The organism is Streptococcus sp. 23.2 (genome assembly GCF_016648665.1).
In the GTDB taxonomy this organism is placed as follows: domain Bacteria; phylum Bacillota; class Bacilli; order Lactobacillales; family Streptococcaceae; genus Streptococcus; species Streptococcus salivarius_E.
Map to the genome: position 1 here is coordinate 56,981 of NZ_JACLQJ010000001.1, position 57,671 is coordinate 114,651.

At 40.5% G+C, this 57,671-nt stretch carries 52 protein-coding genes and 3 pseudogenes (2 of these 55 running past the window's edge); 50 read left to right on the forward strand and 5 right to left on the reverse strand.

The window, feature by feature from the left end:
- On the reverse strand, nucleotides 1–707 hold the start of the coding sequence (locus H7T98_RS00310) for a sucrose-6-phosphate hydrolase (RefSeq protein WP_201060981.1). It extends 736 nt beyond the left edge of the window; 707 of the gene's 1,443 nt are visible here — the first part of the coding sequence; the start codon lies at nucleotides 705–707; its stop codon lies off the left edge, out of view.
- 188 nt (nucleotides 708–895) lie between these two features.
- Between H7T98_RS00310 and H7T98_RS00315 the strand changes: the two genes are divergently transcribed.
- From H7T98_RS00315 to H7T98_RS00390, 17 genes are all read left to right on the forward strand, one after another.
- Nucleotides 896–2,797: a sucrose-specific PTS transporter subunit IIBC gene (locus H7T98_RS00315; RefSeq protein ID WP_002884626.1), complete on the forward strand. Its 1,902-nt coding sequence runs from the start codon at nucleotides 896–898 to the stop codon at nucleotides 2,795–2,797.
- Nucleotides 2,798–2,977: 180 nt separating this feature from the next.
- Nucleotides 2,978–3,871 carry a fructokinase ScrK gene (scrK, locus tag H7T98_RS00320; RefSeq protein WP_021143623.1) on the forward strand — a complete coding sequence of 298 codons (894 nt, stop codon included), beginning with the start codon at nucleotides 2,978–2,980 and terminating at the stop codon, nucleotides 3,869–3,871.
- 65 nt (nucleotides 3,872–3,936) lie between these two features.
- Nucleotides 3,937–4,884, forward strand: coding sequence for a mannose-6-phosphate isomerase, class I (gene manA, locus H7T98_RS00325; protein ID WP_201060983.1), 948 nt, complete (start codon nucleotides 3,937–3,939; stop codon nucleotides 4,882–4,884).
- Nucleotides 4,885–4,886: 2 nt separating this feature from the next.
- Nucleotides 4,887–5,231 (forward strand): hypothetical protein, encoded by a 345-nt coding sequence (locus H7T98_RS00330; protein ID WP_021143625.1) that lies wholly within the window; start codon nucleotides 4,887–4,889, stop codon nucleotides 5,229–5,231.
- 183 nt (nucleotides 5,232–5,414) lie between these two features.
- Nucleotides 5,415–7,964, forward strand: coding sequence for a preprotein translocase subunit SecA (gene secA / locus H7T98_RS00335; protein WP_004183450.1), 2,550 nt, complete (start codon nucleotides 5,415–5,417; stop codon nucleotides 7,962–7,964).
- Between the two features lie 20 nt (nucleotides 7,965–7,984).
- Nucleotides 7,985–9,016, forward strand: coding sequence for a 3-deoxy-7-phosphoheptulonate synthase (locus H7T98_RS00340; RefSeq protein WP_002891816.1), 1,032 nt, complete (start codon nucleotides 7,985–7,987; stop codon nucleotides 9,014–9,016).
- A gap of 84 nt (nucleotides 9,017–9,100) precedes the next feature.
- Complete coding sequence (locus tag H7T98_RS00345) at nucleotides 9,101–10,129, forward strand: 3-deoxy-7-phosphoheptulonate synthase (RefSeq protein ID WP_021143627.1); 1,029 nt, start codon at nucleotides 9,101–9,103, stop codon at nucleotides 10,127–10,129.
- A 5-nt stretch (nucleotides 10,130–10,134) separates the two neighbouring features.
- A complete protein-coding gene (acpS, locus tag H7T98_RS00350; protein WP_014632616.1) occupies nucleotides 10,135–10,488 on the forward strand; it encodes a holo-ACP synthase in 354 nt (117 codons plus the stop codon).
- Nucleotides 10,489–10,515: 27 nt separating this feature from the next.
- Complete coding sequence (gene alr / locus H7T98_RS00355; protein WP_021143629.1) at nucleotides 10,516–11,619, forward strand: alanine racemase; 1,104 nt, start codon at nucleotides 10,516–10,518, stop codon at nucleotides 11,617–11,619.
- Between the two features lie 118 nt (nucleotides 11,620–11,737).
- Nucleotides 11,738–13,768 (forward strand): ATP-dependent DNA helicase RecG, encoded by a 2,031-nt coding sequence (recG, locus tag H7T98_RS00360; protein ID WP_260319146.1) that lies wholly within the window; start codon nucleotides 11,738–11,740, stop codon nucleotides 13,766–13,768.
- Between the two features lie 894 nt (nucleotides 13,769–14,662).
- Nucleotides 14,663–14,866, forward strand: a complete 204-nt coding sequence (locus H7T98_RS10270; protein ID WP_353953987.1) for an Msa family membrane protein — start codon at nucleotides 14,663–14,665, stop codon at nucleotides 14,864–14,866.
- Nucleotides 14,853–15,740 carry an ABC transporter ATP-binding protein gene (locus H7T98_RS00365; protein ID WP_014632621.1) on the forward strand — a complete coding sequence of 296 codons (888 nt, stop codon included), beginning with the start codon at nucleotides 14,853–14,855 and terminating at the stop codon, nucleotides 15,738–15,740. Before H7T98_RS10270 ends, H7T98_RS00365 begins: the two co-directional genes overlap by 14 nt.
- A 2-nt stretch (nucleotides 15,741–15,742) precedes the next feature.
- On the forward strand, nucleotides 15,743–16,501 hold the full coding sequence (locus tag H7T98_RS00370) for an ABC transporter permease (RefSeq protein WP_014632622.1): 759 nt from the start codon (nucleotides 15,743–15,745) through the stop codon (nucleotides 16,499–16,501).
- 17 nt (nucleotides 16,502–16,518) lie between these two features.
- Nucleotides 16,519–16,716 carry a hypothetical protein gene (locus H7T98_RS00375; protein WP_138261783.1) on the forward strand — a complete coding sequence of 66 codons (198 nt, stop codon included), beginning with the start codon at nucleotides 16,519–16,521 and terminating at the stop codon, nucleotides 16,714–16,716.
- Between the two features lie 28 nt (nucleotides 16,717–16,744).
- Complete coding sequence (locus H7T98_RS00380; protein WP_004183441.1) at nucleotides 16,745–17,182, forward strand: hypothetical protein; 438 nt, start codon at nucleotides 16,745–16,747, stop codon at nucleotides 17,180–17,182.
- A 193-nt stretch (nucleotides 17,183–17,375) separates the two neighbouring features.
- On the forward strand, nucleotides 17,376–17,984 hold the full coding sequence (locus H7T98_RS00385; RefSeq protein ID WP_138261782.1) for a DUF2975 domain-containing protein: 609 nt from the start codon (nucleotides 17,376–17,378) through the stop codon (nucleotides 17,982–17,984).
- A gap of 9 nt (nucleotides 17,985–17,993) precedes the next feature.
- Nucleotides 17,994–18,206 carry a helix-turn-helix domain-containing protein gene (locus H7T98_RS00390; RefSeq protein WP_002884695.1) on the forward strand — a complete coding sequence of 71 codons (213 nt, stop codon included), beginning with the start codon at nucleotides 17,994–17,996 and terminating at the stop codon, nucleotides 18,204–18,206.
- 51 nt (nucleotides 18,207–18,257) lie between these two features.
- Here the strand turns inward: H7T98_RS00390 and H7T98_RS00395 are convergent, their stop codons facing one another.
- Together H7T98_RS00395 and H7T98_RS00400 are read right to left on the reverse strand one after the other, a co-directional pair.
- Nucleotides 18,258–18,401, reverse strand: a complete 144-nt coding sequence (locus H7T98_RS00395) for a hypothetical protein (RefSeq protein WP_004183437.1) — start codon at nucleotides 18,399–18,401, stop codon at nucleotides 18,258–18,260.
- A gap of 3 nt (nucleotides 18,402–18,404) precedes the next feature.
- Entirely contained in the window at nucleotides 18,405–19,370 is a 966-nt protein-coding gene (locus tag H7T98_RS00400) for an asparaginase (protein ID WP_201061055.1), read from the reverse strand.
- 73 nt (nucleotides 19,371–19,443) lie between these two features.
- Between H7T98_RS00400 and H7T98_RS00405 the strand changes: the two genes are divergently transcribed.
- The 18 genes and pseudogenes from H7T98_RS00405 (at nucleotide 19,444) to addA (ending at nucleotide 43,685) form a co-directional block, all read left to right on the forward strand.
- A complete protein-coding gene (locus tag H7T98_RS00405; protein WP_175057787.1) occupies nucleotides 19,444–20,829 on the forward strand; it encodes a Cof-type HAD-IIB family hydrolase in 1,386 nt (461 codons plus the stop codon).
- Between the two features lie 117 nt (nucleotides 20,830–20,946).
- Nucleotides 20,947–22,164 carry a DUF6574 domain-containing protein gene (locus H7T98_RS00410; protein WP_201060985.1) on the forward strand — a complete coding sequence of 406 codons (1,218 nt, stop codon included), beginning with the start codon at nucleotides 20,947–20,949 and terminating at the stop codon, nucleotides 22,162–22,164.
- Nucleotides 22,165–22,210: 46 nt separating this feature from the next.
- Nucleotides 22,211–23,938 (forward strand): zinc ribbon domain-containing protein, encoded by a 1,728-nt coding sequence (locus tag H7T98_RS00415; RefSeq protein ID WP_175057785.1) that lies wholly within the window; start codon nucleotides 22,211–22,213, stop codon nucleotides 23,936–23,938.
- Between the two features lie 212 nt (nucleotides 23,939–24,150).
- Complete coding sequence (locus tag H7T98_RS00420) at nucleotides 24,151–24,597, forward strand: LytTR family DNA-binding domain-containing protein (protein WP_037598460.1); 447 nt, start codon at nucleotides 24,151–24,153, stop codon at nucleotides 24,595–24,597.
- Between the two features lie 4 nt (nucleotides 24,598–24,601).
- On the forward strand, nucleotides 24,602–25,297 hold the full coding sequence (locus H7T98_RS00425) for a LiaF transmembrane domain-containing protein (RefSeq protein ID WP_175057784.1): 696 nt from the start codon (nucleotides 24,602–24,604) through the stop codon (nucleotides 25,295–25,297).
- 96 nt (nucleotides 25,298–25,393) lie between these two features.
- Nucleotides 25,394–25,837 (forward strand): annotated as a pseudogene (locus H7T98_RS00430) (LD-carboxypeptidase); the annotation flags it as partial.
- Between the two features lie 99 nt (nucleotides 25,838–25,936).
- Nucleotides 25,937–26,200 carry a SemiSWEET family transporter gene (locus tag H7T98_RS00435; RefSeq protein ID WP_008535551.1) on the forward strand — a complete coding sequence of 88 codons (264 nt, stop codon included), beginning with the start codon at nucleotides 25,937–25,939 and terminating at the stop codon, nucleotides 26,198–26,200.
- Between the two features lie 151 nt (nucleotides 26,201–26,351).
- Nucleotides 26,352–27,389, forward strand: a complete 1,038-nt coding sequence (locus H7T98_RS00440) for a S66 peptidase family protein (RefSeq protein ID WP_013991153.1) — start codon at nucleotides 26,352–26,354, stop codon at nucleotides 27,387–27,389.
- 362 nt (nucleotides 27,390–27,751) lie between these two features.
- Nucleotides 27,752–29,350: an Hsp70 family protein gene (locus H7T98_RS00445; RefSeq protein WP_022495864.1), complete on the forward strand. Its 1,599-nt coding sequence runs from the start codon at nucleotides 27,752–27,754 to the stop codon at nucleotides 29,348–29,350.
- The gene (locus H7T98_RS00450) at nucleotides 29,347–29,859 is read left to right on the forward strand and encodes a hypothetical protein (RefSeq protein ID WP_037602571.1); all 513 of its coding nucleotides are present in this window, start codon (nucleotides 29,347–29,349) and stop codon (nucleotides 29,857–29,859) included. Before H7T98_RS00445 ends, H7T98_RS00450 begins: the two co-directional genes overlap by 4 nt.
- A gap of 9 nt (nucleotides 29,860–29,868) precedes the next feature.
- The gene (locus H7T98_RS00455) at nucleotides 29,869–30,654 is read left to right on the forward strand and encodes an ATP-binding cassette domain-containing protein (protein WP_037602569.1); all 786 of its coding nucleotides are present in this window, start codon (nucleotides 29,869–29,871) and stop codon (nucleotides 30,652–30,654) included.
- An 8-nt stretch (nucleotides 30,655–30,662) separates the two neighbouring features.
- A complete protein-coding gene (locus tag H7T98_RS00460) occupies nucleotides 30,663–31,478 on the forward strand; it encodes an ABC transporter permease (protein WP_014635018.1) in 816 nt (271 codons plus the stop codon).
- Nucleotides 31,479–31,739, forward strand: a complete 261-nt coding sequence (locus H7T98_RS00465) for a hypothetical protein (protein WP_002884593.1) — start codon at nucleotides 31,479–31,481, stop codon at nucleotides 31,737–31,739.
- Between the two features lie 9 nt (nucleotides 31,740–31,748).
- Nucleotides 31,749–33,476, forward strand: a complete 1,728-nt coding sequence (locus tag H7T98_RS00470; RefSeq protein ID WP_201060987.1) for a DUF6287 domain-containing protein — start codon at nucleotides 31,749–31,751, stop codon at nucleotides 33,474–33,476.
- A gap of 279 nt (nucleotides 33,477–33,755) precedes the next feature.
- A complete protein-coding gene (locus H7T98_RS00475) occupies nucleotides 33,756–35,066 on the forward strand; it encodes a hypothetical protein (RefSeq protein WP_201060989.1) in 1,311 nt (436 codons plus the stop codon).
- A gap of 33 nt (nucleotides 35,067–35,099) precedes the next feature.
- The gene (locus H7T98_RS00480) at nucleotides 35,100–36,473 is read left to right on the forward strand and encodes a GHKL domain-containing protein (protein ID WP_037602561.1); all 1,374 of its coding nucleotides are present in this window, start codon (nucleotides 35,100–35,102) and stop codon (nucleotides 36,471–36,473) included.
- A 248-nt stretch (nucleotides 36,474–36,721) separates the two neighbouring features.
- On the forward strand, nucleotides 36,722–40,042 hold the full coding sequence (gene rexB / locus H7T98_RS00485; RefSeq protein WP_201042926.1) for an ATP-dependent nuclease subunit B: 3,321 nt from the start codon (nucleotides 36,722–36,724) through the stop codon (nucleotides 40,040–40,042).
- Nucleotides 40,032–43,685 (forward strand): helicase-exonuclease AddAB subunit AddA, encoded by a 3,654-nt coding sequence (gene addA / locus H7T98_RS00490; protein ID WP_201060991.1) that lies wholly within the window; start codon nucleotides 40,032–40,034, stop codon nucleotides 43,683–43,685. Before rexB ends, addA begins: the two co-directional genes overlap by 11 nt.
- A gap of 351 nt (nucleotides 43,686–44,036) precedes the next feature.
- On the opposite strand, the gene H7T98_RS00495 is transcribed toward addA, so the two are convergent.
- Nucleotides 44,037–44,768, reverse strand: coding sequence for a DUF554 domain-containing protein (locus H7T98_RS00495; RefSeq protein ID WP_014632635.1), 732 nt, complete (start codon nucleotides 44,766–44,768; stop codon nucleotides 44,037–44,039).
- Nucleotides 44,769–45,042: 274 nt separating this feature from the next.
- On the opposite strand from H7T98_RS00495, the gene H7T98_RS00500 reads away from it, so the two are divergent.
- From H7T98_RS00500 to H7T98_RS10275, 8 genes and pseudogenes are all read left to right on the forward strand, one after another.
- Nucleotides 45,043–45,774, forward strand: coding sequence for an ABC transporter ATP-binding protein (locus H7T98_RS00500; protein WP_201060993.1), 732 nt, complete (start codon nucleotides 45,043–45,045; stop codon nucleotides 45,772–45,774).
- Nucleotides 45,775–45,776: 2 nt separating this feature from the next.
- Nucleotides 45,777–47,366, forward strand: a complete 1,590-nt coding sequence (locus H7T98_RS00505) for a DUF4231 domain-containing protein (RefSeq protein WP_201060995.1) — start codon at nucleotides 45,777–45,779, stop codon at nucleotides 47,364–47,366.
- A 119-nt stretch (nucleotides 47,367–47,485) separates the two neighbouring features.
- A complete protein-coding gene (gene proB / locus H7T98_RS00510; protein WP_201060997.1) occupies nucleotides 47,486–48,289 on the forward strand; it encodes a glutamate 5-kinase in 804 nt (267 codons plus the stop codon).
- 1 nt (nucleotide 48,290) lies between these two features.
- Nucleotides 48,291–49,541 (forward strand): glutamate-5-semialdehyde dehydrogenase, encoded by a 1,251-nt coding sequence (locus H7T98_RS00515; protein ID WP_201060999.1) that lies wholly within the window; start codon nucleotides 48,291–48,293, stop codon nucleotides 49,539–49,541.
- 92 nt (nucleotides 49,542–49,633) lie between these two features.
- Nucleotides 49,634–50,026, forward strand: a complete 393-nt coding sequence (locus H7T98_RS00520; protein ID WP_073686183.1) for a DUF805 domain-containing protein — start codon at nucleotides 49,634–49,636, stop codon at nucleotides 50,024–50,026.
- A gap of 98 nt (nucleotides 50,027–50,124) precedes the next feature.
- Complete coding sequence (locus H7T98_RS00525) at nucleotides 50,125–50,541, forward strand: DUF805 domain-containing protein (protein ID WP_037602544.1); 417 nt, start codon at nucleotides 50,125–50,127, stop codon at nucleotides 50,539–50,541.
- Between the two features lie 16 nt (nucleotides 50,542–50,557).
- A pseudogene (locus tag H7T98_RS00530) lies at nucleotides 50,558–50,964 on the forward strand (IS3 family transposase); the annotation flags it as partial.
- Nucleotides 50,900–51,153 (forward strand): annotated as a pseudogene (locus H7T98_RS10275) (IS110 family transposase); the annotation flags it as partial. The pseudogenes H7T98_RS00530 and H7T98_RS10275, both read left to right, overlap by 65 nt.
- Nucleotides 51,154–51,503: 350 nt before the next feature.
- On the opposite strand, the gene H7T98_RS00535 reads toward H7T98_RS10275, so the two are convergent.
- Complete coding sequence (locus tag H7T98_RS00535; protein WP_051677073.1) at nucleotides 51,504–52,484, reverse strand: HNH endonuclease; 981 nt, start codon at nucleotides 52,482–52,484, stop codon at nucleotides 51,504–51,506.
- Nucleotides 52,485–52,720: 236 nt separating this feature from the next.
- On the opposite strand from H7T98_RS00535, the gene H7T98_RS00540 reads away from it, so the two are divergent.
- The 7 genes from H7T98_RS00540 to pbp2X all read left to right on the forward strand — a co-directional run.
- Nucleotides 52,721–53,128 (forward strand): DUF805 domain-containing protein, encoded by a 408-nt coding sequence (locus H7T98_RS00540; protein WP_064523919.1) that lies wholly within the window; start codon nucleotides 52,721–52,723, stop codon nucleotides 53,126–53,128.
- 99 nt (nucleotides 53,129–53,227) lie between these two features.
- Nucleotides 53,228–53,626: a DUF805 domain-containing protein gene (locus H7T98_RS00545; RefSeq protein ID WP_084869549.1), complete on the forward strand. Its 399-nt coding sequence runs from the start codon at nucleotides 53,228–53,230 to the stop codon at nucleotides 53,624–53,626.
- Nucleotides 53,627–53,767: 141 nt separating this feature from the next.
- Nucleotides 53,768–54,223: a Wzz/FepE/Etk N-terminal domain-containing protein gene (locus H7T98_RS00550; protein ID WP_201061001.1), complete on the forward strand. Its 456-nt coding sequence runs from the start codon at nucleotides 53,768–53,770 to the stop codon at nucleotides 54,221–54,223.
- 30 nt (nucleotides 54,224–54,253) lie between these two features.
- Nucleotides 54,254–55,303 carry a hypothetical protein gene (locus H7T98_RS00555; protein WP_201061003.1) on the forward strand — a complete coding sequence of 350 codons (1,050 nt, stop codon included), beginning with the start codon at nucleotides 54,254–54,256 and terminating at the stop codon, nucleotides 55,301–55,303.
- Nucleotides 55,304–55,416: 113 nt separating this feature from the next.
- The gene (rsmH, locus tag H7T98_RS00560; protein WP_002888254.1) at nucleotides 55,417–56,367 is read left to right on the forward strand and encodes a 16S rRNA (cytosine(1402)-N(4))-methyltransferase RsmH; all 951 of its coding nucleotides are present in this window, start codon (nucleotides 55,417–55,419) and stop codon (nucleotides 56,365–56,367) included.
- A 2-nt stretch (nucleotides 56,368–56,369) separates the two neighbouring features.
- Nucleotides 56,370–56,690: a cell division protein FtsL gene (gene ftsL, locus H7T98_RS00565; protein ID WP_002891750.1), complete on the forward strand. Its 321-nt coding sequence runs from the start codon at nucleotides 56,370–56,372 to the stop codon at nucleotides 56,688–56,690.
- Between the two features lie 3 nt (nucleotides 56,691–56,693).
- Nucleotides 56,694–57,671 carry the 5' portion of a penicillin-binding protein PBP2X gene (pbp2X, locus tag H7T98_RS00570; protein WP_201061005.1) on the forward strand. It continues 1,290 nt past the right edge of the window, so the window shows 978 of its 2,268 coding nt (coding positions 1–978); it begins with the start codon at nucleotides 56,694–56,696; its stop codon lies off the right edge, out of view.

Consider the following 57,671-nt stretch of genomic DNA (forward strand, 5'->3'; position numbering starts at 1 on the left):
AGAACAGGTTTGGTATCTACAAAGACAAGGTTAGGACACTCAATCATGTATTCTGAGCCAGTGCCACCAAAGTCTAGGTCTCCAACTTCAACCCAGTTTTCGACATCATTATCAACAGCTTTGTAAAGTTTGATAAAACCTTGTTTATCGTGGTTTTGAGCACCTACGATAGCGTAGAATTGTCCCTTGTAATCGAAGATTTGAGGGTCACGGAAGTGCTCAGTAGCGTCAGCAGGTTGCTTGATAAGAACCTTGTCGAATTTTTCGATTTTGCTGTCTTTATCCATCCAAGCGCCGATTTGACGTGGGTCACGAACCCAGTTTTCATCACGAACGTTCCCAGTATAGAAGATAAAGAGTTTATCACCGATTTGATAAGCAGAACCTGAGTAGGCACCGTGGCTATCATTTTCATGGTCTGGCAAGAGTTTGACACCAGTTTCTGTAAAGTGAACCAAATCTTCAGTTTCAGTATGCACCCATTGTTTCAAACCATGAGCAGCTCCAAATGGCCAACTTTGGTAGAAAAGTTGGAACTTACCATTAAAGTAAGAAAAACCGTTTGGATCATTAAGAAGCCCTGTTTCTGGTTCAATATGGTAGCTTGCACGCCAAGGTGATTTAGCGACATTTTCTTTAATTTTTGTTTTTTCTTCGTTTGTCCAATCTGCGTATGGACGGTAACGAACTTCTGTTGGTAGATTCATATTTAGTAATCTCCTAATCTATTTGTTAGTAATATAGTAAACGTTTTACCTAGAAAAATCAACGATTTATCACAAAAAATAAAAAAATATGCTAAACGGTTGACATATGGCAGAAAGATGCTAAAATAGTTATCGTAAAGAAAAGCTAAACGCTTTCATACCAAATTTTATTAAGGAGAATTTTGCAAATGGATAACAAACAAATTGCAAAAGAAGTCATCGATGCCCTCGGTGGACGTGAAAACGTCAACAGTGTTGCTCACTGTGCGACTCGTCTACGTGTGATGGTCAAAGATGAAAACAAAATCAATAAAGAAAAGGCTGAGAACATTGAAAAAGTTCAAGGTGCTTTCTTTAACTCAGGTCAATACCAAATGATTTTTGGTACAGGTACTGTTAACAAGATTTACGACGAAGTCGTTGCTCAAGGTCTTCCAACAGCATCTAAAGACGAACAAAAAGCAGAAGCTGCTAAACAAGGTAACTGGTTCCAACGTGCTATCCGTTCATTTGGTGACGTTTTCGTTCCATTGCTTCCAGCAATCGTAGCGACTGGTCTTTTCATGGGTATCCGTGGAGCAATCAATAACGATACAGTTCTTGGTTTGTTCGGTACAACATCAAAAGCTTTTGCTGCTACTGATTTTTATACTTACACAGTTGTATTGACAGATACAGCCTTCGCCTTCTTCCCAGCCTTGATTTGTTGGTCAGCCTTTAACGTATTTGGTGGTTCACCACTTCTTGGTTTGGTTCTTGGTTTGATGATGGTTAACAACGCCCTTCCTAACGCTTGGGATGTTGCATCAGGTGCTGCTAAACCAATTTACTTCTTTGATTTTATTCCAGTAGTAGGTTACCAAAACTCAGTGCTTCCAGCCTTCTTCGTAGGTTTGCTTGGTGCTAAGTTCGAGCAATGGGTTCGTAAATGGGTTCCAGACGTTCTTGACCTTCTCTTGCGTCCACTTATCGTCTTCGCAGTAATGTCAGCTTTGGCCCTCTTTATCATTGGTCCTGTCTTCCATACTGTTGAAAGCTATGTTCTTGCTGCTACAGAATGGATTCTTAACTTGCCATTTGGTCTTGCTGGTCTTGTTCTTGGTGGAGTTCACCAAGTTATCGTCGTTACAGGGGTTCACCACGTCTTTAACTTGCTTGAAGCTAACCTCATTGCTAATACTGGTAAAGACCCACTTAACGCTATCATCACAGCTGCTATGACTGCCCAAGCTGGTGCGACACTTGCAGTGGGTGTTAAAACTAAAGATGCTAAATTGAAAGCACTTGCTTTCCCTGCAACTCTTTCAGCGGTACTTGGTATCACTGAACCAGCTATCTTCGGGGTTAACCTTCGTTTCGGTAAACCATTTATCATGGGTCTTATCGCTGGTGCTGCTGGTGGTTGGTTGGCCTCAATCCTTAACCTCGCTGGTACAGGATTTGGTGTAACAATCGTTCCTGGTACTCTTCTTTACCTTAACGGTCAAGTGCTTAAGTATGTGATCATGGTACTTGTAACACTTGCTCTTGGTTTTGCTCTTACTTGGATCTTCGGTTACAAAGAGGAAGAAGTTGAAGCTCAAAAAGAAGTTGTTGCTGAAGATATTGCATCTGCAGAATCAGCTCCAGTTGCATTGCAAGCCGAAACAATCGCTGCACCACTTAAAGGTGAAGTTGTAGCTTTGGAAAATGTTAATGACCCAGTCTTCTCATCAGGAGCTATGGGTAAAGGTGCCGCTATTAAACCTTCAGGAAACCAAGTAGTCGCACCATTTGATGGTGAAGTGCAAATCGCCTTCCCAACAGGTCACGCTTACGGTCTTAAATCTGATAAAGGTGCTGAAGTGCTTATCCACATCGGTATCGACACTGTCTCACTTGACGGTAAAGGATTTGATGCTAAAGTTCAAGCAAATCAACGTATTAAAAAAGGTGATGTCTTGGCTACCTTCGATAGCTCAGTAATCACTGAAGCAGGTCTTGACGATACAACTATGGTTATCGTTACAAACACTGCAGACTTCGAAGATGTTTCATCAGTAGCGACTGGTTCAGTTGCTGAAGGTGCAGACTTCATCGCAGTTAAATAATAAGCTAGAAAAGTCGAAGCCAATTCGGCTTTTTTAGTTAAATGGCTCATAAAGAAAAGTATGAAGCAGAGTAGTCTGTACCTCCTTAAACAAGGTCTCATTTAGATTGTCTTTTGCCTAGCTTTTATTTATAATAGTATAAATAGTTATTATTGATCATAAAAGGAGATAGCTTTACCTATGGCTAAACTTTACGGAAGCTTGGAAGCTGGTGGTACAAAATTTGTTTGTGCTGTTGGCGATGAGAAATTCCAAGTCGTTGAAAAAACTCAATTCCCAACAACTACACCTTACGAAACAATTGACCGTACTATTGAATTTTTCAAACGTTATGAAGATCAATTGGCTGGAATTGCAATTGGTTCATTTGGACCAATTGATGTTGATCCAAACTCTGAAACATATGGTTTTGTGACTTCAACACCAAAACCACATTGGTCAAATGTCGACCTTCTTGGTTTGATTGCTAAAGAGTTTAATATTCCTTTCTACTTTACGACTGATGTTAACTCATCTGCTTATGGTGAGACACTTGTTCGTAAAGGTGTTAAGAGCCTTGTTTACTACACTATCGGAACAGGTATCGGAGCTGGAGCTATTCAAAATGGTGAATTCATTGGTGGTATGGGTCATACTGAAGCTGGTCACGTATATGTACCGCTTCACCCAAATGATGTTTCCAATGAATTTAACGGAACTTGTCCATTCCACCGTGGATGTTTGGAAGGTTTGGCTGCTGGACCATCGCTTGAAGCCCGTACAGGTATTCGTGGTGAATTGATTGATCAGCACTCTGAAGTTTGGGATGTTCAAGCTTACTACATTGCTCAAGCGGCTGTCCAAGCAACAGTCCTTTACCGTCCTGAAGTTATCGTCTTTGGTGGCGGTGTTATGGGGCAAGAACACATGCTTCGTCGTGTTCGTGAAAAATTCACAGCTCTTTTGAATGGTTACCTTCCAGTACCAGATGTAAATGAATATATTGTGACACCTGCTGTTTCAGGTAATGGCTCTGCGACGCTTGGTAACTTCGCACTTGCTAAGGACGTAGCTGACAAGCATACAAACAAATAAACAAAATATGTAAAATCGCTTTAAGAGATCATCTTAAGGCGTTTTGCTCTATACAGGAGGAAGTAATGGAACCTTTATTTTTAGATTCACCAATGCATGAGAAAATCTGGGGAGGGAACCGCCTCAAGACAGAGTTTGGTTACGATATTCCCAGTGAACACACTGGTGAATACTGGGCAATTTCTGCCCATCCTAATGGTGTATCATATGTCAAAAATGGAAAATATGCTGGTTTCCACCTGGCAGAGCTTTACAAGGATAAACCAGAACTTTTTGGGACCCCCAAGACTAGTGTTTTTCCTTTGTTGACCAAGATTTTGGATGCTAATGACTGGCTCTCAGTGCAGGTACACCCTGATGATGCTTATGGGCTAGAGCAGGAAGGTGAGCTAGGAAAGACAGAATGTTGGTATATTATTGATGCTGAAGAGGGTGCAGAAATTATTTATGGTCACAAGGCTAAGACAAAGGAAGAGCTGGCATCCTTGATTGAAGCAGGTGATTGGGATGAACTTTTGTCGAAAACTCCTGTTAAGAAAGGTGACTTTTTCTTTGTACCAAGTGGTACCATGCATGCTATTGGTCCAGGTATCCTTATCTTAGAGACTCAACAATCTAGCGATACTACTTATCGTGTATATGATTTTGATCGTAGGGATGATCAGGGCAATAAACGTGAACTTCATATTCAACAATCTCTTGATGTTTTGAATCTAGGGGATCCAGAAAATAGCATCCCAGCAACTGTTAAGACCTTGCAATTAGAGTCGACTTGTTTGACATCAAACTCCTTTTTCACTGTGTATAAATGGAAACTCAGTGGCTTGGTTGACTTCAAGCAATCAGCTCCCTATTTGCTTTGTTCCGTACTTTCTGGCAATGGGACCATGACTATCGATTCACGCATTTATTGTCTAAAAAAAGGCGATCACTTCATTCTTCCAAATGATGTAACAGATTGGGAAATTGATGGACAATTGGAGATGATTGTCAGTCACCCTAACGAGGCTTAAGTATGAGTAATGAAAAAGTTTTAGTGGCACTATTTGAGCATATTGAAATCAACAAATCCTATTATTTTGAGGGAGCTTATTATCGTCTGAAAGACTATGGAGACCACATTTATGGCTTACAGCGGGCAATTCCTGGTATGTGTGGTGAAAAAACAGCTTCCCCTAGCATCAAGTTTTACTGGAAAAATGGTGTCTTGGACTATCAATTCTACGTTGATTTTGAAGCTAGTCCTATGATAATGAAGGCCTATAGTAGCACCGACCATGCCTTCTTTGAGCAGGCTTTTGAAAATCTTTTGCATGATTTTGAGGAGATTCTAGATAGCCAAGAAAACTCTGAGAAGTAGACATAAAGTATTATTGTCGATATTTTCAGTGAATCTAATAAAAAAAGTTTTAGTTTATTTGCTAATCCATTGTGAAAGCCCTTAAACTAGGGCTTTTTTCTTTGCCAATCCTTGAGTGATTTCTTGTTTAAAGGGGGCTTTTGTGGTAAAATATGGAGATAAAGACTGTCGAAAGGAAAAAAGATGGCAAATATATTACGCAAAATCATTGAAAATGATAAAGGCGAAATTAAGAAACTAGAAAAAACTGCCAAGAAAGTCGAGAGCTATGCTGATGCAATGGCGGCTCTTTCAGATGAAGAACTTCAGGCAAAAACAGAAGAATTTAAAAAACGATATCAAAACGGAGAAAGCCTAGACCAACTCTTGCCAGAGGCATTTGCAGTTGTTCGTGAAGGGGCAAAACGTGTCCTTGGACTTTTCCCATATCGTGTGCAAATCATGGGTGGTATCGTTCTTCACCATGGTGACGTTCCAGAGATGCGTACAGGGGAAGGGAAAACCCTGACTGCGACAATGCCTGTTTACCTAAATGCTATTTCAGGTGAAGGTGTACACGTTATCACCGTTAACGAATACCTTTCAGAGCGTGATGCGACTGAAATGGGTGAGCTTTATAGTTGGCTTGGTTTGTCAGTAGGGATTAACCTTTCAGCCAAATCACCAGCTGAAAAACGTGAAGCTTATAACTGTGACATCACTTACTCAACCAACTCAGAGGTAGGTTTCGACTATCTTCGTGATAACATGGTTGTTCGTAAGGAAAACATGGTACAACGTCCATTGAACTATGCCTTGGTCGATGAGGTTGACTCAGTTCTTATCGACGAAGCTCGTACACCATTGATTGTATCAGGTCCTGTAAGCTCAGAAACTAATCAGTTATATCACCGTGCGGATGCCTTTGTTAAGACCTTGACAGAGGATGATTATGCCATTGATATTCCAACGAAAACGATTGGTTTGAATGACTCAGGTATTGACAAGGCTGAAGAATTCTTCAACTTGGACAACTTGTACGATATTGATAATGTTGCCTTGACTCACTATATTGACAACGCCCTTCGTGCCAACTACATCATGTTGCATGATATTGACTATGTGGTCAGTCCTGAGCAAGAAATTCTTATCGTTGACCAATTTACAGGTCGTACCATGGAAGGACGTCGTTTCTCAGATGGGCTCCACCAAGCCATTGAGGCAAAAGAAGGTGTTCCAGTTCAAGAAGAAACGAAGACATCTGCCTCAATCACTTACCAAAATATGTTCCGTATGTACAAGAAATTGTCAGGGATGACTGGTACTGGTAAAACTGAGGAAGATGAATTCCGTGAAATTTACAACATGCGAATCATTCCGATTCCAACTAACCGTCCAATTCAACGTATTGACCACGATGACCTTCTTTACCCTACCTTGGATGCTAAATTCCGCGCTGTGGTACAAGATGTTAAACGTCGTTATGAAAAGGGACAGCCAGTCCTTGTTGGTACGGTTGCCGTTGAAACATCTGACTTGATTTCTAAGATGTTGGTTGAAGCAGGTATTCCTCATGAAGTGCTTAATGCCAAGAACCACGAAAAAGAAGCGCATATTATCATGAATGCGGGTCAACGTGGTGCCGTTACGATTGCGACCAACATGGCCGGTCGTGGTACTGACATCAAACTTGGTGAAGGTGTTCTTGACCTTGGTGGACTCTGTGTCATTGGTACAGAGCGTCACGAAAGCCGTCGTATCGATAACCAGTTGCGTGGTCGTGCGGGACGTCAAGGGGACCCAGGGGAATCTCAATTCTACCTTTCACTTGAAGACGAATTGATGCGTCGTTTCGGTTCTGATCGTATCAAACAAGTCTTGGAACGTTTGAATGCTGATGATGAAGATATTGTTATCAAATCACGTATGTTGACACGCCAAGTGGAAGCGGCTCAAAAACGTGTCGAAGGAAATAACTACGATACTCGTAAACAAGTCCTTCAGTACGATGACGTTATGCGTGAACAACGTGAAATCATCTACGCTGAGCGTTATGATGTTATCACAGCGGAACGTGACCTTGAACCTGAGATTAAGGCTATGATTACGCGTACGATTAACCGTACAGTAGATGGTCACAGCCGCAATGATCAAGAGGAAGCTCTTAAAGGTATTTTGAACTTTGCTCGTCAGGCTTTGGTTCCTGAGAATGCCATCTCACTTGAAGATTTACAAGAAGTGGGAGAGGTAACGAAACGTAGTGTTAATTATGACGCTATTAAAGTTTACTTGAATGAGTTAGCAGATGATGTTTATGATCGTCAAATCAAGAAATTGCGTTCAGAGGAAGCTATCCGTGAATTCCAAAAAGTCTTGATTTTGATGGTTGTTGATAACAAGTGGACGGACCACATCGATGCCCTAGATCAATTACGTAATGCCGTTGGTTTGCGTGGTTATGCACAAAACAACCCAATCGTTGAGTATCAATCTGAAGGGTTCAAGATGTTCCAAGATATGATTGGGGCAATTGAATATGATGTGACACGTACAATGATGAAAGCACAAATTCATGAGCAATCTCGTGAAAATGTGAATGAACGTGTTTCGACAACAGCAACAGGCAATATCCAGGCCCACCAAGCAGATGCTAATGGTCAAGAAATTGACTTTAGTAAGGTTGGTCGTAATGACTTCTGTCCATGTGGCTCTGGTAAGAAATTTAAAAATTGTCACGGTCGTAAACAATTTTAGGAAAAAAATAGGTAATTATTATGGTTTTTAAAGCAGTAAGTGAAAAAATTGATTTTGATGCAGTTAAAGAATCAACTACATTAACAGGTGAAGCCCTTGCCAAGAAACAAGCTCGTGATAAAGAGCTTGAAGCAATCATCAAGGGTGAAGATGACCGTACGCTTTTGGTTATCGGTCCATGTTCATCTGATAATGAAGAAGCTGTTCTTGATTATGCTCACCGTTTGGCTAAACTTCAAGAAGAAGTTAAAGATAAAGTCTTTATGGTTATGCGTGTCTATACAGCTAAACCTCGTACAAATGGTGATGGCTATAAAGGACTTGTACACCAACCTGATGCTGAAGGTAAACCAAACCTAATCAATGGTATCAAGGCTGTGCGTAATCTTCACTACCGTGTTATCACTGAAACTGGTATCACAACTGCTGATGAAATGCTTTACCCAGAAAACCTTCCTTTGGTAGATGACCTTGTGTCATACATTGCCGTTGGTGCACGTTCTGTAGAAGACCAACAACACCGTTTTGTTGCGTCAGGTATTGATGTTCCAACTGGTATGAAGAATCCAACATCAGGGAACCTTAACGTGATGTTTAACGGTATCTACGCCGCACAAAATAAACAAAACTTTCTCTTTAACGGTGAAGAAGTTGAAACTCCAGGGAACCCATTGGCACACGTTATTCTTCGTGGTTCAACGAATGAATATGGTAAAAACGTGCCTAACTTCTACTATGATGATGTGCTTGAAACAATCGAACACTATGAACAAATGGGCCTTGAAAATCCATTCATCGTTATTGATACAAACCATGATAACTCAGGTAAACGTTACTTGGAACAAATCCGTATCGTTCGTCAAACCTTGATTAACCGTGATTGGAATGAAAAAATCAACAAAGTGGCACGTGGTTTCATGATTGAATCTTACCTTGAAGATGGCCGTCAAGATGCGCCAGATGTCTATGGTAAATCAATCACTGACCCATGTCTTGGTTGGGATAAGACAGAAGAATTGATTCGTGAAATCCACGATACTTTGTCAAAATAATAAGGTAACAGAAACCATATATGGGGAGTGAACCGTTTGGATGACCAAGCGGTTCGCTCTCTTTTCACAAAGAGAGGGAAATAGATGGGAATTCATCAAAATAGTCCGCTGATTGATGTAGCGGAAGTAAGGAAATTGTATGCTCTTACGGGAGAAGCACTAGTAACTAAACAGGCCAATGATGAGGCCTTGGCAAAAATTATCAAGGGTGAGGACAAACGTATTCTCTTGGTTATTGGTCCATGTTCGTCTGATAACGAAGAAGCCGTTCTTGACTATGCTCACCGTTTGGCCAAACTTCAGGAAGATGTGAAAGATAAAATCTTTATTGTTATGCGTGTTTATACAGCTAAACCACGTACTAATGGAGATGGTTATAAGGGGCTTATCCACCAACCAGATGCAGAGGGTGATGTAGACCTTCTTGCTGGAGTTAAGGCGGTTCGCCACCTTCAGTCACGTATTATTACTGAAACAGGCCTTCCAATCGCTGACGAGATGCTTTATCCGTCAAATCTTTCCTTCTTTGATGACCTACTTAGCTACCACGCTGTTGGAGCACGTTCGGTTGAGGACCAAGAACACCGCTTTGTAGCTTCAGGTATTGATGTGCCAATTGGTTTGAAGAACCCAACGTCAGGAAATTTGAATGTCATGTTTAATGGTATCTATGCTGCGCAGAACCAACAGCATTTCCTTTACAATGGTGCTGAAGTTAAAACAGATGGTAACCCACTCGCTCACGCTATTTTGCGTGGTGCCAACAATGAAAATGGTCAGAACATTGTCAACTACCATTACGAAGACTTGGTTAAGGCTTTGGACAAGTACAGTGCATTTAATTTGGAAAACCCATTTATTCTTGTTGATACTAACCATGATAACTCAGGTAAAAACTTCATGGAACAAGTTCGCATTGTGCGTGAAGTCCTTCTTAACCGTGAGTGGGATGAGCGTATCGCGGATGCCGTGCGTGGCTTTATGATTGAGTCTTACCTTGAGGATGGTCGTCAAGACACACCTGAAGTTTACGGTAAATCAATCACAGATCCATGTCTTGGTTGGGATAAGACAGATAGCCTTATTCGTGAAATCCACAATCGACTTTCGTAACAATTATGATTTTTGGACATGGTATAGACTTGCAGGAAATTTCAGCAGTTAAAAAGGCTTATGACCGCAATCCACGCTTTGCAAAAAAGGTATTGACACCAAAAGAGTGGGAGCGTTTTGAATCCCTTTCTGGCAATCGTCAGATGTCCTATTTAGCAGGTCGCTGGGCTGGTAAGGAAGCATTTTCAAAGGCCTGGGGTACAGGTATTGGAGCAGTCGGCTTTAAGGATATTGAAATTTTGACCAATGACAAGGGAGCTCCAGTGGTGACCCAGTCGCCTTTTGAAGGCAATGTCTTTATCTCGATTTCCCATAGCGGTGATTTTGTTCAGGCAAGTGTCATTTTAGAAAAAAACTAAGAGATAGATGTTGGAAGAGGATAGCTTATGATCTCAAGTTTACATCGACCAACCTTGGCAAAGGTTGATCTATCAGCAATTTCAGAAAATATTGAACAAGTGGTTAGCCACATTCCTAAAAAGGTGCAGACTTTTGCAGTTGTTAAGGCCAATGCCTATGGTCATGGTGCTGTTACGGTGGCCAAGTATTTGTCTAAACAGGTAGATGGTTTTTGTGTTTCCAACCTAGACGAGGCACTTGAACTCCGTCAGGCTGGCTTAGAGCAACCGATACTCATTTTAGGAGTCGTCTTGCCAGACGAGGTTCCTTTGGCTATTCAAGAAAACATCACTCTGACGGTAGCTTCGCTTGAGTGGTTGAAAATGGCTAAGGATCAAGGGCTTGATTTGACTGGTTTGACCTGTCATATTAAGATTGATTCAGGCATGGGACGCATTGGGGTGCGTAGCCAAGGAGATGCAGATAGTTTGATTGCTGGTCTGAAGGCACTTGGTGCGGATGTCGAAGGTATTTTTACCCATTTTGCAACAGCTGATGAAGCAGATGATAGTAAATTCAAGCGTCAATTGGCCTTCTTCACGGATTTGGTTAATAACTTGGTGGACCGCCCTCGCTTGGTACATGCTAGCAACTCTGCGACAAGTATCTGGCATGCAGAAACAGTCTTTAATGCGGTACGTCTGGGTGTCGTCATCTATGGTCTCAATCCTAGTGGCAGTGTTTTAGACCTTCCATATAACATTCGTCCTGCTTTAAGTTTGGAGACAGCACTTGTTCATGTTAAGACTCTGCCAGCAGGTCAAGATGTGGGTTATGGTGCAACGTATACGACGACAGCTGATGAGGTTATTGGAACCATTCCGATTGGCTATGCGGATGGTTGGACCAGAGATTTACAAGGTTTCCACGTTATTGTGGATGGACAGCTTTGTCCAATTGTTGGGCGTGTGTCTATGGACCAGATCACTGTTCGCCTTCCTAAGGTTTATCCCCTAGGAACTCCTGTCACTCTTATGGGTGAAAATGGGGGAGCAAGTATCACTGCGACAGAGGTGGCTGAAAAACGCGGCACTATCAACTATGAGGTCCTTTGTTTGCTTAGTGATCGTGTACCTCGTAGCTATGACTAATATAAATAACGAGAAATCCAGTTTGATACTGGATTTTTTGATTTTAGTGAAGTCCATTTTCATGTGTTATAATAGCTGATAAGGCTTCCTCTTTCACGAGGAGAAGAACACGATAGAAATGATAGAGGATATGATTCAACTAGATTCACCGATTGCGGATTTGAAAGGCTTTGGTCCTAAGTCCGCTGAAAAATTTACCAAATTAGATTTGCACACGGTTGGGGACCTCTTGCTTTATTTTCCTTTCCGATATGAAGATTTTAAGAGTAAGTCTATCTTTGAACTGATGGATGGCGAAAAGGCTGTTATTACGGGAACGGTGGTGACCCCTGCCAATGTGCAATATTATGGCTTTAAACGTAATCGTCTGAGTTTTAAAATCAAGCAAGGAGAGGCAGTGATTGCCATTAGTTTCTTCAACCAGCCTTATCTTGTGGACAAGATTGAGATGGGGGCAGAAGTGGCTATTTTTGGCAAATGGGACCAGAAGAAGTCGGCTGTGACTGGTATGAAAGTATTGGCTCAAGTTGAGGACGATATGCAGCCGGTCTATCATGTGGCCCAGGGTGTTAGTCAGGCCCAGCTGATAAAGGCAATAAAGGCAGCTTTTGATAGTGGGGCTCTTAATTTGTTGGAGGAGAGTCTCCCACAGGTGCTTATGGACAAGTATCGTCTTATGGGACGCCAAGAGGCTGTGCGTGCTATGCATTTTCCGAAAGATTTGGCTGAATATAAGCAGGCTTTACGTAGGACCAAGTTTGAGGAGCTCTTTTATTTCCAGATGAATTTACAGGTGCTGAAGGCTGAGAATAAGTCCGAAACCAATGGTCTAGCAATTGCTTACGATGAAGCCAAAATTAAGGCAAAAATTGCAGAATTACCATTTCCCTTGACAGAGGCCCAACAGCGCAGTTTATCGGAAATCCTAGCTGATATGAAATCTGGAGCTCATATGAACCGTCTTTTGCAAGGAGATGTGGGTTCAGGGAAAACAGTTATCGCTAGCCTGGCTATGTATGGGGCTTATACGGCAGGATTGCAGTCTGCCCTCATGGTACCGACGGAAATCTTAGCAGAGCAGCATTATCAGAGTTTGCAGGGGCTTTTTCCTGAGCTAGAGGTAGTGCTCCTAACTTCTGGGATGAAGGCGGCGGACAAAAAAGTAGCTCTTTCCAAAATCGAATCTGGGGAGGCTCAGATGATCGTGGGGACTCACTCACTGATTCAGGATGCTGTGACTTATCACAGGCTTGGGCTAGTAATTACTGATGAACAGCACCGTTTTGGGGTTAATCAACGTCGTATTTTCCGTGAGAAAGGTGATAATCCTGATGTCCTTATGATGACAGCGACCCCTATTCCTAGGACCTTGGCTATCACTGCCTTTGGGGAGATGGATGTGTCAATCATTGACCAGATGCCAGCAGGACGTAAGCCCATTATTACCCGTTGGGTTAAACATGAGCAACTAGATACCGTACTGACTTGGATCAAGGGAGAGTTGGAAAAAGATGCTCAGGTCTATTTTATTTCACCTTTGATTGAAGAGTCTGAGGCTCTCGATTTGAAAAATGCGGTGGCCCTTCATCAGGAACTCACAGATTTCTTTGGGGATTCAGCTACAGTGGCTCTGATGCACGGTCGCATGAAAAATGATGAAAAAGACCAGATTATGCAAGATTTCAAGGATAAAAAATCTCAAATTTTAGTATCAACCACAGTTATCGAAGTGGGGGTTAACGTGCCAAATGCTACGGTTATGGTCATTATGGATGCGGATCGTTTTGGACTTAGCCAGCTTCACCAGCTTCGAGGCCGTGTAGGTCGTGGCGACAAGCAATCTTACTGTGTATTGGTGGCTAATCCTAAAAATGATACCGGGAAAAAACGCATGCAAGCCATGTGTGAGACTACGGATGGTTTTGTTCTAGCAGAAGAGGACCTTAAAATGCGTGGTTCAGGAGAGATCTTTGGGACACGTCAGTCAGGAATTCCTGAATTTCAAGTGGCTGATATTGTGGAAGACTACAATATCTTAGAAGAAGCAAGGCGCGTGGCCAGCCAAATTGTGTCTGACCCTAACTGGCGCGAGAATCCTGATTGGCAGGTGCTTGGAGCTCATTTGAGAAGGCAAGCTGAGTTTGACTGAGGAGGAAACCCATGAAAAAGAAGCGGTTAAAACTCGATTTTTTTGCTATCTTTCATCCCTTCTTTCTTCTACTGATAGGTCTTATATTTTATTTTGCAGGTTTTATCTTATTTTATCCATGATATAAACACAAGCACTCTCAGTGAACTCACTGAGAGTTTTAAGTTTCCTTCAAGCTTATTACAAGCTTTCTTTAAGTTAGAGATCCTATAATAAAACCATCAAAACGAGATAGGTTTTGATAATAAAACGTTTTGGCTAGGCCAAACCATTCCTAAAAAGGAGGAAACAACAATGACAGTAAAAATTAAAGTAACATACAACCCAAATTTCCAAAAGCATCCTCAAGACTTTAAGGTTTATCAAAACTAATATTGATGCCAGGAAGAGGCTAAATTTACCCATATTCTACAACTTTCATCCCTCATTTTCCAAAATCCCTTTTTCCTTTTTTTCATAACGTAGAACCCCTCTTCTTAAAATCATAACAAGTCTAGACGGAAGTATGACCAGTCTAGGTGATTAACATAAGTAAGGTAACCAGTTAAGATTTTCTTAGCTGGTTTTTCTATTTTTTTGAATCTTAGATAAAAAATATCGAAAAACGATAAAAGTTGTTGACAAGGAGAAATAAAGAGTGTAATATATAATTATCGATAAACGATAATAAGTTTTCGATAAAGACAATCTTATTCGCGAAAAAGAGAAATGATAGTGTAAAATAAGTTGTGTAAACACAAAAAGGAATAAATCCGTTATAGTAGAGTTGCAACACATTACTAGAAAGAGATTTATTCCTATGACTCAGTTTAGCACAGAACTGCTTAACTTCCTAGCCCAAAAGCAAGATATTGATGAATTTTTCCAGCAATCTCTTTAATTGCTTACATTATTATAGGGCTATTTTTAAAAGGTTCTAGTGTCTGGACTAGTTTTATTCAAAAAAATACAATAACAAGTGGAGAAATGTATATCAAGATAAATAATAGTTTAATTGAGCCTTCTCAAATTGTATTTGTAGCCTTACTTTATTTCTTGGTAGAGTATATTAGTATAAAAGTTATGGAACGTATGGTGAAGAAAAATGGCAATAATTGAAGTTAAAGGGTTAGGAAAAAAATATAAGGGTAATGCTTTTTATTCTTTAGAAAATGCTACTTTTACGATTGAAGAGGGAGATATTATAGGTTTAGTAGGTAAAAATGGTTCAGGGAAGAGTACTTTGCTCAAAATATTAGCAAAATCTCAAAATCCTACAGAAGGGAATGTTTTTTTTAATGGTAGGGACATTTTTAAAGAAGATAATATTCTTAAAGATTTTGGAATCATGATAGAACCTGTATTCTTTCCACAAATTAGTGTTGAAGAAAACTTAAAGTTATATCTTAAAATTCATAAGAAAGAACAGTATCAAGATAATATCGAAAAAATACTGAAATTAGTCGGACTTTGGGAAGCTAAAGATAGAAAACCTATAGATTTTTCTTTTGGTATGAAACAAAGAACTGCTTTAGCATTGGCTCTTGTTACGGAACCTCAATTTGTGTTGTTAGATGAGCCTTTTGTGGGTTTAGATCCTATCGGTGTTAAAAATTTATTGGAAATTTTAAAACAATGGTCAAAAGTTAATAAAACATCAATGATAATATCTAGTCATCAGTTAGCAGAATTAGAAGACTTGTGTACACGTTATCTTTTCATTGAATCAGGGATAATTGATGATAAAATCAGTACGGAGCAAAATAGTATTATAATAGAGCTGAATGAGATTTTCAGAGATGAAGATAATCATTTGATAGAGAATCTTGTGAAAAAATATAGCTTAAAGTATAGTGAAAATAATATTGAAATTGATAATTCTGTAAATAATGAAGCATTAAATAGTATCTTGGAACAACTTGCAGTTGCTAAGCTAATTAATAATGTTTTATCTAAAAAGGATAGTTTAGAAAGATTATTTGTGGAGGAATAGGAATGAATTACTTAACATTACCTTTTTTTAAAGCATTGTTGAAGAAAAAAGAATCAAAAATTGCGTTAGCTTTTAGCTTTTTCCCAATGCTATTAATTGTTGTAGGATTATTTAATACCAATTTTATGCAATTGAGCGCCCCAGTAGGGTCACTAAGCTTTTTAGAGTTTTTTAGTGCAGTTTTATTTACTCAGTACCAAATGACCTTGCCATTAGTAGTTTTTATTTATATTGTAAGTACGATTTTTAGGGATGAAATTACAAGTGGTATTATGTATCTTTACAAAGATATTAGTAGAAAAGTTATTTTAAATGCAAAGTTAGGAGCGATTTTATTGTTTCAAATATTGTATATAGTAATAACTTTCTTTTCATCATTGTTTACTTATTATGTTTATTTGGTTCATAAACCATATACATCAGGTAGGTTTTGGCCTTCCAAAATTGATGATGTACAGTATACGGTAATTAGTATTTTAGGGACTATTTTGGTGTTTTTGTTGTGTTTATTAGTTGCCAGTCTGGCATCAATTATCTTGACAAATGGATTCACTATGCTTGTAGGAATTATTTTTGCACTTTTTTCTTTTATAGCTCCACAACTTGCTTCGCTAAAATATGTGTTTCCGAACGGTTATGTTAATGTGTTAGGTCATATGTCTTTTAATAGTAGTATATTACTTATTATGTTATTATTTGTAGTCTACTATGCAATTTTGTATATTGCTTCTTTATATTTTTACAGTAGACTTGAGTATTAGTGGGTTGAGGTACTATTATGGAGAGTAAAAAAAGTTCTTCAGTATTATCTCAAATTAGACGCTTTCTTATACCTGAGTACTTTTTATTTATAGTAGGATTAATTCTAAGTATTATCGGTGCCTTATCTACACTTGCTTTGCCTTTAATTATGGGCAGTTTAGCAGATCGTGATAGAATGAACTTTATTGACAGTATCAGAGAAATTATATACTAAAAACTATTTAACAAAGGAAATACTTATCATGAAAACACTTAAATTAATCATCAACGCTCTTCTTATTCTTCTTATGGCAATCTACGGTCTTGCAATGCTTGCTTTACCTATCCTTCCTTTTGTGGATGTGGCTAGCCTTTTCCCAGGTGCAGAGGTTCATTACCTTTCTGGTTGGGGTTACTGGCTGGTCGCAGAGCTACAATTTGCCTTCTATCTTGCCTTGATTTGGTTCCTTCGTAAAGAACTTAAATCCTTTACTTGGAAGGCACTTTGGACAGAAGATTTCTCTCTTTTCTTGAAAAAGGTTGCCCTCTTAACCTTTGTGCCATCAGCCTTGAATATCTTCCTGCAGTTGGGAATGACTAATCACCTTGTAATGGATTTTAGTACATCAGTCTGGCTCTTCTTGGTCTCTCTAGCTTGTGATGCGATTCGTCTTCGTAAGGGACAAACAGCGGTCAAATAATTGAATAATTCTTATTTGAAAAGTAGTAAAATCTTATCTAAAAACTAGTATTTTATATTGATATTCGATATAATTGATACTGTTAATAGTTAGCTAATGATTTAGAACGAGGTCAAGGGCTCCTAGAGGCACCTTGGCTTTTTCTAGTCTATTCTCCAAAAAAATCAAAATGTATTTACAATTGAGGTAACACATGAAAACTATCTTATTCTATGTTTTAATCGTCCTAGCCTTAGCTGGTTCTAGTTATTATGGTTGGAGATCTGCCAAAAGTGCCAAAAGTCGCCAGGAAACGCAAGAACAAAAACGTCTGCGTAGTGTTCTCCTATTCGTCAATGTTCTCCTTTTTGTGGGCTTTTTAAGTCTTGTAATCACCATTTTTACTGATGCCTTTATCCTGACTGGTCATGAAGGACTCTTACACCAAGGTTTGCGTATGCTTCTTGGTTCGGGAGTTACCGTGAAAAGTACTAGCACTAGTCTGACGCTTTTTACAGCAACCATTGATTTCCTTCGTATGTCAGTCAACATAGGCTTCTTGTTGTGTCTACGTGCCTTTCTGATTAATCTTTATCGTTCTGATATTTTTATCGCTAAAAATGCTAAGTTGGTTCGTTGGTCAGCACATTTGCTAGTTCTTGGGGCCTTTATCCATAATGGTATCTTTACATTTGGGACAGGCAACCATAGTTATAGTTTCTTTAATATCAGTTATTTGCTAGTTAGCTTTGTTCTCTATGCTGTTGCTATGATTTTGACTAAGGCTAATGCCATTGCTGAGGAAAATGAGTACACGATTTAGGAGGGGCTTATGATTATTGTCAATTTGGACGTTGAACTTGCCAAGAAGAAGATGCGCTCGGGTGAGCTGGCAGAACGTATTGGTATTACCCCAGCCAATCTCTCGGTTCTTAAGACAGGCAAGGCCAAGGCAATCCGTTTTACAACTCTGGATGCTATTTGTAAGGAGTTAGATTGCCAACCAGGAGATATTCTTGAATATAGACCTGACGAAGAAAACTAAAAAGCCTGAAGCAGTTCAGTCACTTCTCTAGTGACCATGCTTCAAGCTTTTTTATTTTTTCTTCAACCATGCGACCAGGGCTACACTGGCTAGCACGGTACCACAGACTATGGCGATATATGTTTTTGAGACTGTCAGCTCATAGTGGAAATCTTTATTTTTCAATTTATCGGTTGCTTCAATACTAAGTTTCATGTCTTATCCCTCGATATAGTTTTTCAATTCTTGGCCTTTGAGTCCTGCACTAAGTGCGATGAGGAGTTTGAGGCGAGCCTTTGGTGCGTTGAGTTCTTTAACAAACATAACGCCAGCTTCTTGGAGTTTGACCCCGCCTCCTTCATAGGCGTAGACAGGTTCGGCGATACCGTTGAAGCAGCGGGAAACGAGCACAACAGGAACACCTTTTTCCATCAGTTTTGTGATTTCTCTTGCGGCTAATGGTGGGAGGTTTCCAGCACCTAGTGCCTCGATAACTACACCGTCAATCTTCTCAGGGTCTAGGAGACTGATGATTCCATCTCCGATACCCATCCCAGCATAGGCCTTGATGATTGGGACTGTTCCTGTGATTTGTTCCAAATTAAAGCGAACCCGAGGCTCAGCAGTTTTGAACCAGAGGATGTCATGCTTCATGATGATTCCTAGTGGACCATGAGTTGGTGTGTGGAAGGTTGCCACGTTTGTGGTATGGGTCTTAGTCACATACTTGGCTGCATGGATTTCATCATTCATCACGACCAGGATTCCTTTGTCAGCGGCCTTGTCGTCGCTAGCAACACGTAGGGCTGAGAGATAGTTATAGACTCCGTCGCTTCCTAGTTCGTTTGACGAACGCATGGCACCGGTTAGGACGATTGGAATCTCAGGGACGGCCATGGTGTCTAGGAAGTAGGCTGTCTCTTCCAGAGTATCTGTTCCGTGGGTGATGACCACACCATCATATTGCCCAGCTGTTTCCTTGATTTTTTTGTAAATATCCAGCATGTGGTAGGGTGTGATATGGGGGCTAGGGATATTAAGAAAATCGAGAACGGTTAGTTCTAAATTATCTAAATCAAGTCCCACATGGTTCATGGGATTATCAGCGTTTTGGCTGACCCTGCCATCATTATCCGCTGACATGGAAATGGTCCCTCCAGTGTGAAGGACTAGGATTTTTTTTATCATTTATACTACTCACTATCATATTTATGTTATAATTTATTTTAGCATAAAATGTTAGAAGGAGGGGAGCTCTGTGGCCATTAAAGCAGTCTTTTTTGATATTGATGGGACTTTTCTAAATGACCGAAAACGCGTGTCTAGTTCAACCAAAAAAGCCATCAGTCAAATGAAGGAAGATGGTATCTTAGTTGGTTTGGCAACAGGTCGTGGTCCAGGATTTGTCCAGCCTTTCATGGACAATCTAGGTCTGGATTTTGCAGTCACTTATAACGGTCAGTATATTTTGACTCACGACAAGGTCCTTTATCAAAACCAGCTCCCTAAATCAACAGTCTACAACTTGATTCGCTATGCCACCAAGCACCGTAGAGAGATTTCTCTAGGGACTAGTACAGGTCTTGTTGGTTCCAATATTATCAGTATGGGGACGAGTAAGTTTGGGCAAATCGTTAGTCGTATTGTCCCTAAGTCCTGGGCTAAGATGGTGGAACGTAGTTTCAAGTCTTTGATTCGTCGTTTCAAGCCACAAAGCATTGAAACCCTTAAAACTATCATGCGTGAGCCTATTTATCAGGTAGTTATGGTAGCGACGGTGGGTGAAACACAGGGTATTCAAGAAAAATTTCCTCATGTGAAGATTACCCGCTCAAGTCCTTACTCAGCCGATATTATTTCAGCGGATCAATCTAAGTTGAAAGGTATTGCTCATCTAGGTGAGGTTTTTGGTTTCGAACTCAGTGAGGTTATGGCCTTTGGGGATTCGGAAAATGACCTAGAAATGCTGTCTGGCGTTGGCGTTGGTGTTGCCATGGGAAATGGTGAAGACGAACTGAAAGACCAGGCTACCCATGTCACTGATACTAATAACCAGAATGGGATTGCCAAAGCCTTGTCACACTATGGTTTGATTCACTTTGAAACAGAGAATTCATTTACCAGTGATGATGACAATTTCAACAAGGTTAAGGATTTCCACCATTTGATGGATGGCTCAACTACCGATATGCCTCGTGTTTACGGTATTGAGGAAGCTAGTCACCGTTCGGACTTCAAGTTGGAAGAAATTGTCGAATTCCTCTATGCTTCATCAGGTGGGGACAAGCGTGTCTTTGGTCAGGCTGTTCTGGATTTGCATGCTGCTCTTGACAAGGCAGCGCTCAAAGTTAGTTCTAAAGAGCACTCAGAATCAACTATGGTTGGTCAGGTGGATGCTTTGACTGACTTGCTTTATTTGACCTATGGTTCATTTGTCCTTATGGGTGTGGATCCTAAGCCTTTCTTTGATACGGTTCATGAGGCTAATATGGGTAAAATTTTCCCAGATGGCAAAGCTCACTTTGATCCTGTGACTCACAAAATTCTTAAACCAAGTGATTGGGAAGCGCGATTTGCACCAGAACCACACATTAAACGTGAGCTAGATCGTCAGATTCAAAAATCTCTACAAAGAAGTAAATAAGAAGTTATAAAGGTTTGGACAGTTTGCTCCGAACCTTTTTCTAATAAAAATGACATTTATTAATGGCTTTATTTGTGATAAAATAAAGTCATTCTATGTATTTTTAAGGAGATTATTATGACTAAAGCAGATTGGTTAGATTTTTTTGAAGCCATCAATGGTCGTTCAGCGACTGAAGAAGAAATTGCAGCAGCACTTGCAGCTGGTGAGTTCCAAGATGACGCCCCAGCAGTAGAAACTGCTCCAGTACAAGAAGCGCCAGTTCAACCAGCTTTCGCTAGTGCCCAAGAAACACCAGCACAAGAGGCGCAGCCACAACCAACTTTCGCTGGTGCACAAGAGGCGCAGCCACAACCAACTTTCGCTGGTGCACAAGAGGCGCAACAACAACCGACTTTTGCAAGTGCACAAGAAGCACAACCGCAAGCTCCTTTTGCAAATGCTCAGGCTGCTCAAGCACAACCAACCTTTGCAGGGGCTCAAACAGCTCCAGTCCAAGGAGTGCCAAATCAAGCAGTGCAACCACAAGCTGGTTTTGCGAATGCTCAAGCTGGTCAACAAACAGCTTTTGCTAACGGTCAACCGCTTCAACCAGGTCAAAATGTTCAATTTATCAATGGCCAAGCTGTAGTTGTTCCAGCACAACCATCAGCATTTGCGACAACTTTCAAAAACTACTGGACATGGTTGCTTAATGCATGGCGTCGTCCAGCTGACATGACAGACTATGGTAAACACAATGGTTGGCTTAACTATATCTTCTTGTCACTCTTCACTGGACTTGCCTTCTTTGCAATCTTGAGCGCTGTGGCACGTAAATTTATTAGCCCAGTTGTATCAACAACAAATGCATTGTCTAGTATGTTTGGTTCTTATGGAACAGATAGTTACTCATCTTCAATTTCAAGTCATACATCTAGCATTGGTTTTGGAGCCTTCTTCGCAAGTATCCTAGCTGCCTTCCTCTTTATCTTTGCTTTTATCTTGGCAGGATTTGTGACACGTAAGGCCATCTTCCGTGACCCTGAGACTACTTTCTTGAATAGCTTTGATCGTTTTGGTCGTTTGACATCATTAGCCTTGCCAATCTTGCTTGTAACAATCTTGTTGGGAGCTATTGGACTTGTTGCCTTCCCAGGATTCTTGTTCTATGTTGTTTACTTCTTATTTGCAATTGCTAATCTATTTACAATTGTTCCTGTAACAACAGCGTGGAAGGCTGATAAGTTCTATCAAATGATTTTGGCAGCACTTTTGAATGGTGTGATTTTGTCAATCTTGTTTGCAATCGTATTTGCTATCATGTCATCATTTACAGTAGGTCTTCTATTCTAAGTAAACCTCTGACGATTTTTGAAAAAGCAAGTTTATAGGAGTCTTTATGGCAACAAAAGAAAAGTGGATTGATTTATTTGAAAAGGCAGTTGGTCGTCCGCCCCATGCTTTGGAGATTGAAGAAGGCCAGAAAGCAGACTTTGACTTAAAGGCTATTAAAGGCATTTCGGCAATGGGCTTGGACCAAGCAGCCACTCCTTCTGAACCAACAGAAGAAGTTGATGAGTATGACGTTGCCGAGGAAGTGTTTGAAGATGTACCGCTTGGTGATGAAGAGGAAACGACTCCTTTAGAAACTAAGGAGCTTTCACCAGTATCTCAAGCAGATCAAGGTCAAACTGAAGAAAATTCAGAGGCCGCTTCTAAAGAAGCACAAGCCATCTGGATGAAGGCTTTTAAAACCTATGTTGGACGTCAACCTCTTCCTGAGGAATTCTTACTTGGTAAGTCTTCAGGTTATGATGTGTCAACTATCCATCAGTTTATCTCAGATGGTAAGGCTGCGAAACCAGCCAAGCCTGCCATGGCTAAAGGGAAGAAAATCCTGATTATTGCTGGTGTTGTTGCAGCAGTCTTGGCACTTGCTGGTTACGGCTTTGGTTCTTACTACTACTCACGTGGTCAAGTAGCAGAGCGTTATGAAGCAGCAGCTAAGAAGAGCTTTAAAGATAGCTTGGAATACCAAGTATGGTCTGATACTAAAAAGGAAATTAAAACATCCGAAGTCAAGTACACAGACACTAAAAGTACACAAGCCTATAGCAAGAGCCAACTCCTGTCTGGCGAACGTATGCAAAAGGTTGGGCGTCAGTTCCTTATTTTTCCTAAGTGGAGAGTCGTGGTAGATCCTGGAACGGTTGATTTAACCGTTAATACAGCTGATTTGAATGTGACTATTAACGGGGTTTCTTATGCGACTACAGATGGCAATAACTACACGGCTAAATTGAACCATCTCTATCCAGGAACTTACAATTTTGTGGCTTCTGGTAAGGTCAATGATCAAGATATCACGGTCTCATCTGAGGAAAATGTGACCTCTAAAACAGAAGTTAACCTTTCTGTAGAGTATCTTAGCTTTACTGTTAAGTCTAATCTTAAGGATGGAGACCTCTACGTTGGTGGTACCAAAGTTGGAACCCTTAACTCAGGGAAACTAGATGTTAACAAGGTAGCAGTAGCTGGATCATCAGCCGTTTATGTTAAGAAGAATTTCGAAGATGGTAGCTCTATCAAGACAGAGACACTGTCTATTAAGAAAATCTCTGAAGGTCAAACGGTTACTCTAGATGCTGATGGTGTTCTTGACCGTGATACGGCAGATCGTCTCTTGACCGCTGCCTACGGTAAATTTGGTAGCTACGCTTCTAATCACAACACGACACCAGATGGTGTATCCGATATTTTCCTTAATGGTACTGATGATACCATGTACAAGGATGTAACGGCTGATATTGATAAAAATACTACAGGTGCCAAAAACCGTGCCGCTGATAGTATTACTTTCTCAGACGTTGACGTCACAGAAGTCGTTCAGACTGGTGAGAAGACCTTCAAGGTGACCTTCACTGCAGTTTATGATTTCTATTATGGTTATGATTCGAAATTCAAGTCATCAGGAGATATCAAAGATAAAATCTCATGGTCATGTAATGTAGAATATGTTGGTGATGATAGTGACTCTAGCAACAATGGTTCTAACTACAGCGACTACCGTATCAATGGCAAGGCTGGCGAATCACAAAATGTGAGTCGTGAAAATACGGTGAAATAGTAGATGCTTGCTCAGTTAGTTAGCATTGAACGGATTACAAATAGGAGGTTAGTCCTCCAGACTAAAAAATGAAGAACTTGGCAATTGCCAGGTTCTTTTGTTTGTCTGTTATTACCTCTTAGGGGCTAAACCGTGCCACTTACCTAAAAGGCCTTGTTTTGTGTAAAGCAGTTGTTATAATGGAAGCATCAAAAGGACAGGAAAGGAGTCATATGAAAGTTAGAATCGAATTAGACCCATCCATGGATGAGCCTGAAATCTTGATTCGAGCTCCTCGGTTAACACAGGAATTAGCCCAGCTCCAAGAATCTATTCTAAAGCAAAAGTTAGTTCCTTTAGCCTTTTACAAGGATCGAAGCGAATATTTTCTGGATTTGGCAAATATTCTCTTTTTTGAAACAGACGGGGAAAAGATTTTTGGACATACCAAGGATGAGGCCTATGAGGTGAAGCAAAAGCTCTACGAATTAGAAGAGTTGCTCCCGATTGCCTTTTGTCGGATTTCCAAATCGACGATTGTTAATGCTAAGCAGATTTATTCTTTAGAGAAGTCTTTTTCGGGGACTAGTACGGTGAATTTTTATCAGACCCACAAGCAGGTCCATGTATCAAGACGCTACTATCAAGTTTTAAAAGAACGACTAAACGAAATGAGGTAAGATAATGAGAAAGAAATTAATTGGGATCCTCTTGATCCTTTTGGCAGCTTTGGTAATTGTACAAGACTATTTTATAAAATGGGAAATTAGTATTTGGATGTTGGCCTGGGTAGTCTTATTGGTAATTTTGTCCCTTTCTAGTCTTTTGAAGCGACATTTTGGTCTTGGTTTCGCCTATGGCATTGTGGCTCTATTTTCACTTAATGGACAGTTCCATTTTCTTCCAGTATCTAATTCTGTCCTTATCTTTTCTTCGATTCTTGCAGTTATTGGCTTGAACATTCTCTTCAATCCTTCTAGTAAAACAAAGAATCGTTTTGGATTGGGTTCTACTGGTTCGGACGCTAATAATGGTGGAAATGATATTGATGTCACTTTTTCAGCAGTGACCAAATATCTCAATGACCAGCAATTTACGCATGGGAGTGCGGATGTTAGTTTAGGACAGGCTTCCGTTTATTTGGATAATTGCCGTATTGAGGGGCCATCTGCCCAGTTTGATGTGGACGTTTCTCTTGGAAGTCTTAGTCTCTATGTGCCCAGTGATTGGCGAGTACATGTGAATGTGGATAACTCTCTTTCAGCTGTACAGCATGAGGAAAATCCTAGTAACCTGACTAGCAAGGACTTCTACATCAAAGGAGATGTTTCCTTGGGTAATTTAGAAATTATTTATGTTGGTGAGAGTTCGATTAATTAAGTTAGTGGAGGGAACCTCTGATTAATATAATACCTATTGTTTTATCTCATCTCCTGTGATAAGATAGGCTCAATCTATTTTCAGGAGGGTCAAGACATGGTTTCTACTATTGGTATTGTGAGCTTATCTAGTGGAATTATCGGTGAAGACTTTGTCAAGCACGAAGTGGACTTGGGTATTCAACGTCTCAAGGACCTTGGACTCAATCCTATCTTTTTACCTCATTCGCTAAAAGGCTTAGATTTTATCAAAGAACATCCTGAAGCTCGTGCAGAGGATTTGATTCATGCCTTTTCTGATGATAGCATCGACATGATTCTATGTGCCATTGGTGGAGACGATACCTATCGCTTGCTACCCTACCTATTTGAAAATGACCAACTACAAAAGGTTATCAAACCAAAGATTTTTCTCGGTTTCTCGGATACAACCATGAACCACCTCATGTTGCATAAGCTAGGGGTCAAGACTTTTTACGGCCAATCCTTTTTAGCCGACATTTGTGAGTTAGACAAAGAAATGTTGCTACATTTTCTAAAAACGTTCTAATGTAAAGTCTTTCCTTAGAATCCCGAGGTTTTGTCCTTGAATCCAAGTTGTTTTTCTGTTATACTAATAAAGTAATAAGGAGAAATATATATGACTAAACAGAGAATTAATCAAGTTGTTGGTTCAATTGGTGCCTTTATCGGGATTATTGTATTTATAGCCTACATCCCTCAAATTTTTGCCAATTTACAAGGGAACAAAGCTCAACCATTCCAACCTTTATCAGCAGCTGTCTCTTGCTTAATCTGGGTCATTTATGGATGGACACAAGAGCCTAAGAAAGACTGGATTCTAATCATTCCAAACTCAGCCGGGGTTATCCTTGGCGGACTGACTTTCCTTACTGCTCTATAAGAATACAACTACTATAAAAAGCAACCACATCGAGCGGTTGCTTTTTTACTATTTTCTCGATCTAAAAGTCTTCTTCTGACTCTAATTCTTGTTGTTTTATCTCATCTCCTGTGATAAGATAGGCTCAATCTATTTTCAGGAGGGTCAAGACATGGTTTCTACTATTGGTATTGTGAGCTTATCTAGTGGAATTATCGGTGAAGACTTTGTCAAGCACGAAGTGGACTTGGGTATTCAACGTCTCAAGGACCTTGGACTCAATCCTATCTTTTTACCTCATTCGCTAAAAGGCTTAGATTTTATCAAAGAACATCCTGAAGCTCGTGCAGAGGATTTGATTCATGCCTTTTCTGATGATAGCATCGACATGATTCTATGTGCCATTGGTGGAGACGATACCTATCGCTTGCTACCCTACCTATTTGAAAATGACCAACTACAAAAGGTTATCAAACCAAAGATTTTTCTCGGTTTCTCGGATACAACCATGAACCACCTCATGTTGCATAAGCTAGGGGTCAAGACTTTTTACGGCCAATCATTTTTAGCAGACATTTGTGAGTTAGACAAAGAAATGTTGCCATATAGCCTCCACTACTTCAAGGAATTGATTGAGACGGGAAGAATCTCGGAAATTCGCCCTAGTGACGTTTGGTATGAGGAAAGAACTGACTTCAGTCCCAAAGCCTTGGGAACTCCTCGTGTCAGCCATGCAAATACAGGTTTTGACTTGTTACAAGGCAATGCTAAGTTCGAGGGGGAAATCCTCGGCGGTTGCCTCGAATCCCTCTACGATATTTTTGACAACTCTCTACACGCAGATAGCACAGACCTCTGCCAAAAATACAAACTTTTCCCTGACTTATCCGACTGGGAAGGAAAGATTCTATTGCTAGAAACAAGTGAAGAAAAGCCTGAACCTGATGATTTCAAAAAAATGTTGCAAACTTTAAAAGAAACTGGGATATTTGAGGTCGTCAGTGGACTCTTGGTCGGGAAACCTATGGATGAAACCTTCTATGACGACTATAAAGAGGCACTATTGGATATCATTGATAGCAATATCCCAATTGTCTATAATCTGAATGTCGGACACGCAACTCCAAGAGCGATTGTTCCCTTTGGAGTCCACGCCCATGTAGATGCAAAGAAGCAAGTCATTCGCTTTGACTATAACAAAGAAAGCTGAGATAAGACTCTCAGCTTTTTTTAGAAAGTAGGAGTATCTTAGTTGCTATAAAGCATGACACTTTAAGTGGATAATACTCCTGTATTTCTAAGTTCATCCAGTCTATCAGATTGATTGAGACTCAAGGGAGTGGGACAAGGAACAATTTTTAAAAAGTTGTTCGGTCCTACTCCCTTTTTTCCTATTTTATAGTCTCTTTATTTGTGATAATATAGTATAGTGAAAAAAACTAGACTGGAATAACTTTACTCTTTTGGAGTTTTATGTGACAGCGATGAATAGAGACAATCTAAGCGGATGCCTGCTTGGAGCTATAGTCAAGAAAACTCAAAATGAGGAATGAGGCTAGAAGGGAAATTGTTATGAGAAAAAAAGCGATTGGTATTGATTTAGGGACAACGAATTCCGTTATGGCTGTTGTTCGTGAAGATGTGCCAGAGATTATTCCGATGGGGACGAATGACGATCAGGTCTTACGTTCAGCGGTTTACTTCTCAAATATTAGTGGCCAAAACCATGTATCTTTTGGTAAAGAAGCCATCGAGCGTGGGACAGAAATCGGAAGTACAGAAAACTTTAAATTTGACTTCAAACGTGACATCGGGCGTCCGATTGCTAGTGATACACCAGACCACACACGTGTCAATTCTATTATTCTTTCGGCCTTGGTTTTGAACGAATTTCGTAAACGTGCCTATGTCGTTGGTCAGGAGATGGGCCAGGCAGACGGTATCAAGGATGCTGTCATCACAGTGCCTGCCTACTTTACGTCAGATCAACGTGCGGCAACTAAGAATGCTGGTCGTATCGCAGGATTTAACGTCTTGCGTATTATCAATGAGCCTACAGCTGCGGCCATTGCCTATGCCCACACTAAAAATGCCCAAGGAAATGTCTTGGTCTTCGACCTAGGTGGAGGAACTTTTGACGTTACTATCATGCGCGTGGCTGATCATGCCTATGATATTTTGGCAACTGATGGGAATTCACGTCTTGGTGGGATTGACTTTGATAAGCGTCTTGTGGGCTACATCATGCAGGAGTTGGAAAAACAAGGGGTCAATATGACTAACCTTTCCGAGAAGGAAAAAATTCAACTTCAATACAAGGCTGAGCAGATTAAGACTAGTCTATCAGTGAATGACCAAGCTCTCTATGAGCACTATGTCAATGGTCAAGGTTACGGTGTCTTGATTACTCAAGCAATTTTCAATGAAATTACCTTGGACCTCCTCAAAGATACTGAAATCAAGGTACAATCTACCCTTCAAGCGTCTGGCTTGAAATGGGAAGAGATTGACCATATCCTGCTTGTGGGTGGTTCAACACGTATGCCAATGATTCGTCAAATGATTCGCCTGATGAGTGGTTTGGAACCTAAGTTTGACCTTAATCCAGACACTATCGTGGCACAGGGGGCATCTATTTTGGCCGACCTTATCGTCAATAACGAGGTTAGCTTCTCTGAGCACCAGGATGGTAAGACAACTGAGACAGACAGAGTAGTTGTCAAGGATGTGACCTCTCAGGGAATAGGTCTGCTCTTCAAGAAAAATCCAAACAAGAACTACAGCTTTGTGGGTGACTACTATAATAGTGTCGTGGTTCCACGTAACTCGGTCTTGCCTTTGGCAGTGACCAAGGATCTCTTTGCGGTCGTGGATGGACAGAGTAAGTTCAAGCTTCGTATCACAGAAGGAAATTATGAAAATCCATTTGCTGTGAAGATTTTGGGACAAGTGGAAGGACAAGTGCCACAACCTCGCCAGAAAGGCGAGCTCTTGGCACAAGTCACCTATGCCTTCGATTCGGAACAAATTGTTACCGTAACAGTGTCTGATCCTCGAAGCAATACTGTTGTGGCACGTTTTTCAGTCAACGCACAAGTCAACCAAACCCAAGAAGTGGTTAAGGAAGACTTGTCAGAACTTCAAGCTATTTTTGCTAAATTCATCTCATGATAGACTACTACAAAGCAATTGATACAGAGACAGGACAGGAAGTATCTTATTTAAGAGAGGTCAGTAACCGTATCTCTCCAGAGATGTCGGCTCAAGATTGTTTCGTGGCACTTTCCTTTTTACGTGAAGAGCTGGAGGAACTCTGGACAAATGGTACCTTGGATAAAGAGGGAGAGCGTTTGCGTAGTGAGCTCTACACGATTCGCTCAATCTTTTTCTCAGACCATGAGAAGTTACAATACGACCGAAAACTCAGACAGGCTCAGAGAAAGGCTTGGGAAGTTGAGAAGGGGACGGCTGCTGATACTAGCAATGTATCAGGTAAAAAGGAAATCCCTTTTGAACCTGTTGCGGTGACTCAGACTAAAGAGTCGTCTCTTAAAAATTACCTCTTTGCGGCCTTCGCCTTTGTGATTCTACTAAGCTTGATTCTCTTCTTCAATATCAATGTCATCGTTCTTATTATCGGAGCCATTCTAATTGTGGCTTTGATGTTACTTATGTCTTAGGAGATATTAATGGAAACCAATCAATTAACATTTGAACATATCTGTTTCAAATATAAGGGAAATGATAACCAGCTCTTTACAGATTTGGATGTTACTATGGAGACTGGCCGAGTTGTCGGTATCTTGGGTGCCTCTGGTTCAGGGAAAACAACCTTAACTGAGATTCTCCTTGGCCAGCTTAAACCAACCTGCCAACAATTTCGTATTTTAGAAAATGGCAAACCTGTGACTGCTGGTTCACGCTCTTGGTCCTATGTGCCCCAACAAAATCTTCTTCGTGAGTACCTCAAGGTATCTGAGACCTTTGATTTTTATGCGGACCATCATCTGAAAGGAAGTGGTAAGCTGACTAAAAAGCATCGCATTGCAGGGATTATGGATGATTTAGGGCTGACGGAATTTGCAAACAAGAAGATTTCAGAGCTTTCTGGTGGGCAAAAACGCCGTGTCTCCATTGGTATCGAGCTTCTTAGCCCTAGTCCCTACTTTATCCTTGATGAGCCGTCTTCAGGCTTGGATGCTCTTAGTGACCGTAATCTCTTACGTACCTTGAAAATCTTGGCTAAATCAGCTAACAAGTCTATTGTGGTTATTACCCACAACACAGAAAACTTGGCTATTTTTGACAAGATTATCTTCTTGTCTAAGGGACGTCCGACATTTGCAGGGACCTATGAAGAGTTGCTTTTGGAATACAAGACTAGCGATCCTTATATGATTCGTAAATATATGGATATGAATATCGCAGATGTCTACCAAGAGCTCAATGCTTCAACACGTATTTACAAGATTTAGGGAGACTTATGAACGCAGCATTACGATTAAGTTGGTATAAATTTAAACATCACTACATGGATTTTGTTAAGGTTCTTCTGGGCATTGTCGCTTTCGAAGGCTTAATCCTCTATATTCAGGACAAGGGATTTTTGAAAGATTTCGAAACAACTCGAATGACCCTCTTTCTCTTGCTTTTTTCAACCAGTCTCTTGATTGTGGTTCAAAACAGTATTTATATTTCTAAGGAACGCTCGGTCCTCAACCGTGACTTTTTCTCAGGTTTGAGTCGTTCGGCCTTTGCCTTGGCTAGTATGGGGATTCACGCCTTCTTTGCTGTTTTGGAAACCATTGTCTTTATCCTATCTTACTCTGTTTTTAGTAAGTTCTTTGACAAAGAATTTCCAGACGCTGGTCATATTTTTGGTTCCTACCGTTGGGAAGTTGGGATTACAGTGCTTCTGGTTTTCTTGGCGTCGCATTTTATTGCCCTCTTTATCTCAGCCTTGGTTGGCAAATCTGAGATTACCTCTGTTATCCTAGCAGTCGTTGTGGGTATCATGCAATTTTCATTGTCGGGAACTATCCTATCTTTGCCAAAAGCCATTGATTGGGTACAAAAATTTGTCTATCTAGGTTATGGCCACAAGCTTTTTGGGATTTCTAGTGACTTGTCAGACTTGCCATCTAGCTTGGCTAAGTACCATGTTCCTGTCCCTAAGAGCCAGTTGGAGGCTTTTCAAGGGTCTACAGGCGAATTCTGGGGACAATGGTGGGCCTTGGTACTTCATTGCCTAGTTTATGCCCTACTCTTTTTCGTCACACTTCAGAAGAAGGAGAAATAAATGCAACAATATGATGAATGGCTGATTGACTTCCAAGTTCAGCATGGCCGCAAGCCGAGCGATAAGGAAGTTGCTGAAGCTGCTAAGACTGGTTTTGCTCTTTCTAGTGGTTTGAGCAGACAGAAAAATTCTAAATTCAGACAAGTTTTGTCTAAGGTTGGTTTGGGCGATCTCAAGTTTAGCTGGTTTTTAGTTTTGGAAATTTTGCTCTTGATTTGTATTGCTCTCTTTGGCTATGTTGTAGGCTATCTATTTATCTAGGAGGACCTCATGAAACAGTTTAAACATAAAAAGTTTATCGGTTTGGCCTTGATTGTCTTTTTGGTCTTCATGGTACTTGGAAAATATACTCAGAGCACGGCTTTCACATCGTCTTCAAGAGTTTATGCCACAACCGTTGTCGATAAGAATACTGGGAACAAGGTGCGTTTTGAAGTTCGTAAAATCAAGGGAGACAAATACGAAGTCAAAAATACTGAGACAGGTGATACTTATCAGGCTAATGCCCAATCCGGCGAAGACCGTTCTTTGAGCTTTAAGTTGGCTGGAACTAACGGCAACTCAGACGGTACTATCCGTATCACACCAAGTATGGTGCCTGGAGGAGATGCAAAGGTTGAAATGACTGACTCAAACACCTATACTCAGGTTGAGGGAGGTTCTGAAGTCGTTGAGTCTAGCGAGACCTCGTCTAGTTCTTCAAGTAGCCAAGTTAAAAGCATTATTAAGGATATTTTGGAATCAAGTAGTTCATCCTCTGGTAGCGATGCAAGCTCAGAGTCGTCTTCTAACGATCCAAATAAGCCAAATGCAGATATCAAGACTAAGACCGATGTCAATGGTGATAAGGAAACCACTTATATTGCAGACTATTCGACTGAAGACATTAAGTCCATCACAGAAGCCTTTGGGAAATGGCTCTATCAGTCTGACTATGCCAAGGATGCTGTTTTAGTTCAAAGCAGTTTTGATAGTATCACTAAGGTCAATGATGGTAGTCCAACCTTCCTTTCATTTAAGGCACCTAAGGAAAAAGATAGCAGCCAAACGATTACCATCCTTGCTAATCTCATCAATGCGGATGGCTATGAACATATTACTGGTGTTCCGAGTGGTATCATCAATGGTAAGGAAGTCTCAAACTATGATTTCAAGGACTATAAAAACACGGTTGATTCCTTTGCTTTAGGGATTAATGACAATAGTGGTAAGACCGCAGACTATAGCCCAACATCATCTTTCCGTCTTTATACCTTGAAGGATAAGAAACATGCTATGTATGAAGACGATGCCGCTGAACAAAAAGCCCTCTTTAAGGACTTCTCAGCTGATGATAAAACTGGTGGCAATTATAATGGCTATAACAAGCTCTATAAGGATTTGGTTGACCAAGATAAGGATTCTTACCAAATCGTTCTAGGCTCTAATGGTACTGTTTATTATGTAACTAACTACTGGAAGGGCAATTACGATAAGAAGGCTGTTCAGACCTATAAGGTAGCACCAGACGACATGCAAGAGGCTTACCAAGAATTGCTCAAGCATTACTCTAGTGCTGGCACGTCTGAAAGCTCAGAATCTTCAAGTTCTTCACAAACATCAGAGTCATCATCAAGCTCATCAGAGGCAAAAACAGAAACTAAGACCGAACAAACAGGCATGGATGTTAATGCTATCAAGGATAATAACTTCCAAAGCCTCGAAGGGACTTGGAAGAATGGGAATGGTAGTAGTTTGAATTTTTCTAAGGACAATTTAACAGCTCCTGAGAATTATGTTGTTGAAAATACAAATGGAAAACTTGAGAATGGCTATCTCACATCAAGTTTAAGAATGGGTATTTCTGGAGCAGCAATTCTCTTTATTCCAAAGGGAGTTACACTTCCGACAGTTCAGGGATTTGTGGATGGTTCAGATAATACTAAAGACCGTATTTTGGTCACTCAGTCAGCATCGCCACAATCTGACGCCAAGCAATTCTACTATAAGGCTGACTAGACCTGACAAGGGTGAAAGTCTTAAAAAAAGTAATGTTATAACCTAAAAGTTGAGATAAAATTATCTCAACTTTTTATGTTACATTTGTAACTTTAATTTAATAGTAAGTCCATCTTATATAAATAAATGGATTCTTAGAGGTATTATATACTTTATTAGAAATTTAATTATTGTGAAAACTTACAAAAAGCTATATAATGAGTAGTGTTGTAAAAAGGGCTTCCTAGGGGATTTTTGAGGAAGTTTCTTAAATCAGATTAAAGGGAGAGGGGGAAAAGAATGACTTTTATTATTGAATCGCTATTTGCTGTTTTTAAAGATTTTCATTGGCTAGTATCTATAGACACACTCTTGATTTTCTTTGTCAATTATCTGATGTTTCATGCAGCTGGTAGGGTCAAGATTTCTTGGAGGCTACTTTTATTAGGTGGTCTTTTGTCAGTTGTTTTGACTCCCCTTCTTCCTATGGGATTCAAATTTTTACTTAATCCTCTCATATTATTTTGTTTTAGTTATTACAAACGTCCAGACTTGCCATGGATAGAGCCGGTATTTAATAGCTTTTATGCCTGGGGAACAACCAATATCATTATACGAGGCTTGTCATTAATCGTCTTTCCTTTACTTTTGGGAGACGACTTGATGAGCCGCATTCCAGAATCTTTAACAGAGTTTATATGTGTGGTAGTTACTTATCCTCTTTATCTTTTGGTTCACCGTTTTATTGGTTATGAATATTTGCAGGTCGAGGAAAAGGAGCGCTTACGCATACACTTCACCCCTATTGTTATTGGGATTAGCTTTGCCTTTCTTTCATACGGGCTTCTAAATGATTTCATGCCTTACTTTGCTAGCATCTGGCCTGTGGAAGTGGTTAACAATTATGCCAAGTTGATCGTTCTATTAGCAACAGGAGCCTTCTTCATTGTTGTTTCCTATGCCAACCAGTGGATTAAGGATGAGCTCTTTCTAGAATTGAAGGAGGAGCAGGAGCGTCATTTCCAGAGCTTACAGGAATCTAGTAGACATATCCTCCATCTCTATCAGGATCTATACCGTGATGGAGTGCCTAAGGTAGTCGTACCTAAGAAGGTTAAGACCGTTCTGGCTACTAGTCAAGAGGGAGACACTCAGAACTTATCTGAGGAGGAAGTTCCCTTCAGCAAGGTTATGCCAGATATTTCCAACCTGCTTTCTCAATTGTTACGTTCCGTCATTGAGAGTAAGTATATGGAATTTCATGCTGTTGGCGTTGATTTTATCATGGAGGTTCCAGACCCTATATCCCCAGTTCATATCGATGTAGTGGATTTATCAGCTGTTCTAACCACCTTCTTGGACAATGCCTTGTTGAGAGCTCATGGTCAAGAAAATAGTTTAGTTCGTATGTCTTATTACCAAAGAGGTGAGGTCCAGGTCCTCTCTGTAGAGACAACCCTTTCGCAAGATAGTGCCGAGGCGCCCCACGAGGCGTATGAGAGTCACTTATCAATCAATGAGCAGCTCGAAGATATTATGGAGCGTTACCCTCAGTCTAAACTTAGCTTTAAGAATGATAAGTTCATCTATAGACAGCAATTTGAATACTAAAGACTTGTAAAAAAAATATAGAAAGGAGATTCGATGTTTGAATCGTTTTTGGGAATAAATTTTTTAAATCTCTATGATACAGATGCCTTTCTAGCCATTCAGCTTATTTTAACTCTGACGATAAATTGTGCCATTTTCAAACGAATGACAGACATTCGTATCTCCTGGACGGTCTTCTTGACCTTAGCCCTGTTAGATGTAGTCATTCAGTATAATATTACTAACATGATTATGGTTTTTGATGTCTTTATCCTGATGATTTTGGCCTTTCTTGCTAAAGGGAAGACCTGGTCAGTGACCCAGTATGCTTTTCATACTTTGTTTCCAGTGGTGACGTCAGATTTACTTTATCGCTTATTGGGACTCTTCTTTATTCCCCTTCTCTTAAATCTCCCTGTCGCTGAGGTAGGGTCCAATGCTCTTTTCTATCTCTTATCTTACGGCTTGATTTTGCCACTTTATTTTGTATTTGACCGTTTCTTGGGCTTGGATTTGAAGCGTTGGAAGGTCTATAGTGATGACTCTTTCCAGAACCTCCAGATTTCTAGAAGAGTTGCTATAGCAATGGCCATTTATTTATTGGGAATCTATCTCAGTGTGAACTTAGACAGTTGGTTCCCTGGCTATTCTTCAGAGGTGGAGTTGAGATTTCGGATGCTTTGGGTTCTCTTGTCCGCAGTGGCTTTCATTTTCCTAGTTGCCCATCTTAATCAACTGTCTAGGCAGTATTTGGAAGAGAGTTTGGCCATGGAGGAAAAGAGGCATTTGAATAGTTTGACCAAGGCCAACCAAAAGATTGATCTTCTCTACAATGAGTTGTTACAATATAGACAGTCTTATCAGACGGTTGTGGAACAATTTTCAGAGGAAGTGCGTGACCAGGAAGAGGCTCTTGCCGAGCAGGTGTATCAGAATGTGCTTAGAGAGAGTGCCAAGGAGTTTGAACGTTTCCGTGTCATTGATAATCCTAAGCTGGAAAATATTCAGTCCTTACCCTTACGTAGTCTTCTTTCGGCTCGTATGATGGAGGCTAAACGTAGTAATATTCCAGTGACTTGTGATATTCCTGAGGAGATTTCAGGGTTTACCATGAATGTGGTTGACTTGACCTTGCTGGTGTCTATTTTCTTTAGTAATGCGATTGATGAGAGTAAGCAGGTGACTGTTAGTCAGATTAGTTTTAGTTTTCACCGTCATGATCAAGATGGCACCTTCCACTTTATTATGGAAAATAGAACACAAGAAGAAAGAGTGGACCTTGATGCCATTATGCAGGAAGAAAATCAGAAGAAAACGTCTGTTCTTAACCTTCACTCAGCCAAGGACATTCTTAAGAAATACGGTGATGCCAACTTGATTACAAGTAGTGGTGATTATCTCTTTAAACAGGAATTAATTTTTAAATAAAGTTGTAGAGCTAAATCAAAGGATTTGGCTCTTTTTTTGGTTACAGGACCATAAAAGATGGCTCTTTGCAATGGTTGTTAGGCTGATGTCTGAAGCTTGGGACATCGGAAGTAAAAGGGGCGAGGGAGGAGTCTGATTGTTGCTTCATTCTGTGTTATAATAGCAAGGATTAGTGGTTGTTAGCGCTAAGTGAATGGCAATTCTTGCTTAGCCTAACGACTGGTGTAGAGACAAGAAAGGGACGTCTTATGAAATTACTTTATACGGATATGTCTCAGGATTTAACTGAAATTCTGACGGAGCAGGCAACTAGCTATGCTCAAAAGGGAAAGAGGGTCTTTTATATTGCTCCTAATGCCCTATCATTTGAAAAGGAGCGTAAGGTCTTGGACTACCTGCCTCAGTCAGCGTCCTTTGAGATTACGGTGACGCGTTTTACTCAGATGGCTAGGTACTTTATTCTCAATACGAGTAACCCGAAAACTCAGCTGGATGATACTGGTCTGGCCATGATTTTTTATAAGGTCTTGTCACATATGGGCGATGATGAGCTCAAGGTTTATGGTCGTTTACGCAAGGATAGTAACTTTATTAATCAATTGGTGGACCTTTACAAAGAGTTACAGCAGGCTAATATGACAGTTCTGGATTTGCAGCATTTGGATCAGGCGGAGAAACAAGAGGATTTGGTAAGGATTTTCAGTGCGGCTCAGGATCTCTTGTTGGCGGGAGATTTCGACAATCAATCCAAACTCAGTGCCTTCTTCAAGGAGATTACCTCAGGCCACCTCGATAAGGCCTTGAGTAACACGGTTTTGGTCATTGATGGTTTTACGCGTTTCTCAGCTGAGGAGGAAGCACTGGTTGCACTCTTGAATGATAAGTGCCACCAGATTGTCATTGGGACCTATGCCAGTCAAAAAGCTTATAAGGCTAACTTTGTTTATGGCAATGTTTATCAGGCTTCAGTGGATTTTCTGAAGACTTTGGCTCAGACTTATAAGGTGACACCTGACTACGTGACGACAGACAAAGAGGGCAATCCTTCTTTTGCACGTATTAGTCGTCTTTTAGAAAGCCGTCATGATTTTAGTACGGTGGATGAGAAGGTTACTGATCAAGACAAGCAAGCCTTGCAGGTCTGGGAAGTGGTCAACCAAAAGGAAGAAGTGGCTCAGGTTGCCAAGAGTATTCGTCAGTTGCTGGCGGATGGCAAGCGCTACAAGGATATCTTGGTCCTGCTTGGTGATGAGGAGAGTTATAAGCTTCAGGTGGGTCAGATTTTCCGAAAATTTGATATTCCCTATTATTTCGGTAAGGAAGAAACCATGTCTAGCCATCCTTTGGTGCAGTTTGTGGATTCGCTAGAGCGTATCAAGCGCTATAATTATCGTGCCGAGGATTTGCTTAATCTCGTAAAATCAGGTCTCTATGGCGGTTTTACTCAAGAGGACTTAGACCTTTTTGAGTATTATGTCAATTTTGCAGATATCAAGGGGCGTCACAAGTTCTTGTCTGATTTTACGGCCAATAGTCGTGATAAGTATGATTTAGACCAGCTTAATGCCTTGCGCTCACAACTGGTAGAGCCTTTGGACAAGTTACTTAACAGTCGCAAACAAAAGGGTTCTAGTCTGCTTAAGAAACTTGCGGTCTTTTTAGGGACTGTACAAGTGCCAAATCAGATGGCTGCTTTGACTGTCAAGGCCAGTGAAGCTGAAAAAGAACAGAATGAACAGGTCTGGAAGTCTTTCACCCAACTCTTGGAGCAGGTTGAGACTATTTTTGGGGAAGAAACACTGTCAGTGGATGACTTTTTGTCAATTTTGCGTTCGGGAATGTTGGCTTGTGATTACCGTACGGTCCCAGCCACTGTTGATGTGGTCAATGTGAAGAAATACGATTTGATTCAACCACATTCAGCTCCTTATGTTTTTGCCTTAGGCATGACTCAGTCGCATTTTCCAAAGGTTGGGCAAAATAAGAGTCTCCTGTCTGATGAGGAGCGTAATCGTATCAATGAGGCGACGGATGAGCATAGGAGTTTGGATATTGTTACGCAGAGTAATAGTCAGCGGGGGCATTTTGTGGCTATGTCGCTTTTCAATGCGGCTAGTGAACAATTGGTGCTTAGTCAGCCACAAATTCTCAATGAGACGCAGGATGACATGTCGGTTTATTTGAAGGAACTTCTTGACCTTGGTCTTCCTTTGGTTGAAAAGGGACGTAATCGTTTCGAGGCTAAGGGTGACCAGATTGGGAACTACAAGGACCTCCTATCGACTGTCATTGCCCTTAACAGTAGCCATCTAGATGCTGATTTGGACAAGGAAACGCAGACGTTTTGGTCAGTTGCTGTGCGTTATCTCCGTAAGCGACTTGATAAGGACCAAGTCTTGATTCCAAATGTGATTGACGATGTGACGACGACCAAGGTGGATGATCAGGTCATGCAGCTGGTCTTTCCGGGGGAAGAACCACTAAAATTATCAGCTTCGGCTCTGACGACCTTCTATAACAACCAATATCTTTATTTCTTGCGTTATGTTTTGGGACTTGAAGAGTTGGAATCCATCCATCCAGATGCTCGACACCACGGGACTTATTTACACCGTGTCTTTGAGCGTGTGATGGGTGATTCTTCGTCAGAAAACTTCGATGATAAATTGGAAAAGGCTATTGCTCAGACCAATCAGGAACAACCCTTTGAAATTCTCTATACCGAGGACCAAGAGAGTCGCTTGTCTCGTCAGATCTTGGAAGATATCGCCCGTTCAACTGCCAGTGTTTTGCGTGACAATGCGGCGGTTAAGGTTGAGCGTGAGGAAGCCAAGTTTGACTTGCTTTTAGCAAATAGCATCAAGATTACAGGGATTATTGACCGAGTGGACCGTTTAACGGATGGGGCTCTGGGTGTCGTTGACTACAAATCAGGTAAAAATGTCTTTGACATTCAGAAATTCTACAATGGCCTCAGTCCGCAATTGGTGACCTATCTGGAGGCCCTTCGACAAACCTATAAGGTCGATGCTGACCAGCTTTTTGGTGCCATGTATCTTCACATGCAGGACCCACAGCTTAACTTGGCTCAGTTTGGTCTGGATAAGCTAGCAGCTCAGGCTCATAAGGAATTGACCTATAAGGGGCTCTTTGTGGCTTCAGAAACAGAGCATCTGGCTGGTGGAAACTATGATTTACAAAAGACTGTCACCTATGATAAGGAGTACCTAGAAACCTTGTTAGACTACAATATAAAACTCTTTACAGATGCTGCTGAGATTATTCGAAGTGGGAATTTTGCGGTCAATCCTTATACCGAGGATGGCAAGTCTGTTCAAGGGGATCAAATCAAGTCTATTACTCATTTTGAGGCCGACCGCCACATGGGACAGGCTCGTAAACTCTTGCGTTTACCAAGTAAGGGCAAGAAGGAAGCCTATTTGGAGCTGATGACAAAAGACGAGGACAATAATCAGATGCAAGTTGCTGAAAATATCATCCCCTTTCCAGTCACTGATCAAGCTGTAAAAGCAGACAAAAAAGACCAGGAGGACAACCATGTTGACTAAAGCTTTTTTAAGTCCAACAGAGATTAAGGAACGCATTGCCCAAGAAGCAGCTTCTGACAAGGAACGCAAGTTAACACCTGAGCAGATTGAAGCCATTTACAGTAATGGTAGCAATATTCTTGTGTCAGCTTCGGCCGGATCAGGAAAAACCTTTGTCATGGTTGAGCGTATCCTTGATATGATTGGACGTGGCGTTGGTATTGACCAACTCTTTATCTCAACCTTTACGGTAAAGGCTGCAGGTGAGTTGAAAGAGCGTCTGGAAAAGCGTCTGACAGAGCAGTTGGGAGAAGTTGAGACGGATGAAGAGCGTGCCTTTCTTTCAGACCAGATTGCCAAAATTGGGACGGCTGATATTGGAACCATGGATGCCTTCACCCAGAAATTGGTCAATCAGTATGGCTATCTCCTGGGGGTGTCACCTATTTTCCGCATTATGACAGATCCTGCTGAGCAGACACTCATGAAAAATGAGGTTTATACCGATCTTTTCAATGATTACATGCAAGGGAAGGATGCCCAACTTTTCCAAAAATTGGTCCGCAACTTCGCTGGAAATGGTAAGACTAGTAAGGCCTTCCGTGATCTAGTTTACGATGTCTATAACTTTTCTCAGGCTACTGCAGGTCCTGAAAAATGGCTACGTCAGAATCTCTTAAAAGGGCAGACGGGTGCCAAGCCAGACAAGGCTAAAGTTGAGCTTTTAGAGGGTCTCAAAGATGGCTTGTTGGCTGATTTCTTAGCCTTCTTAAGAGACCATTTAGGTCTAGCTCAGCGTGAATTTGCCAAGGCCAAGTATCTGAATAATGTGTCAGATGCCATTAGCCTTCTGGAGGGAGCCTTGGCCAATGACCAAACCGATATGGAGGACTTGCTCAAACAACTCTTGACTCTGTCAGGAGGGACTGGCTTGACAAATATGACCCGTCCTAAAGACGAGGAACTCAAGGCCTACAAGGAAGCTTACAACAAGACCAAAAATGAGTTTGTGGCCCAGTTGCGTGAGACTGATACCCAACTAACGGTCCTCGAGGTTTTGACCAAGCATAATGATGACATCCTACCTCTGTTAGAGCTGCTTCAGGCCTTTGTGCTTGATTTTTCAGATCAGTATTTACAGGCCAAGATTCAGGAAAATGCCTTTGAATTCTCAGATATTGCCCACTTTGCCATCCGTATTTTGGAGGAAAATCCAGAGGTGGCAGCCAGCTACCGTGACCGTTACCATGAAGTAATGGTAGACGAGTATCAGGACAATAGCCATACCCAAGAACGCATGTTGGAGCTCCTCTCTAACGGTCACAACCGATTCATGGTGGGAGATATCAAGCAATCCATCTATCGTTTCCGTCAGGCGGATCCTCAGATTTTTAATGGCAAGTTCCAGCTCTTCCTTGAAAATCCAGATGCAGGTAAGCTGATTCTCCTTAAAGAGAACTTCCGTAGCCAATCTGAAGTTCTTGATGCGACCAATGGTGTTTTCAGCCACCTCATGGATCAGGAAATCGGGGACATCCTCTATGACAAGACACACATGTTGGTAGCAGGTAGCGAGAAGCAAAAAGAGCTCCATCCTGAAAATGAGACTGAGGTTCTGATTTACAATAGTGATGAAGCAAGTGTGACTCCTGACGAGGAAGGTTCTGATCAACCTATCAGTAGTGGTGAGATTTCCTTGGTTATCAAAGAAATTATCAGTCTTCATAAGCAAGGTGTACGTTTTGAGGACATTACCCTCCTAGCACCAACCCGCAACACCTATCTGGACTTGATGGCAAGCTTCGAGGAGCACGGAATTCCTTTGGTTCCTGACGAGTACAAGTCAAGCTACCTAGAGTCGCTAGAAGTTATGATTATGTTGGATACCCTTCGTGCCATTAATAATCCTCTTAATGACTATGCCCTCGTTGCCCTCCTTCGTTCACCGATGTTTAATTTCAACGAGGATGATTTGGCTCGTATTGCTGTTCAGGCTGACAAGGGGCAATTCTATGACAAGCTTCTTGTAGCTTGCACTAAAAAAGGGCTTCATCCGGAAGTTGTCACACAAGGACTTGATGCCAAGTTGACCCTTTTCACTGAGACTCTGGCAGATTGGCGTGATTACAGTAAGTGGCAATCGCTCTACGACCTCATTTGGAAGATTTACGACGATCGTTTCTATTATGATTATGTTGGCAGTCTTCCACGAGCTGAGCAACGCCAGGCCAATCTCTACGCCCTTGCTTTGCGTGCCAATGCCTATGAAAAGACTGGTTTTAAGGGACTTTCTCGTTTTATTGGTATGATTGATAAGATCATTTCTAGCGGTAACGACCTAGAGGAAGTGACAGACTTGGTTCCTAAAAATGCCGTTAGCCTTATGACGATTCACAAGTCCAAGGGGCTAGAATTCAAGTATGTTTTTGTCTTGCAGATGAATCGCAAGTTCATTGGTCACAGTAGGGATGGACTAAGTGGTAAGTATATTATCAACCGTGAAAAAGGACTTGGCATTAAGTACCTAGCTGACCTTAAAGACCAGATAAACACCAATTTGCCCAAGTTAAATGTTGTTCTAGAGACCTTAACCTTCCAGGAAAATCGTAGGGAAGAGCGTCGAGCAAGTATCTCAGAAGAGATGCGTTTGCTCTATGTTGCAATGACTCGTGCAGAGAAAAAACTCTACCTAGTTGGTAAGGGTAGTAAGGAAAAATTAACCCAGCAATTTGGCACGGATGTCGAAAATAATCGCCTACCAGTAGCTCTACGTGACCAAATCGCTACTTATCAGGATTGGGTTATGGCTTTGGATACCGCCTTTATGAGAAAGGATCTCAAGTTTACTGTTCGCTTTGTTGAGGCTGAGGAGTTGACGCCAGAGGCTATTGGTCAGGTTGAAGTTCAAGCAGCAGTAAATGCTGATGATTTATCTAACAATCGCCAGACGGAAGACATTAAGCGTGCTCTAACTGTCTTAGAAAGTGTTGAAAAACTCAACCAGCTTTATGCACCAGCGATTGACCTACCATCTGTGCGTACGCCGAGCCAGCTCAAAGCCTTCTACGAACCTGTTATGGATACCGAAGGGGTGGATATTATGGACAAGAAAGAGGAAGTGCAACCTCTTGAGACTACCACTACCTTTGAGCTTCCAGACTTTGGGCAAAAAACTAAGGTCACTGGAGCTGCAGTTGGTTCAGCCACCCATGAACTCATGCAACGCTTGATTCTTTCTGACAAGGTGACCCTCCAAGATTTGACACAGGCCTTGAGTCGGGTATCGGCAGATGATCAAGTTAAGGCGCGTGTGCAGTTAGAAAAGCTACTAGGCTTCTTTGACACCGAACTTGGGAAGCTCATTCTAGCTAACCGTGGTAAGTTGCGTCGTGAAGCACCATTTGCTATGTTGGCAGAAGATCCCGCTAGTAAAGAAGATTTTGTCGTCCGTGGTATCATCGATGGCTACCTTCTTCTTGAAGACCGTATTGTCCTCTTTGACTATAAGACGGACCGCTTCACTCATCCTAGTGAACTTAAGGAACGTTACAAAGGGCAAATGAGCCTCTATGCTAAAGCACTCAGCCAAGCCTATCAAATAGATAAGATTGATAAATACCTTATTCTCCTAGGTGGAAAAGACTTGGAAGTCGTAGAAGTATAAGCTATAGCCTAACCATTCTTTCATAGTGAAAGAGTGGTTTTTTTGTGTCTTAATCCCACCAAAAAAGACCGGTGTGCACACACCAGTCTTTTCGATAGATTTCCATCAGTATTGTAAGTTCGTTAAAATATTAGAGGATGGAAATAGTTATGAAAAAAAGTATCTTGTAGGTTGCTTAGGCCTACAAGGGATATTATAACAAACTCATCTTAGTCTAAACAAGGTTAGAAAAATTAGAATTAACTGCCACAAACATTGCTGGTTTTTAATAGTTAGAATCCATAATAGCAATAAATAGAGATAAAAACCGTCACATGAGACTGACGGTTTTAGTTTATTTTAATCCTAATATCAACTAATCAAAGGAACCACCCAATTGACCCAGGCCCAGGAAATAGGCATAACCAGAATCATGGCTGGAATCATATCTGCTGTTGGGAATTGACGCAGTTTCATAATACGAAAACCGGTCGCAATCATGAGGAAGCCCCCGCAAGCCTTAAAGTCTCCAATCATGGCTTTTGTTGTTAGAGGGAGAATGAAACCAGCAGTCACAAAGAGGAGGAAGAAAACGATAAATTGTGGAATGGCAATCATGGAGACGATGTAGCCTAGACTACAAGAGAAAATCATGGCTGTAAAGAAATCTAGGATAGATTTAGAAATTAAAATAGAAGCATCGCCTGTCATCCCAGACTCAAGACTCCCGTAAATTCCTGTACCACTCGCACAAAAAAGGACGATAACTGTCAAGAGCTGCGCATAAAATTCATCGTGAGCTAACCCTGTTTGCTTGCTTGGTGTAATCTTGGACAAGCCTTTTTCCATAAGCCCAGCTCCCTTGTTGATGAGGTTTCCAAACTTTAGGGCCAGCCCAATGATGGTACCGATAACTACTGCAAAGATAACGGCAGGCATGTTAACCATATTCACAATAGCGCTAATCCCCATTACCATAGAGGCTAGGCCAAAGATAAGGTTAAGATTTTCCTTGAAATCGTCTCTGAGATAGTCCCCGAAGAGCCCTCCAGCGATTCCTCCTAAGATAATAGATAGCGAGTTGATGATAATTCCAGTTGGCATCAGTGATTTTCCTCCTATTTATTCTAAATACTATAAGTTTAGCATTATCAAAGATCGAATGCAAAATTGTCTCGTTTTTACAAACGTTTTATTGAAATTGTACCTTTGAAGTGATACAATAAATGAGAAGGTAAGGAAATAGCCTTATCTAAATCTATTGCCAGTGTTCTTAGAGTATTGTTCATAAAAAACAAGGTACTAACTCTATTTTATAATCTAATATAAAGTGTAAAATGAGACTATTGTTAAATAGATTCTCAAGAAAGGATAAAAGATGATTCGTTTTGAACACGTAACGAAACGTTATGAAGATAAGGATGCTCTCTCAGATCTTAACCTCGAGATTCGAGATGGGGAGATTTTTGGTCTGATTGGTCACAATGGGGCTGGTAAGACCACGACTATTTCCATTTTGACGTCTATCATTGAAGCTAGCTACGGTGAAGTTTACGTCGATGATATGGCCCTCAGCCAACATCGTGATGCTATCAAGAAAAAAATCGCTTATGTGCCAGATTCACCAGACTTATTCTTAAACTTAACTGCTAATGACTATTGGTACTTTTTGACACGTATCTATGATTTGGAAGCTAGTCAGGTTGAGGAACGTTTGACTAATCTTATGGCTACCTTTGACTTGACGGAAAGTCGCTATAACCTCATTTCTTCCTTCTCTCACGGTATGCGTCAGAAGGTTGTCGTTATCGGTGCTCTTCTGGTTAATCCGCAGATTTGGGTTTTGGATGAGCCTTTGACTGGTCTGGATCCACAGGCATCGTTTGATTTGAAAGAAGCCATGCGTAACCATGCTAAGGAGGGTAATAGTGTCCTCTTCTCAACCCACGTTCTAAGTGTAGCTGAGCAGCTCTGTGATCGTATTGCTATTTTGAAGAAAGGAAAACTCATCTTCCAAGGGTCTCTGGCTGAACTTAAGTCTCAGTACCCTGACAAGGATTTGGAAACCATTTATCTGGAAATGGCTGGACGTAAGATCGAGGAGGTGTAGTCATGAACTGGAACCATGTTTGGGAGCTTTTTAAAATTAATCTCCTCTATGCAAATCCTCAAGCAGTAACTAACCTACAGAAACGTCAAGAGAAAAAGAAAAAGGCCAATTTCTCCATCGTTAATGCCATGCTTAGACAACAACTCTTGATTTTAATTATTTTTACGGTTGTATATAGCTATCTTTTTGTAGGCGTCAATTATAAGGCCAATCCTGGAGTCTTAACCCTATATCTTTTGACATTTTCAATCATGGGGCTTCTCCAGACTTTTACGGCTCTCTATAGTACCTTTTACGATAGTAAGGATAGCAAGGCTTATCTGCCTCTTCCCTTAAAGCCGTCAGAAGTCTTTTTGGCCAAGACCTTGTCAGGTTCTATGGTTGGGATGACCTTCATGGTACCTATCCTTAGTCTTCTCATTCTAGCTTACTGGCAATTTATTGGCCCACTGGGGATAGTCGTGGGGCTTCTATCCTTTATCGTTTCTCTCTTTATCAATCTCGTTTTTTCAGTGATTCTGTCTAATAGTATTGGAACGCTGATTGTTCGCAGTTCTCGTCAAAAGCTCTATTCGACTATTTTGATGACCCTGTCAACCCTATTGATTATGTTCCCTATCATGATGGTTGGTTTTCTTAATGGTTATATTAAGGGTGCTGGACATATTGATTTTCCTTTATTGCCTTATCTAAGAGGTTACTATGATGTGGTAGCTGCTCCTCTATCTCCAGAGGCTCTACTAAATTTTTATCTTCCTCTTATCTCAGTGCTTATCTTGGGTTTTTGGTTTTATAAAGTCAGAATGCCTCGTTATTTCCACGAAGCGATTTATAACAAAAAGGCTAGAAAGACTCAGGTAAAAGTTGTTACTCGAAGTCAAAGACAGGTCTTGGTTCGCCATCATTTATCTACTTTGGGAAACTCAACCCTCATTATCAATACCTATGTGGTACCAGTATTATATATGATCATGCTAGGTGGAGGTGCGTTCTTTTTGAAAGATTTAGGTCCAGACTATTTCGGGCTCATGCTTTTAGTCGGAATTGCCTTTGGTTTCTTTTCAGCGCAACCAACAAGTTTTCTTGGGGTGGCAACTTCCTTAGAGGGAACAAACTTTGACTTTATCCGTAGCCTGCCAATCAATACGGGTGACTATCTTCGTCAAAAGTTTTGGATTTTCTATGGCTTGCAAGTCGGTGTATCCCTCTTACTAGGAGGACTTGGTTTAATATTCCTTGCACATCTCCATCCTATTTTGGTGGCAAGTTTCGCCTTTGGTTTTCTCGTAACAACCTATCTTGTAGGTGGCTATTTCTTTGAACGTGACCTTAAATTATTGGAAGTGAATTGGCAGGAAGTCACTCAGCTCTTCAATCGGGGTGGCGGACAGTGGCTCTATATGGGTATCTTTATTCTTACAATTTTCATCGCTGCCTTGCTAGGAGGTATTGTCTTCTTTGCAAGTAAGTTCTGGATTGCCCTAGTAGTCAACGCTATAGTATCTGGGCTTATAGCTTTAATTGCCCTAATCGTTTATCTCTTTGTTGATCGCAGACGTTGGAAACGTATTAGAGCCATGTTTTTTGCCTAGAACAAACTGTTTAAAGAGTCTCTCCGATTGGAGGGATTCTTTTTTACTGAAAATCTTTAATATGTAAACTTATGCATTATATATGTTAAAATACCTGAATTTAGTGTATAATCATAAACATGAAACGAAATTTTGACTCAGTAAAACGCCTGGTTATCAAAATCGGGACTAGCTCTCTGGTTTTACCATCAGGGAAAATTAATCTTGAAAAAATCGATCAGTTAGCTTTTGTCATTTCTAGCCTGCATAATAAAGGGATTGAGGTTGTCCTCGTATCCTCTGGTGCCATGGGCTTCGGGCTCAATGTTCTAGACCTAGACAAGCGACCGGCTGAAGTCGGTAAGCAACAAGCTGTCTCAAGTGTAGGGCAGGTAGCCATGATGAGCCTCTATTCTCAGGTCTTTTCACATTACCAAACCAAGGTATCTCAGCTTCTTTTGACCCGTGATGTGGTCGAGTATCCTGAGAGTTTGGCCAATGCCATCAATGCCTTCGAGAGCCTCTTCAAGCTTGGAGTTGTTCCAGTTGTTAATGAAAATGATGCTGTCAGCGTAGATGAAATGGACCATGCGACTAAGTTTGGGGACAACGACCGCTTGTCAGCTATCGTAGCTAAGATTGTTGGTGCTGACCTACTCATTATGTTGTCAGATATTGATGGGCTCTTCGATAAGAACCCAAATGTCTATGAGGATGCCACCCTCCGTAGCTATGTCCCAGAGATTACAGAGGAAATTATAGACTCAGCTGGTGGTGCCGGTAGTAAATTTGGTACAGGTGGTATGATGAGTAAGATTAAGTCAGCTCAAATGGTTTTTGAAAATCAAAGCCAAATGATTTTGATGAATGGTGAAAATCCACGTGACATTCTTCGTGTCCTAGAAGGAGCCAAGATTGGTACACTCTTTAAACAGGAGGACTAAGATGACATATATCGATACACTAGGTCAACAGGCCAAGGTGGCAGGTCGTCGGATTGCTAAATTGTCAACAGCAGCTAAAAACGACCTTTTAAATCAGGTAGCTAAAGCTCTAGTAGCTGAGAGTGCCTATATTATCACTGAAAATGCTAAGGATATGGCCAATGCCAAGGAAAATGGTATTTCAGAGATTATGCAAGACCGCTTGCTCTTGACGGAAGACCGTATCGCAGGGATTGCTGAGGGTGTCCGTCAGGTGGCAGATCTTCAGGACCCAATCGGACAAGTAGTTCGTGGCTATACGAATCTAGATGGTCTCAAAATCGTTCAAAAGCGTGTTCCTATGGGTGTTATCGCTATGATTTTTGAGAGCCGTCCCAATGTCTCAATCGATGCCTTTAGCCTTGCCTTTAAAACCAATAATGCTATCATTCTCCGAGGAGGACGTGATGCCATCAATTCCAACAAGGCCTTGGTTACAGTAGCCCGTAAGGCTTTGGAAAATGCAGGTATCACAGCAGATGCTGTTCAGCTGGTTGAAGATACCTCTCATGAGGTAGCAGAGGAACTCATGGCGGCGACTAAGTATGTAGACTTGCTCATCCCTCGTGGTGGAGCACGTCTCATCCAAACAGTTAAAGAAAAAGCCAAGGTTCCTGTCATCGAAACGGGTGTTGGTAACTGTCATATTTATGTGGATAAATATGCTAACTTAGATATGGCGACACAGATTGTCATCAATGCCAAAACCCAACGACCAAGCGTGTGTAATGCTGCAGAATCTCTCGTCGTTCATGCTGATATTGCGGAAGACTTCTTACCTAATTTGGAAAAAGCTATTTCAAAAGTTCAGGCTGTTGAATTCCGTGCGGATGAAAAGGCTTTGAAACTTATGGAAAAATCCGTACCCGCTTCACCAGAAGATTTTTCGACAGAATTTCTTGACTATATCATGTCTGTTAAAGTAGTAGATAGCCTTGATGAGGCCATTGATTGGATTAATACTTACACGACATCGCATTCAGAGGCTATTGTGACTCAGGATATCAGTCGTGCGGAGCAATTCCAAGACGACGTAGACGCTGCAGCTGTCTATGTTAATGCCTCAACCCGCTTCACAGACGGCTTCGTCTTTGGACTGGGTGCTGAAATCGGAATCTCAACCCAAAAAATGCACGCCCGTGGCCCAATGGGACTTGAGGCCCTAACCTCAACCAAGTTTTATATTAATGGCCAAGGTCAAATTAGAGAATAAACAAAAAGCTCCTCATGGGGCTTTTTTGGTCTATTTGCTAGAGTATAAAGCTTTTGCTATACTGGTGGTATCAAAAATGAGGAGCTTTTGTCATGTTTAGAGCTTATAAAAAGTATTGGATGGGCTATGTCGATTTTACAGGACGTCCAACTCGCTCAGAATATTGGTTAGCAGTTCTAGCAAATACTATAGTAACTATCATTTTATTTAGCATAGTTATAGTTGTAATTGTTTTTGATAGTCCCGATAGTCCTTACCATGTTATTCTCAACTTACCGTATCTGCTTGTAATGACCTATTTTCCTGCTAGCTTTATCCCATCCATTTCCCTTCAGGTACGTCGCTTGCGCGATGCAGGCTATCACTGGGCCTTGATTTTTTTACGTTTTGCCTTTGTTATAGGTGATATCGTTCTGTTGGTTTTGTCTTGTCAACCCACAAAAGTAGAATTTCCTTTCAAACAGTTCAATAATTCACAACAATAATAATGACTTAACAGCCTTGTAGGCTGTTTTTTAGTTGATTTGTCAATCTTCCCTTCTCTTGCTATACTGGGAGTATCATAAAAAAGGGGGATTTTATTATGATTGAAGCCTACAAAAAATTTTGGAAGGGCTATGTAGATTTTAAGGGACGTTCAACGCGTTCAGATTATTGGCTTAATGTTCTTGCGCAATGCTTGGTTTATTTATTGTTTAGTTTCTTACTCATACTAATCATGATTTTAGGAGGAGACTCCTCTACGTATATATCTGATCCATATAGTTTCCAAATGATTTTGGTCTATATTGTAGTGTTAGGAATAGGAGTCTATGCGTTGGCCTCACTTGTACCATCCATTGCAATCATAGTACGTCGTTTACGAGATGCAGGTTACCACTGGGCCTTGATATTCCTATCGCTAATTCCATATCTTGGTGGTTTTATTATTTTTATCTTAACCTTACAACCAACAAAGGTAGAAGTAGCGTTTAATAATTTCAATAACCCACAGCAATAAAAAGTTTTTATAGTTTCCTGTTTTAGATGGTTTTAACACTGAACTTGGTATAGATGAAAGTTATGTTTAGAACAGGCCTTTATAGAGAGACCAGGAGATTGCTATTCTCCATAGTGAGTAGGGATGGCAATATTCTCACCAGTATCATTATCAATTTATAGAGGATAAAGGATTCAACCATCCATGTCACGCAAGTGGAATAGCCTAGACAATGGTATGGTGGAGTCCTTTTTTGGAATTTTGAAATCGAAAATGTTTTATTGTCATGAGAAGGTGTCTAAGTCACTTGAGCAATTGAAACAAGTTATTGTAGAATACATTGATTATTATGATAATAAGTGCATTAAGGTAAAACTAAAACTTTCTAGCCAAGGAACATTTCATCAAATGTGGGAATCCCTCTGCCAGAAAAATTCTCTTTAAGTGCATTCTTAACATAACTTCAGATAGCTACACCAATCCTTGTCATATCGCAGACTTCTGTGAGAAACGGAAAAGACAATCGCAAGTGACTTAAACCAAACCACACACGATTGCCTCTATACATCGTCTTATTATTACCTCATAATGCACAACAAACTTTACGATTATACTTCTACCCAAAATCGGTAAAATTGTTTATACCATATTATTGTAACGCCTTATCAAAAAAATCACCAGATAAGGTGTTGATTAGTGTACATTTTTTACACTAATCTTTAGTTCAAAAAAGATAATTTCCTTAGTTTGACTATGGCACTCAAACTATTTTTCATCAAATACCTTGATAAACTTGACAAATGGTAGAAAATGACTTAGTCCTGTACAATACAGAACTAAATCATTTATTTAAATATTTTTGTCATATAAAAATTGTGAATTGTGGGAGATGAGACATCAGCTAATACTTATCTATAGACAATATATATAAAGGAATCAACAAAGCAATAATAACTAACGTAATAATACATCAAATACCTATTTTATATGATTTTGTTAGATTTTGTTCGATTGCATTTCCAACACAATGTTTGTAAGTTGTCTTTAGTAGATAAGCCACCTTTTGAAATAGGGATGATATGGTCAACTTCTAAAAGTAAAAGGTTTTGCTGAGCGACAGAGGCATAACAATTCTGGCAGGTATAATTATCGCGACGTTTAATAAATTCACGTAATTTTTTTGTCATTAAAGAACGCTGCGCTTTTGCAGTCTTGCTACGCTTAATATTATCATCAATATATTCTATAAGTGCTTCGATAGTAATGTCGTCAAGTGTGATAGTTGTTCGTTGTGAGCTGTTTCCCCCCGCACTAACATATTCAAAAATATATTGTGGAAAATAAAAATGAATTTTTGGAATATTTACTTCTAAATGTTTAAGTAATTCATCACGATAGTATTTTTTTATAAATTTAGGAGGATTGAAATCTGCTTCAATTTGAGCTAGACGCATGTCTAAGTTACTTTTCGCATTTGTAAAACGTGATACTACTTCACCGATATCCTGAATGCGTTGGAGATTCTCTTCATTAGGTTTGAAATCAAAATATTTACACAAATACTTTAAAGGCTCTTCAGACGCTTTTCGAACTACTGCTAGCGAAGCGTGGTGAACATTACTAGACAGCGTTTTCTGATGTCGATTACGATTCATATTATGCACGCTAGTATTTTGATAAGTAGCTAGGTTAGAATATTTATATCGATCTGCTTGACTTGCTCTAAGACTGATTTGATCAAATGAGTTTACATAATTAGATATTTCATTATATTCAGAGATTGTATCAGCAAGTGCCAGTTTATGGGCTAAAAAATTCGGACTCTTAAAATATCGAACTTTCCTAATATATCTAATCAATCGATAAAGACTATAAATTAAAGCCCCAATTAAAATATACGGAAATGCTGAAATTACTAAGAATAGCATTATAAAAGAAAGCATGATGTATCCTAAAACCTTCATTATATCTCCTAATTAAAATTTTTTTTACGTTGAGATTTACCAAGAACAATTATGAAAACTAATGGTATATCAATTATTATAGTTATGCAATTATTCTAATCTATTTTATATTATCTGTCAAATTTATTTTTAATAACAAAAAGTTAAAAAAGCCTTATAGGCTGCTCCTTAGTCAATTTGCCAGAAGACCGGTCTTTTGGTATAGTAGTATTATCAAAAAATGAGGAGATTTTATTATGATCGAAGCTTATAAGAAGTTTTGGAAGGGCTACGTAGATTTTGAGGGACGTTCAACACGTTCAGATTACTGGTTTGCATATTTGGCAAATATGTTAACTGTCGTTGCTTTTTATGTGTTGTTAGCAGTATTTGGAGGAATTGCAGGTGCAACTGATTCAAGCTTTTTAGCTGTTATTTCACTTATCCTACTACTTATCTTTTTTGCCTATGGTATTGCTGCGTGTTTACCTGGTATTGCTGTAACTGTTCGTCGTTTGCGTGATGCTGGCTACAATTGGCCGTATATTTTTGTTGCATTTATCCCATTTGTAGGTGGTATTATCTTAATTGTGTTGTTGTGTAAACCAACTAAGGTTGAGTATCCATTCAATAACTTCAATAACTTCAATAATCCACAGCAATAATAATGACTTAACAGCCTTGCTAGGCTGTTTTTTAGTTGATTTGTCAAGCTCCTTTTCTCTTGTTATACTGAGAGTAACATAAAAAAGGGGGATTTTATTATGATTGAAGCCTACAAAAAATTTTGGAAGGGCTATGTTGATTTTAAGGGCCGTTCAACACCCTCGGATTACTGGTTTGCATATTCGGCACATGTATTGATTTTCTTTGCTTCTTATTTGCTCCTAGCAGTGTTTGAAAGAATGGATTCTGAAACAGGATCAAGCGATTTATTTACTATTGGTGTTATTTTACTACTTATCTTTTTTGCCTATGGTGTTGCTGCGGTTTTACCTGGTATTGCTGTAACGGTTCGTCGTTTACGTGATGCTGGCTATCATTGGGCATATATTTTTATTCCTTTAATCCCATTTGTCGGTATTTTTATCCTTATTTTTTTACTATGTCAACCAACAGAAGTAGAAGTGCCATTGAACAACGTCGATAACCCACAGCAATAATGACAATCAACCAACTCTTTGAGTTGGTTTTTCTAATGTCAAAAAAGTTTTATGTTAATGTTGCACATTTTAATATTTCTGATATAATCTTATCTGAGACTAATCAATACTAAAATATAATTTAAGAAATGTGAATAACTTATGAAACTATTTCGTCACTTGAAAGAAAAACGTTACCTTATTTTGACATTTACCCTACCAGCTATCCTTTTGGCTCTGGCTATCGTCTTTTTGCAGCCCGCACACAATCATGCAAAAGTTCAAGTTAAGGTGGGGACTAAGCAGTCATCATCAAGCAAACCTAAGTCTTCATCCAAGTCATCGAGCTCAAGCTCGTCGTCATCTTCTTCAACCTCGAGTGAATCTTCAAGCGAATCGTCGTCATCAAGCTCAACGGTAGAAGCAGCTAGTCAGACAGAAGCAAGCTCAACTCCTGCGGTAGCATCGGCACCAACGCCTTCTTCAGCACAAGAGGCTTATCAAGCGCCCCAGTATAACTATGTGCCACCAACAACTTATACAGAGTCACATAGTGAGTCTTCAAGCTATACAGCACCTGCCTACAGCGCAGATGTCAGCTCTGGGACAGCAGAATAAGGATTAAAGAAAAGGAATTTAGGTTTAGAAATGAAAAATAAAGTTTTAGCATTAGTAACAGGATTATCTAGTTTAGTCCTATTAGCAGCTTGTTCAAACCAGCAAAATGGCATGATTTCGACGACTTCATCTTCATCAGTAGAGCAGTCACGATCAAGTAGTAGTGAAAGCTCTAGCACGAGTAATAGCTCAAGCTCTAGTCAAGAGAAAAAGGTAGATACCTCTGCCTATGATAGCATCATTAGTAAGTACCAAACGGCTGTGGCCAACAACCAAACCGATGCCTCACTTAATTCTCTCATTGTGACCTATGCTAATTCTCAAACAAGTCCTGCCTCAACGGTCTATACTTATCGTGATTTGGATGGTAATGGTGTTGATGAGTTGATTCTTGCTTTTAAGCCAGGTAAACTCTTTAAAGAACATGTGATTACGGATATTTACACTATCTCTAAGGATAGTGGTCAGGTGATTCGTCTGACAGAAGGTCCACAACTGGGCATGCTGGGTGAGCGTATGACATTGGCCTACCTCATGGATAACACCTTTAGCTACTATGGTAGTGCTGGTGCTATGGCTGGTGGAGGTTCTGGCTACCACTTTAGTAGTGATGGCCAGTCTCTTGTAAAAGATGACCGTGATTCGGGTGCAGACAAGGTTGATCTCTCTAATTGGGGTTGGAAGGACCTGAGTAGCGCCTCTACTAGTAGCTCTAGCAAAGCGTCACAAACGCCAACAAGTTCATCAGCTCTTAAGCCTGATGAGCTCAAAAATGGCAATTACAAATCAGCTGTAGGAACATGGAAATCTTCAAATGGAAAGACCATCACCATTACTTCGGATGGACAGTTGGATTTCTGGGGCTATACTTATCCTATCGACAAAGTCTCACCGAATCAGTATGTGTCTGGTATATATACCTTAACTTATGTTGATTCTAGTCCAGTTGGGAATACTCCAATTCAGCTTTGTCCTAAGGGAGTTAGTGATGCAAGTGATGCGGGAGATAACAGTAAGGATCGTATTCTAGCGACGAATGGAGTGCCATCTGAGGAAAGCTATTTTTACAGAGTGGATTAATCTTATCAAATGATATAGAAACTAAAGAGTCAGGCCTCGGGTCTGGCTCTTTTACTATCCTGTCAACTTACAGAACGAGACAATTTCTCTATTCTTGTGCTATAATAAAAGTTATGACTAATGAATTTCACCATGTAACCGTTCTTTTACACGAAACTGTTGATATGCTTGATATCAAGCCCGATGGCATCTATGTTGATGCGACCTTGGGTGGCGCAGGACATTCGTCTTATCTTTTGTCGCAATTATCTGAAAAGGGTCATTTGTACTGCTTTGATCAGGACCAAAAGGCTATTGATAATGCTCAAGTGCGTCTCAAGGACTATATTGATAAGGGTATGGTGACTTTCATCAAGGATAATTTCCGTAATCTCAAGTCCAACCTTGAAGCCTTGGGGGTGTCTGAAATTGATGGCATTCTCTATGACTTGGGTGTCTCTAGCCCACAGTTGGATGAGCGTGAGCGTGGTTTCTCCTATAAACAGGATGCCAAGCTAGATATGCGTATGAATGAGGAGGCGAGTCTGACCGCTTATGATGTGGTCAATACCTATCCTTACAACGATTTGGTGCGCATTTTCTTCAAGTATGGTGAGGACAAGTTCTCTAAACAAATTGCACGTAAGATTGAACAGGCCCGTCAGGTTAAACCAATTGAGACCACGACGGAACTGGCGGAAATCATTAAATCGGCTAAGCCTGCTAAGGAACTGAAGAAAAAAGGTCACCCAGCCAAGCAAATTTTCCAAGCCATTCGCATCGAAGTGAACGATGAGCTTGGTGCTGCAGATGAGTCTATTCAAGAGGCCTTGGATTTACTTGCTGTAGATGGTCGTATTTCGGTCATTACCTTCCATTCTTTGGAGGATCGATTGACTAAACAGCTTTTCAAGGAAGCCAGTACGGTAGATGTGCCTAAAGGTCTGCCCTTTATTCCTGAAGACCTCCAACCTAAGGTAGCCTTAGTTAATCGCAAGCCAATCCTACCTAGTCAGGAAGAATTAGAAGCTAATAACCGCTCGCATTCTGCTAAATTGCGTGTGGCTAAAAAAATCAGGAAATAATTATGGAAAATAAGGAACATCAGATTGTTAATAGAGCCATTAGAAACCATATTCGTTTTATGACGCGTATGGAAAAGGCCTTCTATTCGGCAATTGTTTTGACAGCTATTGTGATGAGTATCGCAGTTGTATTTTTACAAGGGCGTAATCAGGCTATCAAGCAACAAATCACAGACCTTAATAGCAAGATTAGTGATGAAAAAACAGAGCTTAACAATGCTAAGCAGGCGGTTAATGAGTTGACTAACTCTGACCGTATTAAAGAGATTGCTAATAAGGCAGGCCTGTCTATTAATAACGATAGTATTAAGAGTGTGAAGTAATCAATGAACAGATTAAGAAAACTTAAACATTTATTTCTAAACTATGTCGTTAGGGATAGGCGAAAGCCAGCCCAGAATCGACAGCACGTTGGTCAGAACCTTATGGTTCTCAGCATCTTTATCTTTTTCGTCTTTATTATCAACTTTGTGGTGATTATTGGGACAGACAGTAAGTTTGGTGTCGATTTGTCGACGCAGGCTGCTAAATCTTATAACACTAAGACCACAGTGGCTGCCAAGCGTGGGACAATTTACGACCGAAATGGAAATGTTTTGGCTGAGGATTCAACCAGTTATGCCATTTACGCTATCGTGTCGACCAGCTATGTGTCAGCGACTCAAGAAAAACTCTATGTCCAAGATAGTCAGTTTGACAAGGTTGCTGATATTTTAAAGGATAAGCTAGGAATTGAAAAGAGTGATTCCTTGGCCCAATTGCGTACTAAGGGTGCCTACCAGGTTTCCTTTGGACTAAAGGGGAAGGGAATTACCTACTCTGTTAAAGAAGAACTAGAAAAAGCCTTTAAAGATGCGGGAATTAAGGGTATGGCCTTTGAAGCAACAACGTCACGAATGTATCCTAATGGGACCTTTGCGTCAGAGTTTCTTGGTCGTGCCGAAGCTGTTGAAAATAAAAAAGATGGCTCATATTCTTTGATTGGTCAAACTGGTTTGGAGCGTTCGCTCAATAGCCTCTTGACTGGAACAGATGGTGAGGCCATCTATGAGAAGGATAAAAACGGTAATACGCTTCTAGGTACGGAAACCATTACCAAGGAAGCTATCGATGGTAAGAACATCTATACAACCTTGTCAGCACCTCTTCAAACCTTCCTAGAAACACAGATGGATACCTTTATGGAGCAGACGCAAGGTGTCAATGCTTCAGCGACAGTTGTTAATGCTAAGACAGGTGAGATTCTTGCAACGACACAACGTCCGACCTATAATTCTGATACTCTTGAGGGACAGGCTAAGAAA

Bases quoted from the DNA above. Each gene is read 5' to 3' on its own strand.
- H7T98_RS00315 (WP_002884626.1), top strand. From the start codon at position 896: ATGGATAACAAACAAATTGCAAAAGAAGTCATCGATGCCCTCGGTGGA.
- scrK (WP_021143623.1), top strand. From the start codon at position 2,978: ATGGCTAAACTTTACGGAAGCTTGGAAGCTGGTGGTACAAAATTTGTT.
- manA (WP_201060983.1), top strand. From the start codon at position 3,937: ATGGAACCTTTATTTTTAGATTCACCAATGCATGAGAAAATCTGGGGA.
- H7T98_RS00330 (WP_021143625.1), top strand. From the start codon at position 4,887: ATGAGTAATGAAAAAGTTTTAGTGGCACTATTTGAGCATATTGAAATC.
- secA (WP_004183450.1), top strand. From the start codon at position 5,415: ATGGCAAATATATTACGCAAAATCATTGAAAATGATAAAGGCGAAATT.
- H7T98_RS00340 (WP_002891816.1), top strand. From the start codon at position 7,985: ATGGTTTTTAAAGCAGTAAGTGAAAAAATTGATTTTGATGCAGTTAAA.
- H7T98_RS00345 (WP_021143627.1), top strand. From the start codon at position 9,101: ATGGGAATTCATCAAAATAGTCCGCTGATTGATGTAGCGGAAGTAAGG.
- acpS (WP_014632616.1), top strand. From the start codon at position 10,135: ATGATTTTTGGACATGGTATAGACTTGCAGGAAATTTCAGCAGTTAAA.
- alr (WP_021143629.1), top strand. From the start codon at position 10,516: ATGATCTCAAGTTTACATCGACCAACCTTGGCAAAGGTTGATCTATCA.
- recG (WP_260319146.1), top strand. From the start codon at position 11,738: ATGATAGAGGATATGATTCAACTAGATTCACCGATTGCGGATTTGAAA.
- H7T98_RS00365 (WP_014632621.1), top strand. From the start codon at position 14,853: ATGGCAATAATTGAAGTTAAAGGGTTAGGAAAAAAATATAAGGGTAAT.
- H7T98_RS00370 (WP_014632622.1), top strand. From the start codon at position 15,743: ATGAATTACTTAACATTACCTTTTTTTAAAGCATTGTTGAAGAAAAAA.
- H7T98_RS00375 (WP_138261783.1), top strand. From the start codon at position 16,519: ATGGAGAGTAAAAAAAGTTCTTCAGTATTATCTCAAATTAGACGCTTT.
- H7T98_RS00380 (WP_004183441.1), top strand. From the start codon at position 16,745: ATGAAAACACTTAAATTAATCATCAACGCTCTTCTTATTCTTCTTATG.
- H7T98_RS00385 (WP_138261782.1), top strand. From the start codon at position 17,376: ATGAAAACTATCTTATTCTATGTTTTAATCGTCCTAGCCTTAGCTGGT.
- H7T98_RS00390 (WP_002884695.1), top strand. From the start codon at position 17,994: ATGATTATTGTCAATTTGGACGTTGAACTTGCCAAGAAGAAGATGCGC.
- H7T98_RS00395 (WP_004183437.1), bottom strand. From the start codon at position 18,401: ATGAAACTTAGTATTGAAGCAACCGATAAATTGAAAAATAAAGATTTC.
- H7T98_RS00410 (WP_201060985.1), top strand. From the start codon at position 20,947: ATGACTAAAGCAGATTGGTTAGATTTTTTTGAAGCCATCAATGGTCGT.
- H7T98_RS00415 (WP_175057785.1), top strand. From the start codon at position 22,211: ATGGCAACAAAAGAAAAGTGGATTGATTTATTTGAAAAGGCAGTTGGT.
- H7T98_RS00420 (WP_037598460.1), top strand. From the start codon at position 24,151: ATGAAAGTTAGAATCGAATTAGACCCATCCATGGATGAGCCTGAAATC.
- H7T98_RS00425 (WP_175057784.1), top strand. From the start codon at position 24,602: ATGAGAAAGAAATTAATTGGGATCCTCTTGATCCTTTTGGCAGCTTTG.
- H7T98_RS00435 (WP_008535551.1), top strand. From the start codon at position 25,937: ATGACTAAACAGAGAATTAATCAAGTTGTTGGTTCAATTGGTGCCTTT.
- H7T98_RS00440 (WP_013991153.1), top strand. From the start codon at position 26,352: ATGGTTTCTACTATTGGTATTGTGAGCTTATCTAGTGGAATTATCGGT.
- H7T98_RS00445 (WP_022495864.1), top strand. From the start codon at position 27,752: ATGAGAAAAAAAGCGATTGGTATTGATTTAGGGACAACGAATTCCGTT.
- H7T98_RS00450 (WP_037602571.1), top strand. From the start codon at position 29,347: ATGATAGACTACTACAAAGCAATTGATACAGAGACAGGACAGGAAGTA.
- H7T98_RS00455 (WP_037602569.1), top strand. From the start codon at position 29,869: ATGGAAACCAATCAATTAACATTTGAACATATCTGTTTCAAATATAAG.
- H7T98_RS00460 (WP_014635018.1), top strand. From the start codon at position 30,663: ATGAACGCAGCATTACGATTAAGTTGGTATAAATTTAAACATCACTAC.
- H7T98_RS00465 (WP_002884593.1), top strand. From the start codon at position 31,479: ATGCAACAATATGATGAATGGCTGATTGACTTCCAAGTTCAGCATGGC.
- H7T98_RS00470 (WP_201060987.1), top strand. From the start codon at position 31,749: ATGAAACAGTTTAAACATAAAAAGTTTATCGGTTTGGCCTTGATTGTC.
- H7T98_RS00475 (WP_201060989.1), top strand. From the start codon at position 33,756: ATGACTTTTATTATTGAATCGCTATTTGCTGTTTTTAAAGATTTTCAT.
- H7T98_RS00480 (WP_037602561.1), top strand. From the start codon at position 35,100: ATGTTTGAATCGTTTTTGGGAATAAATTTTTTAAATCTCTATGATACA.
- rexB (WP_201042926.1), top strand. From the start codon at position 36,722: ATGAAATTACTTTATACGGATATGTCTCAGGATTTAACTGAAATTCTG.
- addA (WP_201060991.1), top strand. From the start codon at position 40,032: ATGTTGACTAAAGCTTTTTTAAGTCCAACAGAGATTAAGGAACGCATT.
- H7T98_RS00495 (WP_014632635.1), bottom strand. From the start codon at position 44,768: ATGCCAACTGGAATTATCATCAACTCGCTATCTATTATCTTAGGAGGA.
- H7T98_RS00500 (WP_201060993.1), top strand. From the start codon at position 45,043: ATGATTCGTTTTGAACACGTAACGAAACGTTATGAAGATAAGGATGCT.
- H7T98_RS00505 (WP_201060995.1), top strand. From the start codon at position 45,777: ATGAACTGGAACCATGTTTGGGAGCTTTTTAAAATTAATCTCCTCTAT.
- proB (WP_201060997.1), top strand. From the start codon at position 47,486: ATGAAACGAAATTTTGACTCAGTAAAACGCCTGGTTATCAAAATCGGG.
- H7T98_RS00515 (WP_201060999.1), top strand. From the start codon at position 48,291: ATGACATATATCGATACACTAGGTCAACAGGCCAAGGTGGCAGGTCGT.
- H7T98_RS00520 (WP_073686183.1), top strand. From the start codon at position 49,634: ATGTTTAGAGCTTATAAAAAGTATTGGATGGGCTATGTCGATTTTACA.
- H7T98_RS00525 (WP_037602544.1), top strand. From the start codon at position 50,125: ATGATTGAAGCCTACAAAAAATTTTGGAAGGGCTATGTAGATTTTAAG.
- H7T98_RS00535 (WP_051677073.1), bottom strand. From the start codon at position 52,484: ATGAAGGTTTTAGGATACATCATGCTTTCTTTTATAATGCTATTCTTA.
- H7T98_RS00540 (WP_064523919.1), top strand. From the start codon at position 52,721: ATGATCGAAGCTTATAAGAAGTTTTGGAAGGGCTACGTAGATTTTGAG.
- H7T98_RS00545 (WP_084869549.1), top strand. From the start codon at position 53,228: ATGATTGAAGCCTACAAAAAATTTTGGAAGGGCTATGTTGATTTTAAG.
- H7T98_RS00550 (WP_201061001.1), top strand. From the start codon at position 53,768: ATGAAACTATTTCGTCACTTGAAAGAAAAACGTTACCTTATTTTGACA.
- H7T98_RS00555 (WP_201061003.1), top strand. From the start codon at position 54,254: ATGAAAAATAAAGTTTTAGCATTAGTAACAGGATTATCTAGTTTAGTC.
- rsmH (WP_002888254.1), top strand. From the start codon at position 55,417: ATGACTAATGAATTTCACCATGTAACCGTTCTTTTACACGAAACTGTT.
- ftsL (WP_002891750.1), top strand. From the start codon at position 56,370: ATGGAAAATAAGGAACATCAGATTGTTAATAGAGCCATTAGAAACCAT.